This window comes from Candidatus Pelagibacter communis (assembly GCF_001180205.1).
Classification (GTDB): domain Bacteria; phylum Pseudomonadota; class Alphaproteobacteria; order Pelagibacterales; family Pelagibacteraceae; genus Pelagibacter; species Pelagibacter ubique_O.
This window is the reverse complement of the sequence record NZ_CVSU01000110.1, coordinates 1-57671: the sequence shown is the minus strand read 5'-3', so window position 1 is coordinate 57671 and position 57671 is coordinate 1. Positions and strand designations below refer to the sequence as shown.

Below are 57671 nucleotides of genomic sequence, written 5' to 3'. Positions count from 1 at the left end.
AAAGAATTGTTTTTTCAATTATTTTGGCTGGTTTAGTTAGCTCATTAGCTATTTATTTTATTATTTAGTTTAGGATTTGATTTAAAAAAAGTTTATTGAAACAATAAAGATATATATTATAAATCATTTATCAATTATGGCGGGGTAGCTCAGTTGGTTAGAGCGCGGGACTCATAAGCCCGAGGTCAGTGGTTCGATCCCACTTCCCGCTACCATTCTAGAAGCATTAGTCTGTTTTGTGTATCTGAGGCGTCAATGAAATTGGTTCAAAACTAGGATTAAATAAAAAAAATAGCTACTTAGCTTGAAGCTATTTTCTTTTTTGGATCGTAAAAAGGTTTTTCAACAACAATAGATTTAAAATTCTTATCTCCAATTTTTACATCCAATTCTGTACCAATTTCTGAATATTCTAAATTAATCATTGCTAATGCAATGTTCTTTTTTAATCTTGGTGAATAAACAGCCGAAGTAACTTTTCCAATCTGTTCATTATCCTTAAATATTTTCCAAAAAGTAGTATTAGGTCCTTGTAAAGGTTCACATTCAATTATGATCCCAACTTGTTTTCTTTTAATTCCTTCTTCCTTAATTTTTCTTAAGGCATCTTTACCAATATAATTTACGTCTGTATCAAAACTTACTAATCGATCTAAGCCTACTTCAAATGGATTGGTGTAAATATCTGCGTCAGCATGATATGAAAGCATAGCTGCTTCTATTCTTCTTATTGATGATGTGTGGCCTGGTTTTAAATTATAATTTTTTCCAGCTGCCATTATTTTTTCCCATAGAACATCACCTTTAGTTCCATCTCTCAAATAAATTTCATATCCAAGTTCACTTGACCAACCAGTTCTAGATACAATCAAAGGTATTCCATCTAAATTATATTCTCTTAACCAATAATATTTTAAATCATTAATACTATCACCAAATAACTTTTGCATTATTTTACCTGAGTTAGGTCCTTGAAGTTGCAGAGGTGAAACATCAGGTTCGGAAATTTTAACATCCAATCCTGAATTAATAGCAACTCCTTGTGCCCATAACAAAATATCGCTATCTCCTAAAGATAACCAAAAATGATTTTCTGCTAATCTTAAAAGCACAGGGTCGTTTAAAATTCCACCTTCATGATTAGTAATTAAAACATATTTACATTGTCCAACAGATAATTTTGCAAGATCTCTAGGTGTAAGTAACTGAATAAATTTATACGCATCTGGTCCTGTTATTTCTACTTGTCTTTCAACAGCCACATCACATAAAATTGCATCATTAATTAGGTTCCAAAAGTTTTCTTCAGGACTGCCAAAATCTCTTGGGATATACATGTGATTATATACGGAAAAATCTTTTGCTCCCCATCTAACAGTTGCATCAAAATATGGAGATTTTCTAATCTGAGTCCCAAAACCAAATTCTTTTTTTGTCATCATGGCTTTTACTATGATAAAAATTTAATTTAAAGAAAATTTTCCTGCTCCATATACGCGTCAATGAGATTGGTTCTTGACTAAGATTCTTTAATTTGATTCAATATCATTAGAAAGGAAAGAGAGCATTTACAGGGGTAATTGTTCTAGAGTAGGTGAACAGGGTTCATGGCGATAGACTCATAAGCCCGAGGTCAGTGGTTCGATCCCACTTCCCGCTACCAAAAATTATGAAAGATATTTATATAACTTGGGAAGATTATCATAAAAAGATAGAGCAATTAGCTAAAAAAATTCATGAGGATAATTTAAAATTTAATCAAATAATTTGTATTGCAAAAGGTGGATTAAGGGTTGGAGATATTTTTAGTAGACTTTTTAATGTTCCTTTAGCCATTTTATCTGTTGAGTCTTACCATGGTGATAGTGATGATATTAAAAATCAACAGGGACAGTTTACTTTTTCAAGAGATTTAGCAAAAACTACTCCAAACTTAGGTTCACATGTTTTGTTAGTTGATGATTTAGCTGATTCTGGAAAAACTTTAATAAAAAGTATTAAATGGTTAGAACATTTTTATGGATTTTATTTTGATAAAAAAATTAAAACTGCAGTTATATGGCACAAGTCAACTTCAAAATTTAAACCTGATTATTCTGTAGATTATTTAAAAGACTCTCCTTGGATACATATGCCTTTTGAGAAATATGAAACTACAAATATTAAAGATTTTAAGTTTGAAAAATAAATTATTTAATTAAACTATCATTAAATTGATTAGAAACTCTTACGAATGTAGTGCATTTGCTTAATTGTTTAAGTGAGGGCGCACCAACATAAGTACAACTACTTCTTACACCCCCAAGAATATTTAAAATAGTATCGTTTATTTTACCTCTGTATTTTACTCTTACTTTTCTTCCCTCACTACTTCGATAATCTGAAAGTCCACCATAGTGTTTTTTATTAGCAACTTCAGAGCTAGATCCATAAAACTCTATATATTTTTCTCCATTTAATTTAACAATTTTACCGTTTCCTTCATCATGTCCTGCAAGCATACCGCCGAGCATTACAAAATCAGCACCACCTCCAAAACCTTTAGCCACATCACCAGGACAAGTACATCCACCATCCGCAATTACATGTGCACCAAGTCCATGAGCAGCATCGGCACATTCGATTACCGCACTCAATTGTGGATAACCAACACCAGTTTGAATTCTTGTAGTACAAACGCTGCCTGGTCCTATTCCAACTTTAACAATATCCGCTCCACTAAGAACTAATTCTTGAGTCATATCAGCAGTTACTACATTACCTGCAATTATTGTTTTAGTTGGGTATTTATCTCTTACAGATTTAATGAAATTAGTGAAATGTTCTGTGTATCCATTCGCAACATCAATACAAATGAATTTAAAAAAACTAAATTCTTTTAATACTTTATCTAAATTTTGAAAATCTTCTTTTTTAATACCAACGCTAAGTGCGATATTAGGATAGATTTTTTTAATATTTTTATTTTGTTTGATTTTTTTAACATCATGTTGTTTTGTTAATGATGTAATCATTCCATATTCATTTAATTTTTCAGCAACACCTAATTCTCCAACACCATCCATGTTTGCTGCCATAATTGGAATACCTGACCATTCATTTTTGCTGTATTTAAATCTATATGTTCTAAGAAGATTTACGTCTTTACGACTTTTTAATGTACTTCTTTTAGGTCTAAATAGTACATCTGAATAATCTAACTTAAGCTCTTCTTCAATTCTCATCGTTGATTAAGTTATAATCATAAAATTTTATTTCAAACATTATATGGCCTGTGGATAAGTTTTTTGCTTTTTAATGCCCTGGAAATTCAATTAAATTCTCAACTTTATAATTATTTTTTACTAAATTATCTGATCCACCTAGATCAAATAGGTTAATTACAAATACAAATGCTGAAACTTTACCTTTCGAAATCTCAACTAATTTTGCAGCTGCTTCAGCTGTACCTCCAGTTGCAATTAAATCGTCTATAATTAGAACTTCATCTTTTTCATTTATAGAGTCTTTATGAACCTCAATCGTTGCCGTTCCATATTCAAGCTCAAAATCAACAGAATGAACATCTGCTGGTAACTTATTTTTTTTTCTTAACATTATAAAGGGTTTTTTAAGAATATAGGAGACAGCAGAAGCAAATACAAAACCTCTAGACTCAATGGCTGCTATTTTTGTAAAATTATATTTTTTTGATCTTTCAATAATTTGATTAATTGTTTCTGCAAATGCATTTTCGTCTTTAATTAAAGTTGTTATATCTCTAAATAGAATACCTTTTTTTGGATAATCAGGAATAGATCTAATATAATCTTTTAAATTCATAATAGTTAAATATAAAAGTATAAATAAATAATTTTTTAATTATGACAACAAATAAATTGGCAATAATTGGCGGCAGTGGCCTTTATGATGTTGAGGAATTCAAAGAAAGAGAGTTACTTGATTTACATACACCTTGGGGAAAACCTTCTGATCAGATTTTAAAAACTAAATATAATAGTAAGGAAATTTATTTTTTACCAAGACACGGCAGGGGGCATTTTGTTTCTCCTTCAAATATAAATTTTAGAGCAAATATAGATGCTCTGAAACAATTAGGTGTTACAGATATTGTTTCTGTATCAGCTGTTGGTTCTCTTAAAGAAAATTTACCTCCTGGAAAATTTGTAATTGTAGACCAATTTATTGATAGAACTTTTGCAAGAAATAAAACTTTTTTTGATGATGAGATTGTTGCCCATGTATCAATGGCTCACCCAACCTCTAACGGATTAATGAATGCTTGTGAAGATGCAATTAAAAAATCAAAAATAGATTATCAGAGAAACGGTACTTATGTTGTAATGGAAGGACCACAATTTTCAACACTGGCAGAGTCTAATTTGTACAGATCTTGGAAAGCAGATGTAATAGGTATGACTAACATGCCCGAAGCAAAACTTGCTAGAGAAGCTGAAATTAGGTATGCATCAGTATCAATGGTAACTGATTTTGATTGTTGGCATCCAGATCATGAGAATGTTGACGTACAACAAGTTATTAAAGTATTATTAGAAAACGCTGAAAAAGCCAAAGTAATGATAAAAAATTTAATTGATAATTTTGAAGATCATATTGATCCAAATGATCCAACTAATAATTGTTTAGATGTAGCAATAATAACAGCCCCAGAAAAAAGAACACAAAAAACAAAAGATAAACTTAAAACAGTAGCAGGAAGGGTACTTTTAAAAAAATGAGAAAAATATTATTAATTTTTACTTTTATATTATTTTCAACTCTAGCTTATGCAGGACCTTACGATAAGATTAATGAAAGCGGTTTCATTAATAAAGAGGTTAGATTGATTAAGAATTTTGAAATTAAGGATCCTAAAAATAAAATTATTTTAATTTATAATCACGGACAAGACGAAAATGATATCGCAATAAATTGTACATGGGTATCAATGTTAAGAAATCATGCATCTTTGATAGACCAAGAGGTTAATGGAAAAAAAATAATGGTTTATAATTTATGCTCAACTCATCTTAGAGGAGATATGTCTAAAAATATGTCTAAAAAAAAGGATTGGTGGTGGTTAAAGCCTGTACCAAAAATTTATGAAGGTAAGCATATATTGGATAAAAGAGTAGAATTAAATTTAGAATTAATTGAAAAATTTGTAGATGCGGGAGTACCAAGAAAACAAGTTTTTGTTACTGGACATTCTTGTGGCGGTTTAACCACGTTATTGTTTATGTCTAGGTACCCAGATAAGGCGGGTGGAGGCATATCTTATATGCAAGCATGTTTTGGAAAATTATCTTCTAAATATAAAGTAAAAAAAAATGGTGTAGAAAAAGCAATGGCTAAATTTAGAAAAAAATATCAAGGACCTCATGATTTGCGACAAAAGATGAATGACGAAATTAAAAATAATTTAAAAGTTCCTATATTAGCCTTCACACATCCAAAGGATAAATATGAAGGATTATTATCTGATTGGTTAGAACAAATTCCTGGGATGAAAAGAATAGTAATTTCAGAAAATTATAAAATTAATGGAAAGAGCTGTAAGAGAAAAGGAGATGACTGGGAGGAACCAGTAAAAAAAGGTCATAATATGGATGTTGGACTTTGTTTTCAATATTATAATCCAACAATATTAGATTATATTGCATCAAGATTGAAATGAAAATTGAAGGAAAGGAATATCGAACAATTTGGTTTGATGAGAAAAGCCAAACTGTTAAAATCATTGATCAAACAAAACTTCCACATCAATTTATAATTAAAGATCTCAAAACTGTAAAAGATGCAATCAATGCCATCAAAATTATGGAGGTAAGAGGAGCGCCATTAATTGGTGGAACCGCTGCTTACGGTATTGTTTTAGCTATTATGGAAAAAAATGATCCTAATTTTATTAAAAAAAGTTCAGAAGATTTAATCCAATCAAGACCTACAGCTATTAATTTAAAATGGGCAGTAGATCGAATGATGAAAAAATTATCAAGGTTAAATAATAACGAATTATTAAATGTAGCTTTAAATGAGGCAAAAGAAATATGTGATGAAGATGAAAAGTTTTGTAAAAATATAGGTATCAATGGATTAAAAATAATTGAGGAAATTTATAATAAAAAGAAAAATACTGTGAACATATTAACACATTGTAATGCTGGCTGGTTAGCAACTATTAATTGGGGAACAGCAACTTCGCCCATTTATCATGCTCATAAAAAAGGAATTCCAATTCATGTCTGGGTAGATGAGACAAGACCAAGAAACCAAGGTGCAAATTTAACCTCCTATGAATTAAATGAAGAAGAAATTCCTAATACTATTATTGCTGATAATACAGGGGGTATTTTAATGCAAAGGGGTGAAGTTGATATATGTATTGTAGGTACAGATAGGACATTATCCAATGGGGACGTTTGCAATAAAATTGGAACTTATCTTAAAGCATTAGCTGCTCATGATAATAACGTTCCTTTTTATGTAGCTCTTCCAAGCTCAACAATTGATTGGGATATTAAAGATGCAAAAGATATTCCTATTGAAGAAAGAAATTCAGATGAATTATCTCATGTCGAAGGTATTGATGAGAATAATCAAATTAAGAAAGTTTTGATATACCCAAGCAAAAGTAAAGCAATGAACTTAGCATTTGATGTTACGCCTGCAAAATATGTGACAGGATTAATTACTGAAAAAGGGATTTCGGATGCTTCTTCCGAAGGTCTAAAAAAATTATTTAAATAAGTTATCTAAGTGAAGCAGCTATATTTCCACCATCAACAGTTAGTACTGCACCAGTTGTTTTTTTTGATACGGCTAAATGAAAAAAGGCTTTTGCAACATCTTCAGCTTTTACTTCGTTTAAAAGTAAGTTTCCTTTCATATATTCATCCGTTGAAACTTCTCTGGCCTTAGCTCGAGATTTAATCATTACATCATTTAAAAGACCACTTCTAATTCTGTCAGCATTAACTCCATTTGATCTAATTCCTAACGCACCATAATCTAATGCATATTGTTTACATAAACTTAATAAAGCTGTTTTTGGAAGACCATAAGGACCAAAGTTTTTTCCAGGATTTACTGATTGTTTTGAAATATTAAACAATAAGCATCCCTGTATATTTTGTTTTTTCATTATTTTAATAGTTTCTGAAGCACAATTTTGATGAGAAAAAAAATTATCTTCGAAACTTTCTCTTAAAATTTTATCATCAACTTCAGCAATAGATCCACCAACCGCTGTTCCAGCATTTGATATTAAAATATCTATACCACCATATTGTTCACTTATTATTTTAAAAGCATTTTTTACGCTATTTTTATTTCTTACATCACAGTGCAAACATAGATCTTTAATTTTACTTTGCATTTCTTTTACTTTTTTAGAATCGTAATCAAGCAATACAATTTCTGCACCATAACTTTTAAATAGTTTATAAGTGGCTGAACCAATTGCACCAAATCCACCAGTTATTACAACAACATTTCCTTGAAGAATTTTTTTAGCTTTTTTAATTTTAGCTTGTTCTAGCGACCAATATTCAACATCAAATAAATCTTTTTCAGGTATAAACTTGTATTTTGTTGTTTCTTCAACTGATGAAATTACTCTGGCATTTGTTTCAGTTAGGTCTCCAGCTATTTTTGAAGCATTTAAACTATCACCCACACTAAATAAACCAACGTTTTGTACCAAGATTACCCTAGGAGATGTATCTAACATTGTTTTTTTACCTTTAACTTTTTTCTTATTCGTATTGAAATACTTCACATATTTTTTTCTATAATCTTTAAAACTTTTCTTTGCAATTTTTTTGAAATCTTCAATACTTGAATTTTGTTTTGGAGTGATTACTAATGGAAATGGTTTTACTCTTATTACATGATCTGGTGTAGCAGTTCCAATACCAGAATATCTTTTGACTTCTTTACCATTTATAAAATAATCTAAGGTTTTGTTTGACCTAAAATTAAGTATAAATTTCTGATCTTTTTTTTCAGTTAATAAACCTCTTAAAATTGGTGCAATTTCATGTGGCTTAAACTTTGTATTATAATTTTTGATTTGCTTTATTTTTTTTCGTTTTAATTTTCTAATTGTTTTCTCTGCAATAGAAACATATTTAATCATTAAGTCATATGATTTTTTAGCATCATTATCAAAAGTGAATATTCCATGGTTTAAAAGTATTAAACAGTTAATATTTGGATTTTTATTATAAACCTCATTAATTTTTTGAGCCAAACCAAATCCGGGCATTACGTAAGGTACAATACTAACCTTGGTTCCAAAAATTTTTTTACAAAGATCTTTACCATTTGGCCTATTTGTTACATCCATAATTGCATCAGAATGCGTGTGATCAACAAATTTAAAAGGTAGAAATGCATGCAAAAAAGTTTCTACAGATGGGTTAGGTGACTTAATATCTATTAAGTTTCTTTTTTGATAAGCAACCATATCTTCATCACTTAAATATTTTTTATTTTTAAGAGCTAAAAGTGGATTTAATTTCACTGCAGGTAAACCAGCTGGTTCTATTTCAGCCATGTCCCAACCACTTCCTTTAACACAGAGTACCTCGTAATTTTTACCATCAATATCTTTAATTGAGGTTTTTACAGATGTATTTCCACCTCCATGAAGAACAAGTTCACTATTTCTTCCCAATAGTCTTGTTGTATAAACTCTTAAAGCCATATCTTTTGAATGACCAAGTTTTGTATACTTTTTGATGTATTTTTTTGCTTCTAAATTTGACCAATTGTTTTTCACAGTTACAACCTCAGCGAAGTATTATAATAGTTTTTTGTTTGAAAGAAGCAAAAAATTTGATTAGTAAGGTTTCATCAAGGTTATTATGACAAAAGTTGGTGAACACATTACCCTAGATATTATTGGAACTACAAAAGAATATGATCCTGTTTTATTTGAAAAGGTAATTCATGATATTGCAAAAGCTGCTAAAGTTACAATTCTTAATATTTCAAAATATAAATTTGAACCACAAGGTTTTACAATTTTAGCTTTATTGGCTGAAAGTCACATTAGCTTTCATACTTTTCCAGAAAAGGGGATTATTAGTTTTGATTTTTTTACTTGTGGAAAGGTAAACCCTTCCGTTGCAATAGATATTATTAAAAAAGAATTCGAACATAAAAGAATAGTTAAAAAAGAGTTTAACAGAGATACAAAATCTCTTTATCATGACATTTATAGTTCGCCAGGTTTACAAAAGTCATATGTTGTAAACGATGTATTAGAGGACTTTAAATCTAAAGTAGGTCAACATATTGAAATACTAGATTTAGAGCAGTTCGGAAAATCATTATTTATAGATGGAGAAATTCAAGTTGCTTCAACAGATGAACATTTGTACAGCTCAACTTTTGTTGGTTCTGGTTTAGATTTAAATAAAGACAATGAAAGGGCTGCTATCATTGGAGGAGGTGACGGTGGTGTAGCAAGAGAATGTATTTCTAAAAAATTTAATTTTATAGATTGGTACGAACTAGATCCAGAAGTAGTTGATGTTTGTAATAAGCATCTTGGAGAAATTGGTAAGAAGGCAACAGAAAAAAATTCTGTTAAATGTGTCTGGGGCGATGCTTTTGAAAGTATTAAATCTGTAAATGATGATACTTACGATCATATATTTGTAGATCTTAATGATGATCAATTTTGCATAGATTTAGCTTCTAACAATATGGATTCCTTGGTAAGAATTTTAAAACCCAAAGGAGTTATTACTGCACAAGTTGGAAGTCAGGATAAAAAACCACAGCAGGTTGAAAATTGGTTAAATGTTTTTAATCAAAATTTTGGGAACGCAAAATTAACAAGAGTTTACATACCTAGTTTTGATTGCTCTTGGAATTTTTCTTCATCAATTAATCATTAATTTTTCTTTTTTCTTATTTAAAATTGTGAAATAATTCTACTTAATTAAAGGAGAAAATAATGAATATATTCAAAAAAACTATTTTAACAGTTCTTGCTTCTTTATTTATCATTGGAAATGTTTCTGCTGAAAAAATAAAAATAGGAACTGAAGGCGCTTACCCTCCATGGAATTCAAAAGATGCATCAGGTAATCTTATTGGTTTTGAGGTAGAGCTTGCTCAAGAACTTTGTGCAATTATGAAGTATGAGTGTACAATCGTTGAACAAGACTGGGACGGCATGATACCAGCTCTAGTAATGAGAAAGTTTGATGCAATAATGGCTGGAATGTCAATTACTGCTGAACGACAAAAGACAATTACTTTTTCACAAGGTTATGCTGACGAAGTAGCTTCTCTTGCAGTAATGAAAGGTTCAAGTTTAGAAGGAATGGATACACCAGAAGGTATTAATTTATCATTAGGTGGATCTGATGTTAAGAAAGCTCTTAAAACATTAACAGGAGCACTTGCTGGTAAAACTGTTTGTACTCAAACAGGTACAATTCACCAAAACTTTTTAGAGTCAGGTGATGTAGGAAGTGTAAATGTAAGAACTTATAAAACTCAAGATGAAGTTAATCTAGATTTAACATCTGGAAGATGCGATGTTGCTTTAGCAGCAGCAGTAGCATTTACTGATTATGCTGATAAATCTGGTAAACCAGTAGTATTAGTTGGACCAACTTTTTCAGGTGGTGCATTTGGTAATGGTGTAGGTGTTGGTATTCGACAAGCTAGCGATAGTGCTATTGGAAAAAGAGATGCCAAAATTTTAAAAGACTTCAATAAAGCAATTAACAAGGCTAGAAAACAAGGAATTATTAGCAAACTTGCTATTAAGCACTTCGGTTTCGACGCTTCTATGTAATTCGTTTCAGATCTGGCGACTATAATATATAGTCGCCAATCTATATGGAACTTCTCGCATTTGGTAAAACTGGTTGGGGTGATGAGTTATTTTATGCAACCTTAATGACAATTGCTGTATCGATTACAGCAATGTTTGTTGGTTTCTTTTTTGCATTAATTTTTACACCTTTAAAACTCTCCAAATATAAAACTTTAAATTTAGTTGGTAATTTTTATACAACAGTGATCCGTGGAGTACCTGAATTACTCGTCATATACCTGTTCTTTTTTGGTGGCAGTGGAGCAATCATGTATGTAGCTTCAATTTTTGGTTATTACGAATACATAGAGATTAACGCATTTATTACTGGCTCATTGGCTATTGGAATTATTTCTGGAGCTTATTCAACTGAAGTATTTCGAGGTGCAATTCAATCAATAGATAAAGGTCAATTTGAAGCTGCAAAGGTACTTGGAATAAATAAGTTTGGGCAATTTTATAAAATAATACTACCCCAGATGTTAAGATTAGCTATTCCAAATTTAAGTAATGTTTGGCAAATAACTTTAAAAGACACTTCTCTTATCTCAGTTACGGGTTTGGTTGAAATAATGAGACAGTCTTATATTTCGGCAGGATCTACTAGAGATCCATTATTCTTCTATTCATTTGCAGCAGTTTTATATCTGATGCTTACTTATGTGAGCATGAAATTAATCAATAAGTTAGAAGTTAGGTATAGCAGGGGGTTTTAATGGATTTTGATTTAATGATCACTAGTTTCCCTAAACTTTTAGGAGCAACAGTAGTTACTTTAAAATTATTATCTGCATCATTATTCTTTGGATTATTCCTAGGTCTTTTTTTTGCAATTTTAAGATTAAATAAAAATATTTTTATTAATAAATTTGCTTATGGCTATTCATATATATTTAGAGGAACACCATTACTGGTACAGATTTTTATAATATATTTTGGATTAGGACAAATCGAATATTTAAGAACAACATTTCTGTGGATTATTTTAAAAGAACCTTACTGGTGTGCAATAATTGCATTTACTTTAAATACTGGTGCTTATACCTCTGAAATTTTAAGATCTGCATTTCAAACGATAAAACCAGGCATTATTGAAGCTGGAAAAAGTTTAGGTATATCAAATAAGATAATCTTTTATAAAATTCAAATTCCAATTGCTATTCGACAATCACTCCCAGCATATGGAAATGAAATCATATTGATGATGAAAGGAACATCATTAGCAAGCACGGTAACCTTAATGGATTTAACTGGTGTTGCTAAATATATAATTTCAACAACTTTTAAACCAATCGAAGTATTTATTGTTGCTGGTGGAATTTATTTGTTCATGACTTTTATCATCCATAATGTAATTAAATATTTAGAGAAAAAGTATAGCTTTCAATAATAAAATGTTTTTATCTCATAAACAAATTAAAGAGTATCAAAATGATGGTGTAATAGTAGTTAAGGATGTATTCAAAGATTGGATTGAGCCACTTAGAAAAGGATTTCAAAAAGTTTTAGATAATCCAAGTAAGCATGGGCGTGAGAATGTAGCTAATGATAATGGAAGATTTTTTGAAGATTATTGTAACTGGGAAAGAATAGACGAATTTAAGGATTGTTTATTTAATTCACCTGGAGCTCAAATATTTGCAGAAGCAACTAACTCTAAATCTACTCAAATTTTTCATGAACACATTTTTATAAAGGACCCAGGCACTCACAAAGAAACACCATGGCATCAAGATATGCCATATTACTGTGTTGATGGTAACGATACAGGAAGTTTTTGGATTCCATTAGATGAAGTTGATCAAAAAAATAATCTTAAATTAATCTTAGGTTCTCACAAATGGTCTAAATTAATCAAACCTACAAAATGGTCTAATAACCAATCCTGGTATGATGATGATGGTTCTTTTATGGATTTACCTTCAGAAGAAGAATTTAAAAAAAATATTTTAATCCCAGAACTAAGTTTAGGTGATTCTGTTTTGTTTAATTTTAAAACTATACATGGATCAACAGGAAACAATACTTCTAAAGCTAGAAGGGCATTTTCTATGAGATTTATAGGGGACGATGTTAAATATATTGATAGAGGAGGACCTACTTCGCCACCATTTGATGGTATTAATTTAAAAACAGGAGATTCGATGAGAGAAGATTGGTTTCCTAAAATTTTATAGATTTACTAAATCTAATTTTTGTTTACCTAATCTTTCGTTACCATTCTCCGTTACTAGATATGTCTCACCTAAATTCATTGCTAACTTATTATCCGAGTCCATCAAGATCATATGCATGAAAAAGATATTACCTGTTTTTATGATATAAGGATTATCGGTATATAGCATAGGCCAGTCCATCCAATTTGGTGAAAATGTTGATCCTAGTGAATATCCACAAGCATTCATTCTTGATTTATTATATCCAAGATCGTCAAAAGTTTTTGCATGAATATCAAAAACTTCACCAACTTTACTTCCAGGTATTAATTTTTTTTCACAATTTTTTAATGCTTCTAAACATGCATCGTACATTTTAAAGTGTTTAGCATCAGGTTTTCCTACAGTAATAGTTCTAAACATTGCAGAGTGATAGTGTTTGTAAGTACCTGCCCATTCAATACTCAATTGGTCTGTATTTGATAAAACTCTTTTTTCTGATTGGTATCTACACAGCAAGGCATTATGGCCTGATCCAATAATATATTCATTAGCAGGATAATCTCCGCCACCCTCCAAGACAACTTTTTGCATCTCGCCTAAAATTTTAGCCTCACTTTCACCAGCTTTAGTATATTTCCAAGCTTGATCTAAAGCTAAGTCAGCTAGCTCTGCAGCTTTTTTTACATAAGTAATTTCTTCTGGAGATTTAATAACTCTAAGTTTTGTTATCAATTCTGATTGATCCTCTATATTGCAATAACCTTCTAACGATTTATTTAATCTTAAAGCATTACGCCCGGTTAAACCATAAGCTTCATACTCAATACCAATTTTTTTTCCTTTCAAAGACAATTCCTCTAAAATTTTCTTAAGGTCATAAACAGGGTTTGAGTTATCTTTATCAACCCAAATTCTAATATCTTCAATATTAGATGTATTTTGAGCTTGTCTTAAATCTGGAGCTCTAGTTAAAAGAATTACATTACCTTTGTTATCGAGAACTAATGTTTGAAAGAAAACATAACCAAAAGTATCATAACCAGTTAACCAATACATTGACTCTTGTCTGAACATTAATAAGGCATCAAGACTTTGTTCTTTCATTGACTGAAGTACTTTGGTTTTTCTTTGTAAAAATTCTTGCTTTGAAAAATGAAGCGCCATTAATTAATAACTAGTGTATTCTTTAATTTCTTTTATTTTTGATCCAGTATGCTCATTTATTTCTAATTTAATTTTAGCTCGATCATCATTCAGAAAATGGACATCTCTTGAAAGTTTTACAAATTTTTCAGTAAAATCTTTATCTTTTTCACAAAGTCTTTTAGCATCTTCAATAACCCAAAGTTTAGAGTTAATATCTTTTAGTGATTGAAATAAGTTATTAAGTTTATCATCTGATTTGACATTTTTGTTTAATTGCTCTTTTAAAACAGAGTGCTCATCTGAAATGAATTTTAACTTATCAGGATCTTTAATTTTATCTTTCTTAATTTCTAGTATAGAAATTTTGTCTAAAAGCTCACCTACCGATACTTCTACTATAATTTTATTCATTAAATCTTATACTATGTTAAATTGTTAAAAATATGTCTAATATTTTAATTATTAAACACGGATCATTGGGTGATATAGCTCAAGCTTGTGGTGCAATTCAAGATATATCAGAGAATCATAAAGAAGATGAAATTTATTTGCTCACAACTAAACCATACTTTGATTTATTTAAAAAAAATCCACATATTTCTGATGTTATTTTAGATAAAAGATTATCAAGACTTAACCTGATTTACTTATATTCATTAATGAAAAACATAAAAAAATATAATTTCTCTAAAGTTTATGATCTTCAAAACTCAAGCAGAACAGCTTTTTATAAAAAAATTTTATTTCCAAAAGCTACAAAAGATATTTGGTCTTCTACAGAAACCACTTTACCTGAAGGAACCACAAAAGAAGATTTTGATAAAGATTCTGTTCTATCTAGATTTGATTTTCAATTAAAAAGTTCAGGCATAAATACAAATCATACTTTGAAACCTGATTTTTCTTGGAGTGCTACAGACATATCTCAAATAAAAAAATACTATGAATTAGATAAATATATTCTTCTTTTTCCTTTCTGTTCGCCTCATTTAACTTCAAAGAAATGGCCTTATTATAATGAATTAATTTCTAAGATTAATAAAAAGTCAGGTAACAAATTTAAAGTAGTTATTGCACCTGGACCGAGTGAAATTAAGGAAGGATCAAATATAAATGCACTTTGTGTTTTAGATAATGGTAAAGCTTTAGATATTTCTCAGTTATCAACATTAATTAAAGATAGTTCATTTGTTATTGCAAATGATACTGGACCAGCACATATGACAGCACACTTAGGATCAAAAGGAATTGCTTTATTTGGATCTCACACAACTCCTTTTAAAGTAAGTATCGAAAGAGAAAATTTTAAAGCAATACAAGCTCCTGAATTATCTAAACTTTCAGCAGAAAAAGTTTTTGAAAGACTTTCTGAAATTATTTCTTAATTTTTTCTAATACTCTTATTTACAAAACCTTTAAAAGAAAAATTAAGATTTTATATCTATACGCTTTCTAATAATTTCTTTATCAAGTTTCATTTCACGATATGACATGATTAAAACACCTAAAAATATAACACTAGCACCAATCCAAGTGAAGAGATCAGGGGTTTCACTAAAAACATAATATCCAATTAAAGAAGCAAAAACTAAACTTAGAAACGAGTATGGTTGTGTCATACTAACATCTACTAATTTGTATGCGTGATTTATGCAAAGATGTAGCAACGTACCAAACAAACCTGCAAAAAATAAATAAATCAAAGTTTGAAAACTAGGTGTTTGCCAATAAAACAACGCAATAATCAAACTAAAAAGTGTCATATACGTGTATCCATAAGATAAAATCGTAATCGAACTATCATCTTTTGCGATAGTTTTTGTAATTATAATTACTATCGACCACAAAAAAGAAGATGCCAGTGCCATATAAACTCCAAGAGAGATTTCAATTATTCCTGGTCTTAAAATTATTAACATTCCAATAAATCCTAAAACTAGTGCAAAACTTCTATATATGTAAATTTTTTCTCCCAGAAACAAAACTGCCAATATTGTTACTATGAAAGGAACTACAAAAGATATAGCTGTAGCTTTTTCAATTGGCATCATTACTAAAGCTGAGAAATATAATAACATTGAGGGCAAGTTTAAAACTGCTCTAAGTAAATGTTTTTTATGATGATTTGTTTTAAAAACTGTAAATTTAGATTTTAGCATATATGGAAAAATAATTAGTAAACCAAATAAAAATCTAAAAAATCCAGCAACATAAACATTAACTTCTTCTTGTGCTAATTTTAAAAAGGTTAACATCAATGTTCCACAAAAAACTGAGATTATAATTAAAAAAATTGCTAATTTATTATTTGAAATCAATTAAGTATCTTTTTGTAATCTTCAATTATTTTTGACCATTGAAATTTATTAACAAATTCTTTTGCATTTTTCCCAAGGTTTAAATACTTTTTATTTTCTAACATTGAAGTAATCGAAGAATAAATATCATCAAGACTATTTCCATCACATATTAAACCAGTTTTTTCATGATCAATTGCATCTGCTGCACCACCATCTTTACCACCAATTGATGGAATACCGTATTGTGCAGCTTCAACGTAAGCTATACCAAAACCTTCAACTGATTTTTTATAGATTATGGATGGCATTACAAAGATATTTGATTTTGAAACTAAAGCATTTTTTAAATCATTACTAATATCTTTAAAAAACATAACTTGTGCTTCAAGATCTAGTTCTTTTACCAGTTTCTTAATATTTTCCTCTTCTTCTCCATATCCAACACAAATGTAAACAATATCTGGATAAATTTGTTTTAAATTCCTTAAAGCCATTACGATTTTTTCATGATTTTTACGTTTATCAAATCTTGAAACTGTAATTAATCTTGGATTTTTAACTTTAAGTATACTTTCAACTTTATCTAAAGTTTTTTTATTTAATTCTTCAGCAGGATCTACACCTGGATTTATAACAATTACTTTATTTTTATTAACACCAAGTTCTATTGCTAGATTTTTTGTAAACTGAGAATTTGCTATAACTTTTTCAACATTATTTAAAACACTAATCACTTTTTTATTTTGACTAGAACCTTTAGGATGGTTAATTTCTTTACTATGAATTAAACAGTATTTGTTCTTAGAAGTTTTAATAAATTCTAAACTTTTCCAATGATCAGCAATAACACCATCAATTTTATTTTCTTTGATATATTCATTAATTAATTGTGCTTTTCTATATTTTCTAAGCAATTTTATTCCTCCAACTCTTTCTATCGAAAAAGAGGCTTGTTCATCAAATTCTTTATGACCTTCTATATGATCTGCAAAAACTTTTATCATAAAGTTTTTAGATAGTTCTCTTGAAAGGCCCCACATTAGATTTTGCATACCACCAACTTCAGGTGGGAATGATCTAGTTACAATTAGATACATTAATCATACTTCCATTTAATACCACAGCCTGCGCTCGGTATTTGATCTTCAGGACCTTTTCCGGTTTTAGCTATTTCTTTCATAGCTGTTAGTAGATCACTTTCTCCGTCTTTAACTGGGATAAACTTTTTAAGTTCTCTTAATCTTCCTCTGTATTGAAGTTCTAAATTTTTATTATAGCCAAAGAAATCAGGAGTACATACAGCTTCATATGCTTTAGCAATTTCTTGGTTTTCATCATGTAAGTAAGGAAAATTGAAATAATTTTCATGTGAAAACTTGATCATGTTAACAAATGAGTCTTCTGGATAATTAACAAAGTCATTTGAGCAGATAGCAACTGAGTTGATACCAATTTTTTTTTAATTCACTACAATCTTCAACTAATTCTTTTGTAATAGCTTTTACATATGGACAATGATTACAAATGAACATTATCAAAGTTCCATTTTCACCCTTGATATCATTTAAAGACAGAATTTTATTATCAGTGGATTTTAATTCAAATGGAATAGCTTTTTGACCAAAATCACATATTGGAGTTTGTATAGGCATAATGTAAAATATATAGATTATGTTTTATGATTTAAAAGATAAAAAACCAAAAAACTCTGGCGAAAATTGGGTAGCTCCTAATGCAACGATAATAGGAGATGTTACCTTAGAAAAAAATACAAGTATTTGGTTTAATGCAGTGCTTAGAGGCGATATTGAAAATATTCATATTGGTGAAGGATCTAATGTACAAGATGGGAGCGTTTTACACACAGATCCTGGATGTCCTTTAAAAGTTGGAAAAAATGTTACCATTGGTCATTTAGTTATGCTCCACGGGTGTACTATAGGAGACAATAGTTTAATTGGAATTGGCGCTGTCATTCTTAATAAAGCTAATATTGGCAAGAATTGTATTATTGGTGCTAAAGCTTTGATAACAGAAAATAAAATCATACCAGATAACTCTTTGGTTGTTGGTTCACCAGGTAAAGTTATTAGAGAAGTTTCAGAAGAAGAAAAAAAAGCAGTATTTGAAAACACAAAACATTATCAAGATAATTGGAAAAAATATTCGAAATCAATTTTTTAAAGGAGTTAAATGTCGGCAGGATATGTAATAGCACAATTGAAAATAACTAATCCTGAAAATTATAAAGAGTATATTGAAAAAGTGAATCCAATTATAAAAAAATTTGGTGGAGAATATTTGGTTAGAGCTGGTGAATTTCAAATTTTTGATGGGGAAACAAAATTTCCAAGAATAATTATTCTTAAATTTCCGAGCTATGAAAGAGCTCTTGATTGGTATAATTCTGAAGAGTACAAACCAATAAAACAAATAAGATTAGATAATGCTGAGGGAACAAATATAATAATTAAAGGATTATGAAAAAAATATTTATAGTTTTTATCGCTTTAGTTTTTTATTCTACTTCAGTTGTCGCTGTTGAAAAATTTAAGTTCAAATATAACTTGCATGAAAATTTACCAAAGAAGTGGATTTCAGAATTCAATAATATAATGAATATTGTTCAAGAAGTTATGCCTATAAATGAGAACACTAACCATTGGGTTAAAAATAATATGACATTAATGAACATGAAACAGGGCTATGGAATGGACATTTATGCATGGAAAAGTACAAAAAATCCTTTTCCAGAAAAGCGTGCTAATATGAAGTACTCAGGTCTTGAAGGAATTAATTCACCCGCACCATGGGTGCAATTAGACATAAACCCAAATGATTTAAAAAGTTCAGCAAATAAAATTCGTACTTACTCTGTTATTGTTCATGAATATTTTCATGTTTATCAAAGAGCACTTTCTCATGACAAAATTTTAGATAGAAACTCTCCAAAATGGTTATTTGAGGGGGGTGCTAAGGTTTTAGAGGAGATTTATTTAAAGCAATATTATGAAAAATACCTTTTAAAGAATGATCTTAAGCAAAGTGATAATTGGAGTATTAAAAGGGTTTCCAAAGAACCTAAATTATATGAAAAATATAATACATCACCACAAAAAAAAGGATTTGATAACAATTACTCAGGCTCTGCATTCATAGTTCTGGCCCTAGTTAACGAGTTAAAAAAAAATAATATTTCTGAAGAAAAAGCATTTGAGTTGGTTTTTAGAGAATTCTGGATACAGAGAGGCAAGCAGCCTCAAGGCTGGAATTGGCAACCATCTTTTAAAAATACTTTTGGAATGAGTCATGATGAATTTTATGAAAGATTAAGTAAATACAAAAGAAAAGATCTTAAAAAAATACTCCCAAGGAAGACATTAAAGATACAGGATATTTTTAGTTAATGAAAAAACTTTTAGTAATTTTAACAATTTCTTTAATTTCTCAATTATCTCAAGCAAACGAAAGATTTATACCACTTGAACTATTTACAGGTGGAGAAATTCGTGATGATACAGAAATTAAATTTACAAAAGCCAATTTGGTCTTTGGAGAAAAGAAAAGAAAAAAAATAGTAGGACCTGAAGATTGGAAATATCCAAATACAGGTAAGATAATTAAAGTTTATAAAAGAACAAGAAAAGGTCAAAGTGGAGTAAAAACCCAATATTTTACTGTTACTAATGATGGACAATGTATTGGAAGAGTTTGGGATAGTAGGCGTGGAGGAAGAATAATTGTAAACGGATGTAAATTTCCCTTAGGATTTTGGAAAGAAGGTGAAAAAAGATCATTTAACGGATCTTCTGGAGGAAAGACAAGAAAAATTGAATTAACTATTTTAAAACTAGGAAAAAAACAAAAAGATAAAATAAAATTTAATTGGAAACTTTACGATGGAGCTGGAAAATTAATGGATGACAATGATTATACATTTTCTGCTGGTAGAGCAATGACAAAGCTTAATGATAAAAAAATATCAAAATGAAAAAAATAGTTAGTTATTTAATTAAATAAGAGATCGTTAATTGAATAAACTATCAACCCAATAATAATAATTAATAGAATTAAAAAAGAAATTGTTCCACTTAAATGAGCTTTTATTCTTGTTTTTCCTTCTTTAAATTTTTTAAAATGAATGCTGCCAAATCTCATTACAGCTAAACCTAAAATAATAAGAAATGCTGTAAATATATATCCAGTAACCATCTATGGAACTAACCAGGTGTCTTTATTGTTTTCCAGATTAAACTTTGCTCTTCGGTGGCCTTTAGCTGCTAAATAAAGCCATTCTATAGATTTGATCTTACACTGAATGACAGTAAAGTTTTTGTAACCTTCTTCACTTTGTTCTTTTGTATAATCAAAATTATCTAATTCTGGTTTTAAACCTGAAGTTGGAATATCAGACTCTGTTCCGGGCCCATTATCAACTAAATAACATTTTCTACTTATATGCTGTGTTTTAGACCAAGATTCTTTTGTTACATCATTATTGTGATTAATAATACATTCTACTTTTAATCTGACCTGTATCTTTTCATCTTTATCATAAAATAACATTGCAGCATTTTTATTTGCATTTAGTTTTTCTATTTTGTCTGATCGAATGTCACTATGATATTGTACTAAATTATTTAATTGGTCTGACTTTCTTAAAACTACAATTCTTCCATCTAGATCAGATTGATCGCCACAAATAAATACTGGTATTCTAAAAGGTGAACTTCTGTCTTTAACAGCATTGTCTAGCATTGACCAAATTTTCTTTTTGATCTCTGCAAAGTCCTCGTAATACGGAACTGTATCAGTCACGAAATTATTTTTTCTTTTTTAGTCTAGCAATTAAACCTGAACTATCCCAACGATTTCCACCCATTTGTTGAACTTCAGCATAATAACCATCAATAATTTCTGTTATAGGAACAGGTGAACCATTTTTCTTTGCTTCTTCAATTGCAATTTTTAAATCTTTTCTCATCCAATCAATAGCAAAACCATAATCAAACTTATCATCCGTCATAGTTCTGTATCTATTCTCCATCTGCCATGATTGAGCAGCACCCTTAGATATTGTTTCCATAACTTTATCCATATCTAAACCAGCGTTTATTCCAAAATTAATTGCCTCTGATAAACCTTGAACTGTTCCAGCAATACACATTTGGTTCATCATCTTTGTTAACTGCCCACTTCCACAAGGACCAATTAATTTTACTTTTTTACTGTAACAATTAATTACAGGTTCAGCCTTTTTAAACACTTCTTCATCACCGCCAACCATTACTGTTAGTATTCCGCCTTCAGCGCCAGCTTGTCCTCCCGAAATAGGAGCATCTAAAAAACTAAACCCTTTATCATTTGCTTTTTTATTTAATTCTCTTGATACTTCTGCAGATACAGTTGAGTTATCAATAAAAATAGACCCAGCTTTTGCTGTATTAAATAATCCATTTGCCCCAGTTGCTACTTCTCTTAAATCATCATCATTACCAACGCATGTAAAAATGAAATCAGCTCCATCTGCAGCCTCCGCAGGTGTATTGGCCATTTTACCTTTATATTCACCAATCCATTTTTCAGCTTTAGATTTAGTTCTATTAAAAACAGTTACATTGTGTCCGGCTTTTGATATATATCCAGCCATTGGGTAGCCCATAACCCCAAGACCTATGAAAGCAACATTACAAGTCATAATTTTTTTATATGTTTAAAAGTTTAAGTTTAAAAGTAATTGTATTTGGATTTATTTTTACATTTTTTTCAAGTTTTGGACAGAGTTTTTTTCTTGGCCTATTTAATTCTAGTATTAGAGACGCCTTATCAATTACACATGGACAATTTGGCTCAATTTATGCATCAGCCACTTTATTAAGTAGTATTATTTTAGTTTGGATTGGAAAAAAAATTGATGACGTAAACATATTAAAATTTGCATCTTATGTAATAATTTTTTTATCAGCTTCTTGTTTTATATTTTCAAAAATTTCATCAGTTATTTTTTTATTCGTAGGAATTTTTTTGATGCGATTAGCTGGACAAGGTTTATCAAGTCATACAGCAACAACAACCATATCTCGTTTTTTTGAAAAAAATAGAGGCAGAGCTTTAAGCACAGGATGGTTAGGATTGTCATTGGCTGAATTTATAATGCCAGTTTTAATTGTTTTTTTATTAACTTTTATAGAATGGAGAGATATTTGGGTCTCAATATCTATTTTAGTTATAATTGTTTTACCTGTTGCAGCTTTTCTTTTAGTTAAAGACGTTAAGCTTGATACTAGAGAAGAATCTAAAATTGAAGAGAATAATAAAGAAATTAAACAATGGAAAAGAATAGAAGTTTTAAAAGATTATAGATTTTATATCATTTGTATGACGATGTTAGCAATGCCATGGATTGCAACAGGATCTTTTGTTTATCAGTCATTTATATCCTCTTCTAAAGAGTGGGGACCTTATGTGATTGCACAATCATTTATGGCTTACTCTATTTTATCAGTAATTACTCTTTTTATATCTGGTTTTTTAATTGATAAATTTTCAAGTAGAAAATTATTAATCTATATGAATATCCCACTTCTTTTTGGTACTATAGTTCTTTACTATTTTAATGCACCGATTTCTTCTTTTGTATTTTTTGGTTTAGTTGGTGTCACCAATGGTTTGGCAAACGTACTTGGTTCTTCAACTTGGGCTGAGATTTATGGTGTTAAATATATCGGATCTATAAAAGCCTTAACAACTGCTCTAATGGTATTTTCAACAGCCTTTGGTACAGCTTTATTTGGTTTTTTGATTGATATTGGTTTTTCAATTGAGCAGATAGCCGTTGTTTCAGGAACTTATATCTTTGGCTCAATTACCCTTCTTTATTTGGTTAAAAATAAACTAAATCCAAATTATTTATAAAAAAGCCCTTGATTTTTAAAGACTCACTGTGTAGATACTCCGCATGGCTAGAGTTACCGTTGAAGATTGTATAGATAAAGTAGAGAGCCCATACGAATTAGTACTTGTTGCTAAAGAAAGAGCTACTCAACTTAATGCAGGAATAGAACCAACAATTGACAGAGATAACGATAAAAATACGGTTATTTCATTAAGAGAAATTGCTGAAGAAAAAATTAAAGTTTCAGATTTAACAGATAGCGCTGTTTACAAACTTAGAAAACATGTTGAACAAGTTGATGATAGTGTAGAGGATGATGAAGAAATAGGTGATGATTTTGAAAATCTATACAAAGGTGAAATTTCAAAAAGTGGTACGCCAATTTTACCATCTAAAAGAGCAAGAAAAACTCCAGAAAAAATTCAAGTAACAAAAGAGGATTTGGCTGAGCTATCTGAAACAGCTAAAGCAGAAGTTGATAATTCAGTAGGAGAAGAAACGATGAATGAGCAAGGAGAAGTCTCTTTAGATGAAGTATCAGAATCGGAAAACCAAGAAGCAGACGTATCTTCAGATGACGCTGAAGCTTCAAACTCATAAAAAAATAATATAAAGTTATACCATGAATAGGAAAGTATCAGTTGCTCCTATGATGGATTGCACAGATCGTCATGAACGATTTTTTCTAAGATTAATATCCAAAAACACTCTTCTTTACACTGAGATGGTAGTCGATGAAGCTATAAATAGAGGAGATAAAAAAAAGTTATTGGAGTTTAATATTAATGAGAAACCTGTAGCACTTCAATTAGGAGGCTCTTCTCCAAAACTTTTAGCTGAAGCCACTAAAGTAGGCGAAAATTTTGGTTATGATGAAATTAATCTAAACTTAGGTTGTCCTAGTAAAAAAGTTGAAAAAAATAGATTTGGTGCTTGTTTAATGAAAGAGCCAAATTTAGTGGCAGATTGTTTAAGTAAAATGCAATCAGTTACAAAACTACCAGTAACTATAAAAACAAGAATTGGTTACGATGATGTAGAAGATTATGAAAATTTACATAGTTTTATTTCTACCTTAAAAGCAACTGGAGTTAAAACTTTTATCATTCATGCAAGAAAAGCAATGTTAGGTAAATTTACACCTAAACAAAATTTAAATATTCCTCCTCTAAAATACGAATATGTTTATCAATTAAAAAAAGATTTTCCTAATGAAGAGATCATAATTAACGGAGGAATAATCACAGTGGATGAAATAAAACCTCATTTAGAAAAAACAGATGGTGTAATGATAGGAAGAGCTGCGTATCATACACCTTACTTATTAGCAGATATTGAAAGAGAAATATTTAATAATGACAATGTTCCAAGTAGACAAGATGTAATTGAACAACTCATTCCTTATGTTAAAGAAGAATTAAAAAAAGGAACAAGATTGAATCAAATTATGAGACATACTCTTGGTTTATTTCATGGTCAAACAGGTGCAAGTTATTGGAAAAGATATTTAAGTGAAAACATGTGTGTGAGAGATGCTGATGTGAAAAAAATTGATCACATCATGGATAAAATTAAATACAACAATGTAGATACTAGAGTAGGACAGTCTGCTTAATTCAATTCTAACAAACGAATACAGTTATATTATTTTATTAATGGCTTTAACAGCTATTCCAGTAGGTTTTGTGGCTGGATTATTTGGTATAGGTGGAGGGTTGATAACTGTTCCATTTTTGTATTTTATTTTTGGTTCATTAGAAATTGATCCTCAATATGTTATGCACCTTGCCGTCGGAACTTCCTTTGCAATTATAATACCAACCTCTACAGTCTCAGTTTTAACACATCATAAATTTAAAGCAGTTGATTTTGATATTGTTAGGAATTACGGTCTGTTTGTTGTACTAGGAGTTATTGTTGGTACTGTTTTTGCAGCCTCTTTAAAAACCAAATCTTTGGTTTTATTTTTTTCAATTATAATCTTATTTTTAGGTATTTACTTATTGTTAATAAAAGAAAAGGAACAAAACATAATTGTTAAAATGAAATTACATTTAAAAGTAATACTTGGTTTTCTTGTTGGGTTTATATCTGCCCCTATGGGTATTGGAGGAGCTGTAATGAATGTTCCTATTCTAAAATTCTTTGGTTATTCAATAAATAAAGCTATAGGAAGTGCAGCAGCCATAGGATTTTTAATTGCTCTATTTGGAGCAATAGGATTTCTTCTTTCAGGAAGTTTTTTAAATTCTAGTCTTCCACTAAGTGTTGGTTTTATAAACATACCAGCCTTTTTAATTTTTATACCAATCACAACTTTCATGGCTCGAATAGGAGCTAAAACAGTTCATAGTATTGATAAGAATAAAATTAGTAAGTTTTTTGGAATTTTTCTTTTAGTCGTTTCGATTAAATTTTTTTATGAATACTTGAAACTATAACAAGCAAAAAAAAGAGGTGACTTCAGTCTCCCTCCATCACCTCACAAATCCAAACTAAGTGATTCTTTAAATATTTAAGAACACTTAATAGTTGTAAATGCAATTTATTAACTAATTTAAAGCTAAACAATCTTAAGTTGTATTTAGTCTTAAAAAAAAACTCAATTTAGCCATACATAATACTTAGTGTTATTATTCTAATTGATACTTTTAAAAATGGTTTCAATAAAAGACATTAATAAAAATATTAAAAAATTATTTGATCCAATAGATAAAACTAAAAATAAGTTTTCCACAATTTTAAAAGATTTTAAAAAAAACAAAGTTAAAAAAGATTTAGCATTACAAAAACAATTAGAAAAAGAAAAGAAAAGAGAATTAATTTTAGAAAAAAAATTAGCGAAAAAAGCCAAACAAGATGAATTGAAAGAAGAAAGAAAGAAACTTCTTTTTCAAAAAAAATTAATCATTGAAAATGAAAAACAACAAAAAAAGAATGAAGAAAAAAGACAAAAGATAGAAGCTCAAAGAATTAAAATAGAACAGAAAAAAATTAAAGACGAAGAAACTAGAAAACTTAGAGAGGAAGCCAGAAAGCTTAAACAAGAAGATTTAAGGCTAAAAATGTTAGAGAGACAAAGAATTAGAGAAGAAAATATTAAAATTAAAGAGGAACAATTAAAAAATAAAGAAATTGAAGCTCAAAAGAGAAGAGATGAAAAAGAAAAAGAAAGACAAGAAAAAATAAGATTAAAAGAAATTGAAAGGAAAAATAGACTTGAGGAAGAACAAAGATTAAGAGAGGCAGCTAGGAAGCTGAAATATGAGCAAGAAAAACTTAAAGAAATGGAAGAAAGATTAAGAGATCTAGAAACTGAAAGACAGCAAGAAATACAAAGACAAATTTTAAAAGAAGAGGCTGAGCAAAGAGCGAAGGAAGAGGAATTAAGGAATAAAGAAAAAGAACTTAAAGACGCAGAACGTGAGAGAATAAATAAAGAAAATGAAAGACGTCAAAGAGAAAGAGAATTGAAAATAGAGGAGGAAAGACAAAAAAGAATTGAAGAAGAAAACGAGAGAATTCGATTAGCTGAAATTGCTCAAAAAGAAAGAATTGAAGAGGAAAATAGGCGAATGAAAGAATGGGAGAAAAAATTTGATGAAGAACAACGGCTAAAAGAGGAGGAATTGGTTAGAAAATTTTACAGCGATGAAACCCCCGAACAAGAAAACAATCAGGATGGTGATAATTTAGAAACTAAAGCTGATAACGATAATTTAGAAAATAAAACCGATCAAGATAATTTAAAAAATTAAATTTTCTGATCATATTCACCGACTTTACCTGTTTTTTGTAACAAATCGTCAATAAAATCAAAGATTTTTTTCTTTCTTTCATCTGATGTTGGGCTTTCAGTAACAATAACTAAAGATGGTTTGTTTGAAGAAGCTCTTATAAGCCCCCAAGAACCATCTTCGAATGAAAATCTAACTCCATTAACAGTTAAAATATCATTAATAACTTTACCATCAATTTCAGTTTTGTTTTCTTTTAAATTTTTAATTTGTTTAACTAGCTCTTCAACAACAATATATTTCTCTTCGTCTTTGCAAAAAGGTGCCATAGTTGGTGTTTGAAATGTGCTAGGTAATTCACTAATAATTTCACTTATTTTTTTATTTTGATTATCTAACAAGTGGCAAACTTGAATAGCTGAATTAATTCCATCATCATAACCATATCCTAAAGGTTGATTAAAAAAGAAATGACCACTTTTTTCAAATCCTGCTAGAGCTTTTTCGGTGTTAACTTTTCGTTTAATATGAGAGTGTCCTGTTTTCCAATAAATAGTTTCACAATTATTTTCTAATAAAATCTTATCTTTTGAATATAATCCTGTAGATTTTACATCTACTACAAATTTAGAATTTTTATGTTTATTTGATAAATTTCTAGCTATTAATAGACCTATTTTATCTGAAAAAATTTCATTTCCTTCGTTATCAATAACACCAACTCTATCTCCATCTCCATCAAAACCAAAACCTATATCAGCATTATTTTCTTTTACTACTTTTGCAATTTCATGAAGCATCTCTAAATCCTCTGGATTTGGATTATATTTTGGAAAATTCCAATCTAACTTGCAATCTAACTCAATTACTTCACAACCAATGCCTCTTAATATATCAGGAGCAAAAACTCCTGCAGTCCCATTTCCACAAGCAACTACAGCTTTAATTTTTTTCTTAATTTTGTTTTTACTAATTAAGTCATCCTTATAAATTTTATCAAAATCTTTTATTTGTTTTTCACTACCTTCGCCTTTTGTGAACTTTTCATTTAAGGTAATTTCTTTTAGTTCTTTCATTTCTTCAGGTGCATGAGTTAGTCCTTTTTTGATTCCCATTTTGACACCAGTCCACCCATTTTCATTATGACTTGCTGTAATCATTGCAACCGCATCTGCTTCTAAATTAAATTGTGCAAAATAAACCATTGGAGATAAGGATAGACCCACATCTTCAATATAACATCCGGTAGATATTAATCCTTTTTTAAGAGCAGCTTTTATTTCTTCGCTATAAGATCTGTAATCATGTCCAACTATGATTCTTGGATTTTCTTTTTTTGTATGAATTTTTACTTGTGTCCCAAGTCCTTTACCAAGATTCTCAATTCCAACTGAATTTATGTCTTTCTCATACAACCAACGAGCGTCATATTCTCTAAATCCATAAGGGTCTATTTTTATGTTTTGATTCATTAGATATTTACTTAACCTTTTTATGTTAATTTCTTGGAAAAAATTTAATTTTTTTATTGATTATCATATTGTCGCGTTCTATAAATGTTCTGTTGTGAAAATGTTTATATAGTATATTTACAGCAAACGCCTACAACATATAGTTGTTTTCGTACTAATAACAAAATATATTAAACTTTTATGAATAAGATTCTTTCTCAGGCCCTCAAAAAAGCTGTCTCTGAATATAGCCCTTCAGTTAAGGAGGTCTCTAAAGGTAATAGACCAGATCTTTTCTCTTTAAATAATGAGACAGAGTTATTTCAAAATGAAAAAGGTATCATAATTAAAATTGACCGTTCTAGAGATGCAAATCTAACTGACTTTGGGAAAGCAACTTTAAAAGATAGATACCTTGGTTTAAATGAATCTTATCAAGATTTATTTGCAAGAGTAGCTAGCACATATTCAGATGATAACTTGCATGCTCAAAGAATTTATAACTATATTAGTAAACTTTGGTTTATGCCTGCAACACCAGTTTTATCAAATGGTGGTACAAAAAGAGGATTACCAATTTCATGTTTTTTAAATGAAGCATCTGACAGCCTAGGAGGCATTCTTGATTTATGGAGTGAGAATGTTTGGTTAGCTGCAAAAGGTGGAGGTATTGGAAGTTACTGGGGTAACTTAAGATCTATAGGAGAAAAAATAGGTAGAGTTGGAAAAACTTCTGGAATAATTCCTTTCATAAAGGTGATGGACTCATTAACTATGGCAATCAGCCAAGGTTCATTAAGAAGAGGATCAGCTGCTTGTTACCTTCCAATTGATCATCCTGAGATAGAAGAATTTATAGAGATGAGAAGACCCACAGGTGGAGACCCAAATAGAAAAGCACTAAATCTACATCATGGCGTTTTAGTTTCAGACGCTTTTATGAGAGCAGTTGAAACTGATGAACAGTGGGCATTAAAAAGTCCTGCTGATGGAAGCATTCAGCAAACTATTTCTGCAAGAAATTTATGGATTAGATTATTAACTGCAAGAATAGAGACAGGAGAGCCATATATTATTTATATTGATACTGTTAACAGACAAATTCCTCAGCATCATAAATTAGCAAATCTTACAGTTAAAACTTCCAACTTATGTAGTGAGATAACTTTGCCTACAGGAATTGATAAAGATGGAAGAGATAGAACAGCAGTATGTTGTTTATCTTCTTTAAATTTAGAGAAGTATGATGAATGGAAAGATGATCCAGATATGATTAATGATGTGATGAGATTTTTAGACAATGTCTTATCAGATTTTATTAATAAAGCTCCTGATCAGTTTAAAGACGCGAAATATTCAGCAGAAAGAGAAAGAAGTGTTGGATTAGGTGTGATGGGCTTTCATTCATTTTTACAAAAAAATAGAATTCCACTTGAGTCTGTAATGGCAAAATCATGGAACAAAAAAATATTTAAAAATATTGATGAAAAAGTAAATCAAGCATCTAAAGATTTAGCTGAAGAGAGAGGTGCCTGTCCAGATGCAGCTGAGTATGGTTACAAAGAAAGATTTTCTAATAAGACAGCAATTGCTCCTACAGCATCAATTTCGATTATTTGTGGTGGAGCATCTCCAGGAGTAGAGCCTATTGCTGCAAACAGCTATACTCATAAAACTCTATCAGGTTCTTTTAATGTCAGAAATAGATATCTAGAAGAAATACTACAAAATTATGGTAAAAATGATGATGAAACTTGGTCAATGATTACTACCAATCAGGGGTCTGTTAGCCATCTAGATTTTTTAACTGATTTAGAAAAAGATGTATTTAAAACAGCATTTGAGCTTAATCAAAATTGGATAATTGAACTTAGTGGAGACAGAACTCCTTATATTTCACAAGCTCAATCAGTAAATTTATTTTTACCAGCAGATGTACATAAAAAAGAATTACATAAAATTCATTTTGATGCATGGAAGAAGGGCTTAAAAAGTCTTTATTACTGTAGATCAAAATCAATTCAGAGAGCTGAAAATATCAATGATGCTAAATCAACTGATATTACAGCAAATGTTTATAAATCTAAAAATCAACAATCTAACGAGCAACCAGAGTACGAGGAGTGTTTATCATGTCAGTAGCAGAAAAAATTAATAAAGAAATTATTCAACCAAAAAAGATGGGTTTACTAGTTGAAAACCCTGTGTACAAACCTTTTAGATATCCATGGTGTTATGATGCATGGTTAACTCAGCAAAGAATTCATTGGTTACCAGAAGAGGTACCTTTAGGAGATGATGTTAGAGATTGGCAAAAAAACTTGTCTCAACCAGAGAAAAATCTATTAACACAAATTTTTAGATTTTTTACTCAAGCGGATGTAGAAGTTAATAATTGTTATTTAAGACATTATACAACTGTATTTAAACCAACAGAAGTATTAATGATGATGACAGCATTTGCTGCAATGGAAACAGTTCATGTAGCAGCTTATTCTCATCTTTTAGATACTATCGGTATGCCTGAGTCAGAATACTCAGCTTTCATGAAATACAAAGAGATGAAAGATAAGTACGATTACATGCAGGGCTTCAATGTAAATTCTAAAGAGGATATTGCAAAAACAGTTGCAGTGTTTAGTGCATTTACAGAAGGATTACAGTTGTTTGCAAGTTTTGCAATTTTATTGAATTTTCCAAGACACAATAAAATGAAAGGAATGGGGCAGATAGTTACTTGGTCTGTAAGAGATGAAACACTTCATTGTAATTCTATGATCAGAATTTTTAAAGAGTTTATAAAAGAAAATCCTGAAATCTGGACACCTAAACTTAAAAAAGAACTTTATGAAGCGTGTAGAATAATTGTTGAGCACGAAGATGCTTTTATTGATTTAGCTTTTGAAATGGGTCCGATGGAAGGTTTAACTGCCCAAGAAGTTAAAGATTACATTAGGTTCATTGCGAATAGAAGACTTATTCAATTAGGATTAGAGCCAATTTATGATGTACAAAAAAATCCACTAACTTGGTTGGATACAATGCTAAATGCAGTCGAGCATATGAATTTCTTTGAAGGTAGAGCAACTGAATATTCTAAAGCATCAACTCAGGGTACTTGGGCAGAAGCTTTTAGTTAATTTTAAATTTATCTTTGATTTAACTGCATCACTTTTCGATGCTTGTTACCTTTGTAACTAGCTAAAGGTCTAATAAGTTTATTAGCAGCATGTTGCTCCATTATATGAGCAGACCAACCGGTAATTCTTGAAATTACAAATATTGGAGTAAAAAAATCAGTTTCAAATCCCATTAAATGATAAGTAGGTCCTGTTGGATAGTCTACATTAGGATATATGTTTTTTTCTTTTATCATTACCCTTTCAACAATATCGTAAATTTTCTCGAATTTTTTATCTTTCTTAATTTTTGCAACTTTTGCAAAATATTTCCTCATGGTTGGAACTCTTGAATCACCTGATTTATAAACCCTATGCCCAAATCCCATCACCACCTCTTTATTTTTCAAAGCGTTATTAATCCATTTTAAGGCATTTTCAGGCTTTTTAATTTTGTTCATCATATGCATAACTTCCTCATTAGCTCCACCGTGAAGAGGGCCTTTTAAACTGGCGATTGCACCTGTTATTGCTCCATGTATATCAGACAAACTGCTAGTGATTGTTCTTGCCGTAAATGTAGAAACATTAAAACTATGCTCTGCATAAAGAATTAGAGATACATCAAAAGCCTTAACAATTTCTTTTTGAGGTACTTTTCCAAAACACATATAGAAAAAGTTTTCAGCAAAAGTTAAAGTTTTTTTTGGTTTAATAATTTTTTTTCCTTTCCTTATTCGGTAAAAAGCGGCAAGTGCTGTAGGAGTTTTTGCAAAAATTCTTAGGGCTTTTCTCATATTTGCTTCAGGTGAAGAGTCGGTAGTCTCTTTATCTTCCAATCCCATTACACTTACAGCAGTCCTAGCTACATCCATCGGATGAGATTTTTTTGGCATATGCCTAATAATCTCATATAAATTTTTAGTTAACTCCCTATGATTTCTTTCTTCTTTCTCAAATTTTCTAAGTTCAAGAGTATTTGGTAAATCTTTGTTTAAAATTAAATATGCAACCTCCTCAAATCTACAATACTCACATAAATCTTGAGCAGCATACCCCCTATAAGTAAGCGAGTTAATCTCAGGCATTACTTTTGAAACCTCTGTTTCATCAACAACAATGCCTAGTAATCCCTTCTTGATATCATCACTCATTATTCATGTCCTTCCGTACTAAAATTATAAATTTTTTCATCTAATGAATTATATTTTTCATAATCAACTAATTCATAAAGTCTTTTTCTAGTTTGCATCTTATCAATTATATTATTTTGGTGTCCATTTGCATAAATGTCTCTTAATCCATCTTCAACATTTTTCATAGCCAATCTTTGTGTGGTAACTGGATAAATCACAATATTGTATCCAAAATTTTCTAATTCTTTGTAGTTAAACAATTTAGACTTACCAAACTCAGTCATATTAGCTAATAAATATCCAGTTAATTCTTTACGAACTTTTTCAAAATCTTTCTCATCTTGAAGAGCTTCAGGAAATATTATTTCAGCACCAGCATCAATATAGGCTTTGCATCTTTCAATCATTTTATCGATACCTTCAACACTCTTGGCATCTGAACGAGCTATAATTTTAAAATTTTGATCTTTTTTTGCTGCTACACATTCTTTAATTTTTTTAACCATAGCATCAGTTGAAATAAGTTCTTTATTATCAAGATGACCACATCTTTTTCTCTCAATTTGATCTTCTAAATGAACTCCTGTTATTCCAAATTCTTCAAATGTTTCTATTGTTTCTTTACATGATTTAAATCCTGTATCTATATCTACTATTGTTGGAAGATTAGTGACTCTAGAAATTAAATAAGATCTTGTACTAACATCTTGCAGTGTTGTTAAACCAATATCAGGAAAGCCAAGATCATTAGCCATTACTCCACCAGATACATAAACTGCATCATATCCAATTTCTTCAATTAATTTTGCTGTTAGTGGATTATATGCACCAGGAACTCGTAATATTTTATTTGATTTTAATTTCTGGTCAAAATCTAATCTCTTTTGACTTGGTTCTTTTTCAACAAAGTGCATCAAAAAATTCCTTTTTTATTATTTTGTTTTAATTTGTTCTTTCTAACTTCAATATTTAATTTATCAAGTTGACCAGGTTTTAAATTTTTTAAATTTTGTACTGTTTTTAAAAACCGATCACTTTCATTTCTATCTAAAATACCATCGGTTAAAGTTAAAAATTTATTTATATAATTTTCTCTCTTAAATGGTCTAGCACCATATGGATGCGCGTCTGCTCTATCTAGTTCCTCTGTTATTTTTTTTCCATTATTAAGGGTCACAACTACTTTTGCTCCAAATGCTTTGTTTTTTGGGTTTGGATTGTGATATTTCTTTGTCCATTTTTTATCTTCATATGTTTTAATTGATCTCCAAATTTTTATTGTACTTTTTCTATTAGCTCTGGCTTTTGTATAAGATTTGACATGATGCCAATCTCCATCTTCAAGTGCTACGGCAAAGATGTACATTATAGAATGATCTAATGTCTCTCTGCTGGCACTAGGATCCATTTTTTGAGGGTCATTAGCACCCGTACCAATTACATAATGAGTGTGATGACTGGTAAAAATATCAATTTTTTTAATAAGATTTAAATTAGGGATTTTTGATTTTATTTTTTTAGCTAGATCTATTAAAGCTTGTGATTGGTATTCAGCAGAATATTCTTTTGTGTACGACTCCAAAATAGCTTTTTTACTTTCACCTTTTTTTGGTAATGGGACTTTATATTTGGCTTTTTTACCATCTAATATTCTAGCTATTACACTATCCTCACCTTCGTATATTGGACTTGGAGCACCTTCGCCTCTCATAGCTCTATCTACAGCTTCGATAGCAAGTTTACTTGCATGTGCTGGAGCAAAAGCTTTCCAGCTTGAAATTTCTCCTTTTCTAGATTGTCTTGTAGAAATAGTTGTATGTACTGCTTGTTGAACAGCCTGATAAATAGTTTCAGTATTTAATTTTAACATTGTTCCTAATCCAGCAGCTACACTAGGTCCTAAATGTGCAATGTGATCAATTTTATGCTTATGTAAACAAATTCCTTTAACTAAATTAACTTGAACTTCGTATGCAGTAAGTATTCCTTTTAGTAAATCTAATCCACTTTTTTTATTTTGTTGTGCAACACTTATAAGTGGAGGTATGTTATCACCAGGATGACTATAGTCTGCAGCTAAAAAAGTATCATGAAAATCCAATTCTCTAACAGCAGTTCCGTTTGACCATGCAGCCCATTCACAATCAAATTTTAATTTTGAGTTTACACCAAATAGTGTAGCACCATTTTTTCTAGAATGCTTTAATGCCATCTCCCTAGATGATATTACTGGTTTCCTATTTAATGAAGCAATTGCAACAGACGCATTATCAATAATTCTATTGATAACCATTTCGATAGCATTTTTATTTAATTTTGCATTATCGCTTGCAATTTCAGCAATTTTCCACGCAAGTTGTTTCTTCTTTGGAAGATTAATTTTTGAAGGATATACTTTAACAGAATGTAATAACAAAATAACTCCTAAGTTGTGATTTTGTTTTAATAGTTAAAATAAATTTATCAATATTAAAGATATTGAGATACTATTTTCTCAATACCTATAAAGTCTTTTATTAAGTGATTGTGATAAATTTCGTCTTTATTTTTTTCAGTATATCCGTCCTCTAATAAAATAATTGGTATTTCAGCTGCCTTTGCAGCATTTGCGTCAGTTTCACTATCACCTATCATTATCGATTTTTTTATATCTCCATCTAGTATTTCAACCACAGAGGTAAGATGCCTTGGATCTGGTTTGCAATAATCAAAAGTATCTGAACCAGCAACATATTCAAAATAATCATAGATGCCAATTTTTTTTAAAAGATCATTTGATAAATGCTCTTGCTTGTTTGTACAAACAGCCATGGATATATTTTGACTTTTACACCAATTTAAAAATTCTTTTACACCATTAATAAGTGTACTTTCATTTATTATATTTTTTCCATAAAAATCGACAAACTCAATTACCATTTCTTCTTTTACTTTTTCATCATTTACTTTACCAAATTCTTTTTTTGCTTGGCCCCATATTGATCTTCCTATCATTGCGCCAGCACCTTTACCTACAAGATTTCTAATTTCTTCAGTTGATTTGGTTGGGTAACCATATTTTTGCATAACATGGTTGTGTGCTCTCATCAAATCTGGAGCTGTATCAACTAACGTACCATCTAAATCAAATAAAACTGTAAATTTTTGTTTCATTATAAAAGTATTTTAAAGAAATAAATTGTGAATTAATCAATATGTATACTTAATGTAAATCAATTCTAAATGGAAGTTATAAATCAAAAAAAACTTAGAGAAAAATTTATAAAGTTAGGAGTAAAAATGATAGGTCCTGAAACTATTTTTTTTTCAAAAGATACTAAGATTGGAAATAATGTGACTATAGAACCTTATGTTGTTATTGGCTCTAATGTAAAAATTGGGAATAATGTAATTATAAAATCTTTTTCACATTTAGAATCTTGTAAAATTGAAAATAAAGTTGAAATTGGTCCATATGCCAGAATAAGACCTAATACAATCTTAAAAGAAGGATCTAAAGTAGGTAATTTTGTAGAGATTAAAAAAAGTACTTTAGGAAATAAATCAAAAGTTAACCATTTATCTTATGTGGGAGACGCTCATATTGGAAAGTCAGTAAATATTGGAGCAGGCACAATTACTTGTAATTATGATGGAGTAAATAAAAATAAGACAAAAATTAAAGACAAAGTATTTATAGGCTCAAACTCTTCTTTAGTTGCTCCAATTACTATCAATAAAGATAGTATTGTTGGAGCTGGATCAGTAATTACAAAGAACGTTAAAAAAAAATCTTTAGCACTAACAAGATCGCCACAATTGGAAGTTAAGAATTACAAAAGAAAGAAAAAATAATTTATGTGTGGAATTATTGGAATATCAAGTAACAAACCTGTTTCTGCAAATATAATTAATTCATTAAAAAAATTAGAGTACAGAGGATATGACTCAGCAGGAATAGCCACACTTTCAGATGGTAAAATCAATGAAGTAAAATCAGAGGGAAGAGTTGATAACTTAGAAAATAATTTTGATTTAAAAAACTTAAGAGGAAATATTGGTATAGGTCATGTAAGGTGGGCAACTCATGGAATTCCAAACAGTTTAAATGCTCATCCTCATTCTTCTCATAACGTATCTGTAGTTCATAATGGAATTATTGAAAATTCTACAATATTAAAAAAACATTTAATTAACAAAGGTCATAACTTCAAATCACAGACAGATACAGAGGTAATTGTTCATTTAATAACAGAACATTTAAAGATTTCAGAATTAGAAGAAGCCATTACAAAAACTTTAAAACAACTTCATGGAAGTTTTGCTCTTGGAATTGTTTTTAAAGATATGCCAGACTTAATAGTTGGCGCTAGAAGAGGGTCACCCTTAGCTGTTGGTTATGGTCCAAATGAAAACTATCTAGGATCAGATTCTTATGCATTAAAATCTATGACAAATAAAATTACTTATCTTGATGATGGTGAATTTTGCATTGTCAAAAAAGATCAAGTTCTTTTTTTCAACGAGGAAGGGAAAAAAGTTAATAAAAAAATATTAGAACTATCATCAGATCAAGCAAATTACAACAAAGGTGAATTTAAACACTTCATGGCAAAAGAAATTGAAGAGCAACCACAAACAATCAAAACTGGAATTAAAGAATATGTTGATAATGTAAATAAAGACATAAATATTTTTAATTTTCCTTGGAAAATAGAGGAGATTAATTCAATCACTCTAATAGGATGTGGAACAGCGTACCACTCTTGCTTAATGGCAAAATATTGGTTTGAAGAACTTACAAATTTAGATGTTAACATAGATATAGCTTCAGAATTTAGATATAGAAAAAATAGATTTAAAAAAGATGTTTTATATGTCTTTGTTTCACAATCTGGGGAAACAGCAGATACTTATGCGGCTTTAGATATATGCAACAAAAATAGCATGAAAACATGTGCTGTTGTTAATGTAATCGAAAGCTCAATAGCAAGAGATTCTAATTTTGTTTTACCAATTCATTGTGGTCCTGAAATTGGAGTTGCATCAACAAAAGCATTTCTTGGTCAAATACTTGTTTTATATATTTTAGCTTTAAAAATTGGATCAATGAGAAATGAAATTGATAAAAAAGAATATCAAGAAAAGATTAAAGATTTAAAAGCTTTGCCTGGCCTAATAGAGAAAACATTACTTCATGATAATGATATCCAGGCAATATCCTCAACATTTAATGAAGCTAAAGGTTCAATGTTTTTAGGTAGGGGGTATTCATATCCAATAGCTTTAGAAGGTGCATTAAAACTCAAAGAACTTTCATATATTCATGCTGAGGGATATCCAGCTGGGGAAATGAAACATGGACCTTTGGCCTTAATAGAAGAGGGCATGCCTGTAGTTGTTTTGGCTCCGAGAGACAATTATTATAAAAAAACAATTTCTAATATGCAGGAAGTTATTGCTAGAGGAGCGAAGGTATTATTGATAACCAACAAAAGTAAAGACGAAGTTGTATCAGAAAATATTTGGGAAACTATTGAAGTTGAGAATACAAATGATGACTTACTTCCATTTCTTTTGACTATTCCGCTTCAAAAACTTGCGTACTACTCTGCTCTTAAAAAAGGTTACGACATTGATAAGCCTAGAAATTTGGCTAAATCTGTCACTGTTGAATAAACTTAAAACTCTGCTAAAACACCTTCAGGTTGAACATGAAAATTTGGAAAAAAAATAGTTGGAGAAAATATCCTGTTAAACACATACCAGATTATCCAGATAAAAAAGAACTGGATAAGGTTTTAGATAAGATAGGAACATTTCCTCCGTTAGTATTTGCTGGAGAGACAAGACATCTTAAAAGCCAATTAGCAGATGTTGTAGACGGAAAAGCATTTTTACTTCAGGGTGGAGATTGTGCTGAAAGTTTTGCAGAATTTAATCCAGATAATATTAGAGATACATTTAAACTAATGTTGCAAATGTCATTAGTTTTAACTTATTCAGCTTCATTACCAGTAGTAAAAGTTGGAAGAATAGCTGGTCAATTTTCAAAACCTAGAAGTGCACCTACAGAAATAAAAGATGAAGTAGAGCTTCCAAGTTATCTAGGTGACAATATTAATGGTATGGAATTTAATCAAAAAGCAAGAGTTCCAGATCCTAAAAGATTATTTAAAGCATATTCACAATCAGCTGCAACTCTTAATCTTATTAGAGCTTTCTCAAAAGGAGGTTTTGCAGATTTAAATAAAGTCCACTTATGGAATTTAGATTATATTAAAAAAAGCCCACAAGCTAAAAAATTCAAGGATCTTGAGGATAAGATTGCTGATGCTATTGCTTTTATGAGAGCATGTGGAATTACTTCAGATTTTAATAATAGATTGTACACTGTAAATTTTTGGACATCACATGAAGCTTTACTACTACCTTTCGAGGAGTCTATGACTAGAACAGACTCTACCACTGGTGAAAATCATGATACATCTGCTCATTTTGTTTGGATAGGAGATAGAACTAGACAATTAGACGGAGGACATGTCGAATTTTGTAGAGGTATAGAAAATCCAATTGGAATTAAATGTGGACCAACTTTGAAAGCTGATGATTTAATTAACCTTTGTAATAGAATTAATCCAAAAAATGAAAAAGGCAAAATTACTCTAATATCAAGATTTGGAGCTGACAATGTATCAAAATTTTTACCAAAATTAATTAGAGCAATTAAAAAAGAGGGATTAAATGTCATTTGGTCATGCGATCCTTGTCATGGTAATACAATCAAAGCAGCAACAGGGTTCAAAACAAGACCATTCAACAGTGTTTTAAAAGAAGTAAAAGAGGTTTTTGCATGCCATCAAAGTGAGGGAAGTTATGCAGGCGGTCTACATATCGAATTAACTGGTCAAGATGTAACTGAATGCATAGGAGGTGCTCAAAAAATATCTGAAAAAGATTTATCTTCTAGATACCATACTCACTGTGATCCAAGACTTAATGGAAATCAAGCTTTAGAATTAGCATTTTTAATATCAGATGAGATTAAAAAGAATAGCTCATATTCTAAAAATGCAAGAAGAGCGGCATCTTAGACATTGTAAAAAAAAAAATTATTTATATTAACAAACCATGAACTCTTCAGAAAAAGTAAAATTTATATCAAATTGGATAAAAGAATATGTGGATAAAATGCCCTCAAAAGCAGAGTCATTAGTTATAGGAATTTCTGGAGGTATAGACTCATCTGTATCAAGTACACTTAGTGCTATGACAGGTTTAAAAACTATTGTTTTATCTATGCCTATTAAACAAAAATCTCATCAACATGATTTAAGTCTAAAGCATCAGGAGTGGTTACTAAAAAATTTCAAAAATGTTGAAGCACATACAATTAATCTTGACGAGTTATTTTTAGCATTTAATGCAAGCTTATCAAAATTTGATAGTGAACATGGAATGGCTAATTCAAGAGCTAGATTAAGGATGACTACTCTTTATCAAGTAGCAGCAGCAAATAAAGGAATTGTTGTAGGAACTGGTAACAAAGTTGAGGATTTTGGTGTTGGATTTTATACGAAGTATGGAGATGGTGGAGTAGATATTTCACCTATAGCTGATTGTAACAAAACTCAGGTTTGGGAATTAGGAAAAGAGCTAGGAATTTTACAAGAGATTATCGATGCTCCTCCAACTGATGGTTTATGGGACGACGGTAGAACCGATGAAGGTCAACTTGGTTTAAAATATAATGAATTAGAAGAAGCTATGGAGAATCCAAATTCTCCGAATCGTGCAAAATACGAAATTATTAGAAAACAAAATATGCATAAAATGGAGCCAATTCCCGTATGCATAATTCCAAATTAATCAAATAGATTCACAAATCTATAATTTAAGTATATTCCTCAATTAATGAGTAAAGATATTTTTTTAACAAATAATTTAACAAATAAAAAAGAAAAATTTGTACCATTAAATGATCATGATATTAGAATGTATGTGTGTGGACCAACTGTATACGATGATCCACATATAGGAAACGCAAGACCAATAGTTATATTTGATATCCTTTATAAGATTTTTAAAAAAAATTATCAAAAAGTAACCTATGTAAGAAATATCACTGATGTCGATGATAAAATTATAAATTTTTCTAAAGAAAATAATATTTCTATTTCAGAATTAACCAAAAAAGTAACTAAAAGTTTTAGCGAAGATTGTAATTATCTAAATTGTGAATTACCAACACATGAACCCAAAGCTACTGAACATATCAACTTGATGATTCAGATGATTTCTGAATTAATAAAAAAAGGGTATGCATATGAAATTAATAATCATGTTTATTTTGAAGTTAAAAAATTTAAAGATTATGGAAAACTATCAAACAAAAAATTAGAAGAATTAATAGCTGGATCAAGAATTGAGGTTAGTGAGAATAAAAAAAATTCTGAAGATTTTGTTTTATGGAAACCATCCAAAAGTGATGAACCTTATTGGGAGTCTCCATGGGGAAAGGGTCGACCAGGTTGGCATTTAGAATGTTCAGCAATGTCAAAAAAATACTTGGGTAAAGAGTTTGATGTTCATGGGGGTGGTATTGACTTGTTATTCCCACATCATGAGAATGAAATAGCACAATCTAGATGTGCTAATGGTACTAAAGTTTTTGCTAATTATTGGTTGCATAATGCTTTTATTACTATGTCTAATGAAAAAATGGCAAAATCTCAGGGTAATATTTTAAAGATAAAAGATTTTAGAAGTAAAATTAGTGGACAAGTTTTAAGATTAGCTCTTATTAGTGCTCACTACAAACAACCATTAGACTGGAATGATAAATTATTGGAGGATTGTAAAAATACAATTGATAAATGGTACAATGTTTTTTTACCTTCAAATAAAGAATTAGATAATGAAATTATTAAACCCCTGTATGATGATATTAATACACCAGGTTATATTGCAAATTTGCACAAACTTTATGATAAAGCCAGTAAAGGAAGTGATGAAGATAAAAAAATATTCAATTCAGCTTGTAATTTTATAGGTCTGCTTCAAGAAACAAAAGAAGAGTGGTTAAAGTATAAAAAAGATAAAGCAGATATATCAGAGGCAGAAATTGAAAATAAGATAGAACTTAGAAATAAAGCTAGATCAAATAAAAAATATAAAGAAGCTGATGATATTCGAGATTATCTTTTAGACAAAGGTGTTTTAATAGAAGATAAAGATGGTAAAACGATTTGGAAATTCAAATGAATAAGGAAAAACTATATATTTTTGACACTACATTAAGAGATGGTGCTCAAACTCAGGGTGTTGATTTTTCAATTGATGATAAAGAAAAAATATCAAATTCATTAGAGACCCTAGGTGTAGATTATATTGAAGGTGGGTGGCCAGGAGCTAATCCAACCGATACTGAATTTTTCAATAAAGACCATGGTTTTAAAAATGCAAAACTTACAGCTTTTGGCATGACTAAAAAGTCAGAGCATAGTGCTGAAAATGATCCAATGTTAGCATCATTGATAAATTCAAAAAGTACATCGGTTTGTCTATTTGGAAAATCTTGGGATTTTCAAGTGAGCGTGGCACTTGGGATTACTAATGAGGAAAATTTAGAAAATATTCGTGAAAGCGCAAAACATATAGTTGAATCAGGTAAAGAATTTATGTTTGATGCGGAGCATTTTTTTGATGGATACAAATCTAATCCTGACTATGCATTAAAATGTTTAAAAGCTGCATATGACCAAGGGGCTAGGTGGATTATTTTATGTGACACTAATGGTGGTACCCTTCCTCATGAAGTTAGTGAAATTGTATCTGAAGTGATCAAGCATATACCAGGAGAAAATTTAGGTATTCACGCTCATAATGACACAGAAAATGCTGTAGCAAACAGTTTGGCAGCAGTTCAAGCAGGTGTTAGACAAATCCAAGGAACTATTAATGGACTAGGGGAGAGATGTGGTAATGCAAATTTGATGTCTTTAATTCCGTCATTATTTTTAAAAAAAAATTTTAGTGAGAAATTTGAATTAAATATTAAAAGAGAAAATCTAAAAAATTTAACCCAGTGTTCTAGATTATTGGATGAACTTTTAAACAGAAAACCTAATAAACATTTACCTTATGTTGGGGCTTCAGCGTTTTCACATAAAGGAGGCATGCATGTTTCTGCGGTTCAAAAGGATCCAAAAACTTATGAACATATTGATCCAGAAGAAGTGGGAAATTCAAGAAATATTGTGGTATCAGATCAAGCTGGACAATCAAATATAATGTCTAGATTAAAATCAATTGGTATTCAAATTGAAAAAAATGATCCAAAAATTAAAAAACTCTTAGCAGAAGTTAAGGATAGAGAATTTATTGGATATAGTTATGATGGTGCAGATGCTTCTTTTGAATTATTAGCCAGAAGATTAATGGGCGATATACCAAGGTATATTTCAATTAATGAATATGATGTTTCAGTTAAAAAAGACAGCACAGGCGAAATCGTTTCACACGCCAAAGCACACTTAGAAGTTGATGGTCAAAAAATATTATGCGAAGGAATGGGGAATGGACCTGTAAATGCACTCGATAATGCTATTAGAAAAAATGTAAATAAACTTGCAAAATATTCTGATTATTTAAAAGACTTAAGGTTAGTTGACTATAAAGTGAGAATCTTAAATACAGGCACAGAAGCGGTGACAAGAGTTTCAATTGAAAGTACAGACTCTAATGGTGTTAACTGGTTCACTATAGGTGTTTCTCCGAATATAATTGATGCATCATTTAAAGCATTAGTAGATAGCTTGGATTATAAATTGTTTAAAGATAAGGCCCCAGCTAGTCTATAATTTAAATTTATCATTAATAATGTTAACAAGTAATATTACCTTTATTCTACATAAGCCTCAACTTTCAGAAAATATTGGATCATGCGCTAGAGGTATGAAAAATTTTAATTTTAATAAACTTATTGTTGTTAATCCTAAACCAATATTTCCAAATGATAAAATCTTAGCAACCTCTGTAGGAGCAAAAAATGTAATAAATAACTCAAAGAATTATGAAAATATTGAAAAAGCTCTTAAGAATATTGACATTGTTATTGCTACATCTGCAAGATTTAGAAATAAAAATATTAAACATATCCAACTAGAGGATTTAAAAAAAATTAATTATAAAAAAAAAGTAGCTTTCTTATTTGGATCAGAGGCATCTGGTTTATCAAATAACGAAATAAGCTATGCAAATTACACACTTCAAATTCCAACAAATCCTGACTTTAAATCTTTAAATTTATCTCACAGCTTAATAATAGTTGCGCACTATGTATCAAATATAATTAATTCAAAAAAATTCCCTTTTAAGAAATCAGATAAAGTTAAATCAGCTTCTAAAAAAGAGATAGTTGCTATGGCAAACCTTTGTATCAAGAATCTTGATGATATTGATTTCTTTAAAACAAAAGAAAAGAAACCAATAATGCTAGAAAACTTAAGGAATATTTTTTACAGGATGGAATTATCAGCTAAAGAAACACGTATTTTATCTGGTGTATTTGCTAGTTTAGGTAAAAAACGTTGATTGACAAAATTAAGAGTAAGTTTATAAAGCCCACTATCAGATGACAAAAAGATTAAACTCTAAACATAAAGTAGATAGAAGATTAAAAGTAAACCTTTGGGGTAGACCTAAAAGTCCTTTTAATAAAAGAGCTTATGGGCCAGGTCAACATGGACAAACTAAAACATCAAAGCCCTCTGACTATGGTATTCAGCTTCAAGCAAAACAAAAGCTAAAAGCTTATTATGGAAATATTAACGAAAGACAATTTAGAAATATTTATAAAAAAGCTGTAATGCTTAAAGGTGATACAGGTGAAAACTTAATAGGACTATTAGAAAGAAGGTTGGATGCAGTTATTTATAGAGCTAAATTTGCTACTACAATTTTTTCAGCTAGACAATTAATTAACCATGGTCATGTGAGAGTAAATGGCAAAAAAGTAAATATTGGTAGTTATTTAATTAAAGAAGAAGATACTATTGAGATTAGAGATAAGTCAAAACAACTTGCAATAATAGATATTGCATTAGCAAACAAAGAAAGAGAAACACCTGAATATATTCAAATGGATGAAAAAAATAAAAAACTTAAATTTGTTAGGATTCCAAAATTTGAAGAAGTTCCTTATCCAATAGTTATGGAACCAAACCTAGTAATTGAATATTATTCAAGATAACCTCTTGATTAAAAGATCCTCAAAAAAATATATTAATAAACTCTTAGACGATAATCCAAACTGGAAAGTGTTAGATATTGGTTGTGGATATGGTGCACATAAAAAGGCTTCAGTTGTTTGTGATGTGCAAGATTTATCTAAATTTTATGAGGATAAAACATTTATTAAACTCGAAACTGAAATTTTACCGTTTAAAGATAAAGAGTTTGATTTTGTAATTGCTTCACATGTTCTCGAACATGTTAAAGATATAGATATATTTATAAAAGAATTGGAGAGAGTTTCTTCAAAAGGTTATATTGAAGTACCCACCAAACTTGAGGATAATTTAGTTTTTGAAAATAAAAAAGACCATATCTGGCATATGGAGTTTGATGATATAAATTATGAATTAATTATTTCAAAAAAGGTTCAATATTTTGAACCTATTTTAACAGTTTCTACTATAAAAAAATTGTCAGAAATTTTTAAACAAAGCTTGGTTTTAGAACTTTATTGGGAAAACCAGATAAAATATAAAAAAAATGTAGAAAGTAAAATAACTCAAAAATTTTCTAGACTTTATTTGTTAAGAAAATTTATCTCAAAAAACTTAAGGACTTTTTTTAGAAAAAATTAATAAGGAAAATTATTAAGATTTGTGTTTAATATTTTTTTCAACCAACAGTTTTTTTAATTCACCACTTTCATACATTTCTTTAACTATATCGCATCCACCTATAAACTCATTTTTAATATATAATTGTGGAATAGTTGGCCAATCACTAAAAACTTTTATACCTTCTCTTAAATTTTGATTTTCCAAAACATTTATACCTTTAAAATTTACTTCAAGGATTTTTAAAATATTGGATGTAGCCATTGAAAATCCACATTGTGGTGCATCTGGCGTTCCTTTCATAAATAAACAAACTTCGTTGTTTTCAATTTCATTTTTAATTAAATCATTTGTTTGTTGATCCATTTTAACTCTCCTTTGTTTTAATTGCTAAAGCATGTAATTCATTGCCCATTCTACCTTTTAATGAGTTGTAAACCATTTTATGTTGCTCAATTTTACTTTTTCCAGAAAATTCTGAAGAGGTAACTGTTGCTGAATAATGATTTCCGTCTCCTGCTAAATCTTGGATTTCAACAATTGCATCTGGCATTGCCTCTTTTATAAAGTTCTCAATTTCTTTTAAATCCATTGCCATTATTTACTCATATATTTCTTTAGCCAACTTTTATCCGTGGTTGATAATTCGTCAATTGTAACTTTTGTCTTATCGTTAATATATAGTTCATTTTCACTAATTGTACCAAGTTCATCAAAATGGACTGCATTTTTATTCAGTATATCAGCTACATTTTTAAAATCTTTTTTATTAATTTCTATAATATATCTACCTTGATCTTCAGCGAATAAGTATTCAATCTCATTTATTAGAAACTTAGGTTTTTTAATATTTATTCCTTTTTTTCCTTTAATACACATTTTTGCAACCGCAGTAATTATGCCACCTAAAGAAACATCGTGTGCGCTTTTTATTAAATTATTAGCAATCAATTTAAGCAATGTTTCTCCATTATTTTTTTCATTAAATAAATTTACTTCTGGTGGTGGTCCATTTTTTTCATCTAAAATAGTTCTTGCAAATAAACTTTGATCAATATGTCCCTCAGTTTTTCCAATGACCAAAACTAAATTATTAACTTCTTTGAATTCCATAGTAATCATATTCTTATAATCTTTAATTAATCCAACTCCACCAATTGAAGGTGTAGGTTTTATACCTTGGTCTTTTGTCTGATTATAGAAAGATACATTTCCAGAAACCACTGGGAATTTTAAATAATCGCTTGCTTCACCAATTCCTTGAACACATTCAACAAATTCACCCATATTTTCTTCATTTTCAGGACTACCAAAATTTAAACAATTAGTTATAGCAATTGGTTTTGCCCCTACCGATATAAGATTTCTAAAACTTTCACATACAACTTGTTTTCCACCAGTTAAAGGATGCGCCCAACAATAAACTGCAGAAGAATCTACAGAAGCAGCAACAGCTTTATCCGTTCCATGAACTCTTACTACACCTGCATCTCCACCAGGTTTTTGTATTGTATCACCCATTACAGTATGATCATATTGTTGCCAAATCCATTCTTTGCTGCATACATTTGGATTTGCTAAAATTTTCTTTAGAACATCAATAATTTTTAATTGTTTAATGTCTTCTTTTTTAATTTTATTCTTTTTTGGAAGTTTTGCCTTTTTCCATTTACGATCATACATTGGAGAGTTTTCAACTAAGATATTAACTGGAATGTCAGCAACTTTTTCTTTATCATAATAAAGTTCTATTTTTTTTGTCTTAGTGGTTTTTCCAATTATAGCAAAATCAAGATTCCATTTATCGAATATTTTTTTTGCTTGTTCTTCCTTACCGTTTTCTAAAACAATCAACATTCTTTCTTGGCTCTCAGAGAGCATTATTTCATAAGGTGTCATCTTGGCTTCTCTGCAAGGTACTTTGTTTAAATTAATTTCTATTCCAAGGTTTCCTTTTGATGCCATTTCAATACTTGAGGAAGTTAATCCGGCAGCACCCATGTCTTGAATGGCTATAATCGAGTTTCCTGTCATAAGCTCTAAGCAAGCTTCAAGCAAAAGTTTTTCAGTAAACGGATCTCCAACTTGAACTGTAGGTTTCTTTTCCTCAATTTTTTCATCAAAACTAGCTGAAGCCATGCTTGCACCATGTATTCCATCTCTTCCGGTTTTAGATCCAACATAAATAACTGGTTTATTTAAACCTGCGGCCCTAGAATAAAAAATCTTATCTTTTTTAACCAATCCTAATGTCATAGCGTTTACTAAAATATTTCCATTATAGGAGCTATCAAAACTTGTTTGGCCAGCGATCGTAGGAACACCCATACAATTACCATAACCACCTATGCCATGAACAACACCTCTTAATAAATTTTTAGTTTTTTTATGTTGTGGTGACCCAAAATGTATTGAATTCAAGTTAGCTATCGGCCTTGCACCCATTGTAAATACATCTCTCATTATTCCACCAACACCAGTTGCAGCTCCTTGATAAGGTTCAATAAATGAAGGGTGATTGTGACTTTCAATTTTAAAAACTATTGCATCATTATCTTCAATATCGATAACGCCAGCATTTTCACCTGGACCTTGAATAACTTTCTTTCCTTTAGTAGGTAGCTTTTTTAAATGTAATCTTGATGATTTATAAGAACAATGCTCATTCCACATTGCAGAAAAAATTCCTAGTTCTGTAATATTAGGAGTTCTTTTTAATTGCTCACAAATTTTAGCGTATTCATCTTTTTTTAAACCATGATCAATTGCTACTTGTTCGTTTACAATCATTTTAAGTTGTTTATTAAGTTTTTAAAAAATAATGATCCATCTTCACCAGATAAAGATGTATCAATCATTCTTTCAGGATGAGGCATCATTCCTAGAACATTTTTTTCTTTATTAAAGATACCAGCAATATTTTTTATGGATCCATTAGGATTAAATTGATCTTCTATTTTTCCATTTTCATCACAATAATTAATAGCTATTTGATTATTATCCTCAATTTGTTTTAATTGATCTTGAGTACAGAAATAATTTCCTTCATTATGTGCTATGTGTAATTCTAAAACCTCGTTATTAACATTTTTAAAATATTTGTTTTTTTTGTCGTTAATTTTTACAAAAACATTTTTACAAATAAATTCTAGATATTTGTTTCTAAGCAAAACACCTGGAACTAAACCAGTTTCTACCAGTATTTGAAATCCATTACAGATACCCATAACCATACCACCAGAATTCGCAAAATTAATTACAGACTGCATTATTTTCGATTTAGAGGCCATACTTCCACATCTTAGGTAATCACCATAAGAAAAACCACCAGGCAATACAACCAAATCACTTTTTGGCAATTCAGCATCAGCATGCCAAACCATTTTATTTTTAAATCCAAATTTTTTTAGAGCAACATCCATGTCTCTGTCGCAATTTGAACCTGGAAAAGTAATAACTGATGATTTCATTAATTACTTTGGATCAATAATTTTATAATTTTCAATTACAAGATTTGCCAAAAGTTTTTTGCACATTTCTTCAACTTTTGCTTTTGCTTTATCGTTATCGGTTTCTTTAGTGTCTATTTCAAAATATTTACCTTGTCTAACTTCATTAACATCATCAAAACCCATTCCATCAAGAGTTTGATGAATGACTTTTCCTTGTGGATCAAGCACATCTTTTTTTAGAGTGATGATTACAGAAATTTTCATTTTTTCTTTCTTTTAACTGAAGATAATTTAGTTACATTTACTGCTGAAACATTAGATTGTTCATGGAGTATACCCAATCTTTTAGCAACCTCAGTATAGGCCGGGATTAGATCACCTAGATCTTTTCTAAATCGATCTTTGTCTAATTTTTTTTCTGTAATACTGTCCCACAATCTGCATGTATCAGGACTTATTTCATCAGCTAAAATAATTTCATTTTTTCCATCAATTTTAATTCTTCCAAATTCTAATTTAAAATCGATAAGTTTAATTCCAACACCTCTAAACATCCCAATCATAAAATCATTAATTCTTAAAATAGTTTTTTTAACTTTATCTATTTCTGATTTTGACGCCCAATCAAATGCTAAAATATGTTCTTCAGATATCAAGGGATCACCAAGTTTGTCATCTTTTAAGCAATATTCAATTAAAGGTTCTTTCAAAACAGTACCATCCTCAATACCTAATCTTTTAGTTATCGAGCCTGTTGCAACATTTCTCACAATAAATTCTATCGGAATTATTTCTACAAGTTTTATAATTTGCTCACGCATATTTAATCTTTTAATTAAATGATTTTTAATTCCTATTTGAGAGAGGTTTGAGAGTATATGTTCTGATATTCTATTATTTAGAACACCTTTACCTTCAATGGTAGTTTTTTTTTGATTATTAAATGCTGTTGCATCATCTTTAAAATATTGAATAACTAAGTTTTTATCATTTGTTGCATAAATGATTTTAGCTTTTCCTTCGTATAATTTTTTACCTTTTTTCATTATTTAAAAACTCTTCTAAAGATTAAATTTACATTTTTAAAGTGTTTAGAATAATTAAATATAGACTTTAGTTTTTTTTGTGAAATTTTATTCATTATAAATTTATCAGATGAAATAACGTCAATTAAGTTTAAATTCTCTGCAAAACATTTTTTTGCATAATTTTGAACCATTTTGTACGATTTTTCTCTGCTCAATCCTGTTTTAGTTAATTCCAACATAACTTCTTGAGAAAAGATTAAACCTTTTGTTAAATTTAAATTTTCTAGCATTTTTTTTGGATAAATAATCATATTATCTAAAATATTTGTAAGTCTAACTAATGCAAAATCAGTTGTTATATTAGCATCTGGACCAATATTTCTTTCAACACTAGAATGAGAAATATCCCTCTCGTGCCAAAGAGCTATGTTTTCAAGTGCTGGCACAACTGAACTTCTAATCATTCTAGCTAAACCAGTAAGATTCTCACTTAATATGGGATTTTTTTTATGAGGCATTGCAGAGGATCCTTTTTGATTTTTAGAGAAATATTCTTGTATTTCATAAACCTCAGTTCTTTGTAAGTGTCTTATTTCAACTGCCACTCTCTCTATTGAACCTGCAATAATTCCTAAAACAGAAAAATAAAATGCATGTCTATCTCTTGGAATTACTTGCGTGGAAATTGGTTCAACTTTTAAACCTAATTTTTTTGCCACATGTTTTTCAACATTTGGGTTAATGTTAGCAAATGTTCCAACAGCACCAGATATTGCACAAGTTGATACTTCATCAATAGCATACTTAAGTCTTTTTCTGTTTCTTTTAAACTCCTCATAAAAGGAAGCCAATTTTAATCCAAAAGTAATTGGTTCTGCATGGATACCATGACTTCTTCCCATACAAGGAGTAAATTTATACTTTTTGGCCTGTTTTTTTAAAACTTTTAAAATTTGATCTATATCTTTTAAAATAATTTTACCTGATTGGACTAATTGAATATTAAAACTAGTATCTAAAATATCCGATGATGTCATTCCTTGATGTAGGTACCGTGCTTTAATTCCGGCTTTTTCAGTGACAGAAGTAAGAAATGCTATTACATCGTGTTTTACCTCAGATTCAATTTTGTGAATTCTGCCTACATTAATCCTTGTTTTTTTTCTCACAACAGAGGCAACTCCTTTTGGAATCTGACCAAGTTTTTCCATTGCCTCAGCAGCTGCAATCTCAACATCCAACCAGATTTTGTATTTATGTTCTTCCGACCAAATATCAGTTAATTCTTTTCGCGAGTATCTTTTAATCATTAATTATAAGTATGGAGGCTTTAAATAACCTTTAGCAGATTCTGTAAAGATTTCATAACCATTTTCAGTAATTCCTAGCGTGTGTTCAAATTGTGCAGATAAAGATTTGTCTTTTGTAACCGCTGTCCACCCATCATTCAACATTTTAACATCATAATTACCTGAATTAATCATTGGTTCTATAGTAAATGTCATTCCAGGTCTAAGTTCCATGCCAGTATTTTTATTTCCATAATGAAGAATATTTGGTGGTTCATGAAAAGTTGTACTAATTCCGTGACCACAAAAATCTCTTACGACTGAAAATCCTTTGTCTTCTACATAAGATTGAATTTCATAACCAATATCTCCTAATTTAATTCCAGGTTTTAAAATTTTAATTGCTCTCATCATAGATTCGTAAGTAGCTTCTATAAGATTGTTTAATTTTACTGGCGTTTTTCCAATACAAAACATCCTGCTTGTATCACCATAATGTTCATCAACAATTGCTGTTACATCTACATTTACAGCGTCACCTTCTTGTAAAATTCTATCAGAGGGTATTCCATGACACACAACATGATTTAAAGATGTGCATAACGATTTTGTAAAGCCTCTATAATATAGTGGCGCAGAGTAGCCTCCATTATCTCTTATAAATTCATAACCTAGTTTATCGATATGATCAGTGGATACACCTTCTTTGATATTCTCAGTTAACATGTCCAAAGTTCTTGCAGCTAAATTTCCTGCAATTCTCATTTTTTCAAACTTTTCTTTATAATCAATCATCTATAATTTTTAATTTTTTATCTATAAAAATTTTTTTAGAACTTATATCGCATCTATATGCTAAAAAATTAACACCAGCCTTTTTAGCTTTTAAATAGTTCTTATAATATTGTTCATCTATGTCTTTAGCTATTTTAAAATATTTCATATTTTGAATTTGAACTAAAAATATTAAGTATGTTTTATAACTTTTTTTTATGGCATCAATAAGGGTTAATAAATGCTTAATTCCTCTTGCTGTTGGTGCATCTGGAAATTCAGCAGTATCCTTATTTCTAAATAAAGTAACATTTTTAACCTCAACAAACATTTTTTGACCTTTTCTTTGTAACAAAAAATCAAATCTTGTTTCCTTATTAAAAAAAACCTCAGGTTTAATAATTTCATTATTCTTGAGTTCATTTACTAGATTGTTTTTGAGACCATGCTCAACTATTCTATTTGCCATATGAGTGTTCACTCCAACTAAATTTTTTCTAGATTTAATAATTTCCAATCCATATTTTAGTTTTCTTCTTGGATCGTTATTAGGAAGCAAATAAACTTCATTGCCTTCATCTAGTAAACCTTTCATTGATCCTGTGTTAGGACAGTGAGCTGTGACAATTTCTTTACCTAGCTGCACATCAGTAAAAAACCTTTTATAACGTTTGATTAATTTGCCTTTTATTAAAGACTTGGTAAATTCCATTATTAAATTATATATTTCATATGAATAAAAAAGTAAAAGTTAATGCTTCAATTTTAATAATAGGTAATGAAATTTTATCTGGAAGAACCCAAGATACGAATACATCTACTTTAGCTAACTGGCTAAATTCAATTGGTGTTAATGTTGGTGAAGTTAGAGTAATACCTGATGTTGAAGATATTATTGTTGATACTTTAAATTTACTTAGATCTAAATATGATTACGTATTTACAACCGGTGGTATTGGTCCAACACATGATGATATTACAGCTAAGTCAGTATCAAAGGCTTTTGGAATAAAATATGAAGTTCATAAAGAAGCTTTTAAAATTTTAGAAGCTTATTATCAACCAGGTGAATTTAATGATGGAAGACAAAAAATGGCCTGGATGCCAGAGAATGCAAATTTAATTATAAATCCAACGAGTGGCGCACCAGGTTTTAATGTTGAAAATGTTTTTTCATTGCCAGGAGTTCCATCCATTTTGAAATCAATGTTGGGTGGTTTGACTAACAGGATAGTAGGAGGGAAGCCAATCAAAAGTCTTACTATAAGCTTAAGAACTGTTGAAAGTGAAATAGCAAATTCATTAACAAAAGTTCAAAACAATAATATAGATGTAGAAATTGGAAGCTATCCTTTCTTCCATGCAGGTAAATTAGGTGTATCAATTGTGATTAGATCAGAAGATCAGAATAAAATAGATGATTGTAATTCTCAAATTTTAAAATTTGTTAATGAAAAAAAAATTGAGGTAGTAGATAGATAATGCTGTATTTTGCTTATGGAAGTAATCTTCATCATTTTCAAATGAAACGTAGATGCAAAGACAGTATTTTTTTAAAAAAAATAAATTTAAAAGATTTTAAATTAACCTTTAGAAGTAAATATAGAGCTGCAGATATAGAGACAAAAAAAAATTCAATTGTACCAGGTGCTTTATTTGAAATTTCTAAAAGTGATGAAAAAAAATTAGATGTGTATGAAGATTTTCCAATACTATATAAAAAACATTATTTTTATTATTATGGAAAGAAAGTGATGACTTATACAATGGTTAAAAAATCTCCATTCAAATTTCCAACTGAAAGATATTTAAATGTTGTAAAAAAAGGATATCGAGATTGTAAACTTGATAAAAGATTTTTACATAAAGCACTAAGAACATAAATAAAACTAAAGATAATATTTATTATCTTCATTAACAGCTTTTTCTAATCTTAATAAAAAATCTGGGATAGCGCTTTTAACTCTGCTCCATGTTGGTATAAATGGAGCATCCATGGGGTTTAAATAAAAGTCTTCGCCAGCTTTAATTATATTTTTTGAAAATAATTCAACTGCTTTTTCTTCAGAATGTGAATCAAATTTCAAACCATTCATTTCAGCATCACCTCGATAAGCGTCAATTAAATCAAGTGCTGACCTATAGTATGTTGCTTTAAGTGATCTTAATTCTTCTCTACTAAACGAGTGACCTTGAGTAGCAAGCTTTTTGATAAAGGTTTTAATTATATCAATTGACATTCTTGATAAACCTTTATTTTCATCATCAATAGATAAATCCTGATGTTTGTGATCATAAGTATCTGCTAAATCAACCTGACAGATATTTTGTGGAGAAAAGTTTCTTTGCATTTCTGACAATATTCCAATTTCTATTCCCCAGTCTGATGAAATTCTTAATTCTGGAAGAATATTTCTTCTAAAAGAAAATTCCCCAGCTAGTGGGTATTTAAATGATTTCATAAAATCCAAATATTCACTTTTGCCTATTGTTTTTTCTAAAGCATTTAACATCGGAAACACTAACAGTCTGGCTACTCTTCCATTCATTTTGTTATCTGCAACCCGGGGATAGTAACCTTTGCAAAATTCAAAATTAAATAAAGGATTAACCACTGGGTAAAATAACTTTGCTAGCATTCTTCGATCGTATGTTTTTATATCGCAATCATGTAAAGCAACTGATCTTGCACTATTTCTTGCTATTGACATCCCAATACAATACCAAACGTTTCTTCCTTTACCTTTTTCATTTGGTGCTAATGCTTTTTTTTTTAATTCTTTATCTAATTTTTTCAAATTTGGACCATCATTCCAAAGTATTGTGAAAGGGGTTTCTAATTTTTCAAAAAATGACCATGCTTTCCTAGCCTGTTTTTCATTAGCTTGATCTAATCCTATGATTATATGATGAAGATAGTTAGTTTGAGCAATTTCAGAAACAATTTTTGGTAATGCTTCTCCATTTAACTCGCTATAAAGACATGGCAAGATAAGTTCCATTTTCCTCTCTTTTGAAAAACTTAAAAGCTCTTTCTCTATTTGTCTTGTTGACTTTGTTCCAAAGTCATGAAGTGTAGATATAATTCCATTTTGTGTAAATTCGCTCATACAGTTTTTTATTAATTTTTATTTATTTTAACTAGAGCCATTTTAATCACATCTGCCCAGCCCTCAGGTGATGGCTTGTTAGTTGTAATTAAGTTATTTATAGGAATTTCATCTAAAATGAATTTATCATTAAATACTAAGCAAGGAAAATCACTTGTTTTCAACATATCTAAGTCATTGTGATTATCTCCTACTGCCACTGTTTTTACATTTTGATGATATCTTCTATAAAATCTTACAAATACTCGAAGAGCTTTGGCTTTATTTACTTTATCAGTTAAATTAATTACCCTGCCACCTTCTTGCAAAGATAGACCGTCTTTTTTTATTATTTTTGATAATTGATTTTTTTCATTTTTAGTTCCATTAAATATAAAAGGAATAGTATACTTACGATCTAAAGCCATTTTAAGTTTTTTATCACATAAACCAAAAATTAAACTTTGGTTTGTATTATTCATTTCAGACAACCATTTGCATTTGTTTTGCAGGTTTAATGGAACTATATTTTTAAAAATATTAAAAATATCATCTTTTTCTCTACTAAGAATTAATTCTTTAGGTAAATCTGGATTTAATAAGTCTAAGCCATTAATAGCTGCTCCATTTTCAGAAATAAAAGGTAAATTTGATCCTAACTCGTAATTAAATTGTAAAATTTCTTTCTCAGTTTTACTAGTATTAGGTATTATAAAAATACCTTTTGATATTAGTTGTTTCAAATAGTCTTTTATTTCATCAAATTTAAACGTATCTCTATGAAGCAGAGAACCGTCTAGGTCAGTAAATATCAAAATTTTGATTGCTTTTTCCATTAATTGATATTTATAAAATATTCTAATAAATAACAATTTTACTAATTAGACTTGTTCAATTATAAATATTAGCATAAACACTCATGAAAATAACTCATGCCCTCGTGGTGAAATTGGTAGACACAAAGGACTTAAAATCCTTGCCGCTTGCGGAGTGCCAGTTCGAGTCTGGCCGAGGGCACCACTAAATGAGTAAACCTCAAATCATCTCAGATAAAAATAAAAAATCATCAAGTATTAAAAATTTATTATTAAAAAAAATAAAATTAAATGATTTTAAAAAAGAAAATCTCATAATAGTTATTGGAGGCGATGGTTTTATGCTTCAAACATTAAAAAAAAATAAAAATTCTAACAAAAATTTTTATGGGATTAATTCTGGAAATTATGGTTTCCTAATGAATAAATTTTCCTCAAAAGATATTTTAAAAAACTTGTCAAAAGCAAATGTAGTTTCAATTTCTCCATTAGAAATGATTGTCAAAAATAAAAATAATCAAACTAAGAGATCTATAGCAATAAATGAGGTATCTGTATTAAGACAAAGTAGGCAAGCTGCTACAATATCTATTAAACAAGGTTCAAAACAAATAATCAAAAAATTAGTTTCTGACGGAGTATTAGTATCAACACCAGCAGGTAGTACGGCTTACAATCTTTCTGTTCATGGACCTATTTTGAGTCTTCACTCAAAAAAATTATCAATATCTCCTATAAGTGCTTTTAGACCACGACGATGGAAGGGTAAAATTGTTAATGATAAAACGAAAATTGTAATAAAAAATTTAAATCCATCAAAAAGACCCATAAGTGCAGTAGCAGATAATCTAGAAGTAAGAAATGCTAAATCAATTACAGTTAAAACTAATAATAAAATAAAGTTTAATCTTCTTTATGATAAAAACAGAGGTCTACAGAAAAAGATTAAAATTGAACAAATAAGAAGAGAAACTAGTTAGTATATGAAAAAAATTAATCCAGTTATATTAGTAGTAATTATATTAGTTGCAGGCTTTTGTGCATTTAAAATTATGTCATTTCTTGGTTGTTATGTTCGAATTGAAAATGTTGACGAGTGTTGGAAATTAACTGCATGGTAGATCAAATGAAAAAAATTTAAGGAATTGCTGATCAGAGTTTATGACACTTGAGATTATTATAATTTTATTAACTATCATCCTTACAGTTTATTTTTTATTTAGACCCACCTCTAAAAAAGAAAAAGAGCGGTTTGAAGATAAAGACAACTGGAGAGGCGGTTTTTAAAATGAAAAAACTTTAATCTGATGATAGTTTGATAATGCTTATTGTCATAAATTAATTTTTATAAAAATTATTTTGATAAATTGTTAAGTGAAGTGGTGCCCCCGCACGGATTCGAACCGCGGACCTATTGATTACAAATCAATTGCTCTACCAGCTGAGCTACAAGGGCATGCGCAATAATTATTAACTATTTGTTAAATAATCAACTCTTTTTTTTTATATAACTAAGGTGATGAAACACAATTGCTGCACTATTTGATATATTTAAATTTTTTATTACAATTTTCGTTTTATCATTAACAATTTTACCCTTCCATCGTC

At 29.6% G+C, this 57671-nt stretch carries 62 protein-coding genes, 3 tRNA genes and 1 pseudogene (1 of these 66 running past the window's edge); 37 read left to right on the top strand and 29 right to left on the bottom strand.

Annotated elements, in window-relative coordinates:
* Positions 1–68: the end of a hypothetical protein gene (locus AMO08_RS05190; protein ID WP_075485880.1), read on the top strand. 142 nt of this gene lie to the left of the window's left edge; 68 of the gene's 210 nt are visible here — the last part of the coding sequence; the start codon falls outside the window, past its left edge; it ends in the stop codon at positions 66–68.
* Between the two features lie 70 nt (positions 69–138).
* A tRNA-Met gene (locus tag AMO08_RS05185) sits at positions 139–215 on the top strand.
* Between the two features lie 84 nt (positions 216–299).
* Here the strand turns inward: AMO08_RS05185 and AMO08_RS05180 are convergent.
* Positions 300–1442 carry a glycine cleavage T C-terminal barrel domain-containing protein gene (locus AMO08_RS05180; protein ID WP_075485878.1) on the bottom strand — a complete coding sequence of 381 codons (1143 nt, stop codon included), beginning with the start codon at positions 1440–1442 and terminating at the stop codon, positions 300–302.
* 227 nt (positions 1443–1669) lie between these two features.
* Between AMO08_RS05180 and AMO08_RS05175 the strand changes: the two genes are divergently transcribed.
* On the top strand, positions 1670–2188 hold the full coding sequence (locus AMO08_RS05175; protein WP_075485876.1) for a phosphoribosyltransferase: 519 nt from the start codon (positions 1670–1672) through the stop codon (positions 2186–2188).
* 1 nt (position 2189) lies between these two features.
* Here the strand turns inward: AMO08_RS05175 and AMO08_RS05170 are convergent, their stop codons facing one another.
* Positions 2190–3224, bottom strand: a complete 1035-nt coding sequence (locus AMO08_RS05170) for a GMP reductase (RefSeq protein ID WP_075485874.1) — start codon at positions 3222–3224, stop codon at positions 2190–2192.
* 70 nt (positions 3225–3294) lie between these two features.
* On the bottom strand, positions 3295–3822 hold the full coding sequence (locus tag AMO08_RS05165) for an adenine phosphoribosyltransferase (RefSeq protein ID WP_075485872.1): 528 nt from the start codon (positions 3820–3822) through the stop codon (positions 3295–3297).
* A gap of 41 nt (positions 3823–3863) precedes the next feature.
* Between AMO08_RS05165 and AMO08_RS05160 the strand changes: the two genes are divergently transcribed.
* Genes AMO08_RS05160 through mtnA form a run of 3 tightly spaced genes read left to right on the top strand, consistent with a single transcriptional unit; the run spans position 3864 to position 6750 of the window.
* Positions 3864–4739, top strand: a complete 876-nt coding sequence (locus AMO08_RS05160; protein ID WP_075485870.1) for an S-methyl-5'-thioadenosine phosphorylase — start codon at positions 3864–3866, stop codon at positions 4737–4739.
* Positions 4736–5677, top strand: a complete 942-nt coding sequence (locus AMO08_RS05155) for an alpha/beta hydrolase (RefSeq protein WP_075485868.1) — start codon at positions 4736–4738, stop codon at positions 5675–5677. Before AMO08_RS05160 ends, AMO08_RS05155 begins: the two co-directional genes overlap by 4 nt.
* Positions 5674–6750: an S-methyl-5-thioribose-1-phosphate isomerase gene (gene mtnA, locus AMO08_RS05150; protein WP_075485866.1), complete on the top strand. Its 1077-nt coding sequence runs from the start codon at positions 5674–5676 to the stop codon at positions 6748–6750. Before AMO08_RS05155 ends, mtnA begins: the two co-directional genes overlap by 4 nt.
* A gap of 1 nt (position 6751) precedes the next feature.
* Here the strand turns inward: mtnA and AMO08_RS05145 are convergent, their stop codons facing one another.
* Positions 6752–8785, bottom strand: a complete 2034-nt coding sequence (locus AMO08_RS05145; protein WP_075485864.1) for a bifunctional aldolase/short-chain dehydrogenase — start codon at positions 8783–8785, stop codon at positions 6752–6754.
* Between the two features lie 85 nt (positions 8786–8870).
* Here AMO08_RS05145 and speD point away from each other — a divergent pair, with 85 nt between their 5' ends.
* The 5 genes from speD to AMO08_RS05120 are packed head-to-tail and all read left to right on the top strand — an operon-like array spanning position 8871 to position 13020.
* Positions 8871–9911, top strand: a complete 1041-nt coding sequence (gene speD, locus AMO08_RS05140) for an adenosylmethionine decarboxylase (protein ID WP_075485862.1) — start codon at positions 8871–8873, stop codon at positions 9909–9911.
* Between the two features lie 59 nt (positions 9912–9970).
* Positions 9971–10822 carry a transporter substrate-binding domain-containing protein gene (locus AMO08_RS05135; RefSeq protein WP_075485860.1) on the top strand — a complete coding sequence of 284 codons (852 nt, stop codon included), beginning with the start codon at positions 9971–9973 and terminating at the stop codon, positions 10820–10822.
* A 44-nt stretch (positions 10823–10866) separates the two neighbouring features.
* Positions 10867–11559 carry an ABC transporter permease gene (locus AMO08_RS05130; RefSeq protein ID WP_075485858.1) on the top strand — a complete coding sequence of 231 codons (693 nt, stop codon included), beginning with the start codon at positions 10867–10869 and terminating at the stop codon, positions 11557–11559.
* Complete coding sequence (locus tag AMO08_RS05125) at positions 11559–12233, top strand: ABC transporter permease (RefSeq protein ID WP_075485856.1); 675 nt, start codon at positions 11559–11561, stop codon at positions 12231–12233. The genes AMO08_RS05130 and AMO08_RS05125 overlap by 1 nt, the downstream gene beginning before the upstream one ends.
* Before the next feature lie 4 nt (positions 12234–12237).
* The gene (locus AMO08_RS05120; RefSeq protein ID WP_075485854.1) at positions 12238–13020 is read left to right on the top strand and encodes a phytanoyl-CoA dioxygenase family protein; all 783 of its coding nucleotides are present in this window, start codon (positions 12238–12240) and stop codon (positions 13018–13020) included.
* On the opposite strand, the gene AMO08_RS05115 is transcribed toward AMO08_RS05120, so the two are convergent.
* Complete coding sequence (locus AMO08_RS05115; protein ID WP_075485852.1) at positions 13015–14166, bottom strand: M24 family metallopeptidase; 1152 nt, start codon at positions 14164–14166, stop codon at positions 13015–13017. The two genes, AMO08_RS05120 and AMO08_RS05115, sit on opposite strands and share 6 nt — an antisense overlap.
* Positions 14167–14169: 3 nt before the next feature.
* Positions 14170–14559 (bottom strand): DUF6165 family protein, encoded by a 390-nt coding sequence (locus AMO08_RS05110; protein WP_075485850.1) that lies wholly within the window; start codon positions 14557–14559, stop codon positions 14170–14172.
* Between the two features lie 32 nt (positions 14560–14591).
* Between AMO08_RS05110 and AMO08_RS05105 the strand changes: the two genes are divergently transcribed.
* Positions 14592–15533 (top strand): glycosyltransferase family 9 protein, encoded by a 942-nt coding sequence (locus AMO08_RS05105; RefSeq protein ID WP_075485848.1) that lies wholly within the window; start codon positions 14592–14594, stop codon positions 15531–15533.
* Between the two features lie 42 nt (positions 15534–15575).
* Here AMO08_RS05105 and AMO08_RS05100 read toward each other — a convergent pair whose 3' ends face one another.
* The 3 genes and pseudogenes from AMO08_RS05100 to AMO08_RS06000 all read right to left on the bottom strand — a co-directional run bounded on the left by AMO08_RS05100 (position 15576) and on the right by AMO08_RS06000 (position 18100).
* Positions 15576–16466: a DMT family transporter gene (locus AMO08_RS05100; protein WP_075485846.1), complete on the bottom strand. Its 891-nt coding sequence runs from the start codon at positions 16464–16466 to the stop codon at positions 15576–15578.
* Complete coding sequence (locus AMO08_RS05095) at positions 16463–17545, bottom strand: glycosyltransferase family 4 protein (RefSeq protein WP_075485844.1); 1083 nt, start codon at positions 17543–17545, stop codon at positions 16463–16465. The genes AMO08_RS05100 and AMO08_RS05095 overlap by 4 nt, the downstream gene beginning before the upstream one ends.
* Positions 17545–18100: pseudogene (locus tag AMO08_RS06000) on the bottom strand (thioredoxin family protein). Before AMO08_RS06000 ends, AMO08_RS05095 begins: the two are co-directional and overlap by 1 nt.
* A 19-nt stretch (positions 18101–18119) precedes the next feature.
* On the opposite strand from AMO08_RS06000, the gene AMO08_RS05085 reads away from it, so the two are divergent.
* From AMO08_RS05085 to AMO08_RS05070, 4 genes are read left to right on the top strand one after another with little or no spacing between them, the layout of a single operon-like run.
* A complete protein-coding gene (locus tag AMO08_RS05085) occupies positions 18120–18632 on the top strand; it encodes a gamma carbonic anhydrase family protein (RefSeq protein WP_075485842.1) in 513 nt (170 codons plus the stop codon).
* Between the two features lie 9 nt (positions 18633–18641).
* On the top strand, positions 18642–18932 hold the full coding sequence (locus AMO08_RS05080; RefSeq protein WP_075485840.1) for a DUF1330 domain-containing protein: 291 nt from the start codon (positions 18642–18644) through the stop codon (positions 18930–18932).
* Positions 18929–19855 carry a hypothetical protein gene (locus AMO08_RS05075; protein ID WP_075485838.1) on the top strand — a complete coding sequence of 309 codons (927 nt, stop codon included), beginning with the start codon at positions 18929–18931 and terminating at the stop codon, positions 19853–19855. Before AMO08_RS05080 ends, AMO08_RS05075 begins: the two co-directional genes overlap by 4 nt.
* Positions 19855–20439 (top strand): hypothetical protein, encoded by a 585-nt coding sequence (locus AMO08_RS05070; RefSeq protein ID WP_075485836.1) that lies wholly within the window; start codon positions 19855–19857, stop codon positions 20437–20439. The genes AMO08_RS05075 and AMO08_RS05070 overlap by 1 nt, the downstream gene beginning before the upstream one ends.
* Before the next feature lie 17 nt (positions 20440–20456).
* Here AMO08_RS05070 and AMO08_RS05065 read toward each other — a convergent pair whose 3' ends face one another.
* From AMO08_RS05065 to AMO08_RS05055, 3 genes are read right to left on the bottom strand one after another with little or no spacing between them, the layout of a single operon-like run.
* Positions 20457–20660 carry a hypothetical protein gene (locus AMO08_RS05065; RefSeq protein WP_075485834.1) on the bottom strand — a complete coding sequence of 68 codons (204 nt, stop codon included), beginning with the start codon at positions 20658–20660 and terminating at the stop codon, positions 20457–20459.
* A complete protein-coding gene (locus AMO08_RS05060) occupies positions 20661–21266 on the bottom strand; it encodes a PNPOx family protein (RefSeq protein WP_075485832.1) in 606 nt (201 codons plus the stop codon).
* Positions 21267–21270: 4 nt separating this feature from the next.
* On the bottom strand, positions 21271–22146 hold the full coding sequence (locus tag AMO08_RS05055; protein WP_075485830.1) for an NAD(P)-dependent oxidoreductase: 876 nt from the start codon (positions 22144–22146) through the stop codon (positions 21271–21273).
* 11 nt (positions 22147–22157) lie between these two features.
* On the opposite strand from AMO08_RS05055, the gene AMO08_RS05050 reads away from it, so the two are divergent.
* The 5 genes from AMO08_RS05050 (at position 22158) to AMO08_RS05690 (ending at position 27101) form a co-directional block, all read left to right on the top strand.
* Entirely contained in the window at positions 22158–23363 is a 1206-nt protein-coding gene (locus tag AMO08_RS05050; RefSeq protein ID WP_075485828.1) for an MFS transporter, read from the top strand.
* A gap of 43 nt (positions 23364–23406) precedes the next feature.
* Positions 23407–23943, top strand: coding sequence for a DNA-directed RNA polymerase subunit omega (rpoZ, locus tag AMO08_RS05995; protein ID WP_075485826.1), 537 nt, complete (start codon positions 23407–23409; stop codon positions 23941–23943).
* 22 nt (positions 23944–23965) lie between these two features.
* On the top strand, positions 23966–24958 hold the full coding sequence (dusA, locus tag AMO08_RS05040; protein ID WP_075485824.1) for a tRNA dihydrouridine(20/20a) synthase DusA: 993 nt from the start codon (positions 23966–23968) through the stop codon (positions 24956–24958).
* Positions 24959–24998: 40 nt separating this feature from the next.
* Entirely contained in the window at positions 24999–25784 is a 786-nt protein-coding gene (locus AMO08_RS05035) for a sulfite exporter TauE/SafE family protein (protein WP_075485822.1), read from the top strand.
* A gap of 216 nt (positions 25785–26000) precedes the next feature.
* The gene (locus AMO08_RS05690) at positions 26001–27101 is read left to right on the top strand and encodes a coiled-coil domain-containing protein (RefSeq protein ID WP_075485820.1); all 1101 of its coding nucleotides are present in this window, start codon (positions 26001–26003) and stop codon (positions 27099–27101) included.
* Here AMO08_RS05690 and AMO08_RS05025 read toward each other — a convergent pair.
* Positions 27098–28552: a phosphomannomutase/phosphoglucomutase gene (locus AMO08_RS05025; protein ID WP_075485818.1), complete on the bottom strand. Its 1455-nt coding sequence runs from the start codon at positions 28550–28552 to the stop codon at positions 27098–27100. The genes AMO08_RS05690 and AMO08_RS05025 overlap by 4 nt on opposite strands.
* Positions 28553–28732: 180 nt before the next feature.
* Here AMO08_RS05025 and AMO08_RS05020 point away from each other — a divergent pair, with 180 nt between their 5' ends.
* Positions 28733–30673, top strand: a complete 1941-nt coding sequence (locus AMO08_RS05020; protein ID WP_075485816.1) for a ribonucleoside-diphosphate reductase subunit alpha — start codon at positions 28733–28735, stop codon at positions 30671–30673.
* A complete protein-coding gene (locus AMO08_RS05015; RefSeq protein WP_075485814.1) occupies positions 30664–31671 on the top strand; it encodes a ribonucleotide-diphosphate reductase subunit beta in 1008 nt (335 codons plus the stop codon). Before AMO08_RS05020 ends, AMO08_RS05015 begins: the two co-directional genes overlap by 10 nt.
* A gap of 8 nt (positions 31672–31679) precedes the next feature.
* On the opposite strand, the gene AMO08_RS05010 is transcribed toward AMO08_RS05015, so the two are convergent.
* The 4 genes from AMO08_RS05010 to AMO08_RS04995 are packed head-to-tail and all read right to left on the bottom strand — an operon-like array spanning position 31680 to position 35939.
* Positions 31680–32804, bottom strand: coding sequence for a bifunctional 2-methylcitrate synthase/citrate synthase (locus AMO08_RS05010; RefSeq protein ID WP_075485812.1), 1125 nt, complete (start codon positions 32802–32804; stop codon positions 31680–31682).
* The gene (gene prpB / locus AMO08_RS05005) at positions 32804–33700 is read right to left on the bottom strand and encodes a methylisocitrate lyase (RefSeq protein WP_075485810.1); all 897 of its coding nucleotides are present in this window, start codon (positions 33698–33700) and stop codon (positions 32804–32806) included. Before prpB ends, AMO08_RS05010 begins: the two co-directional genes overlap by 1 nt.
* Positions 33700–35202, bottom strand: coding sequence for an MmgE/PrpD family protein (locus AMO08_RS05000; protein ID WP_075485808.1), 1503 nt, complete (start codon positions 35200–35202; stop codon positions 33700–33702). The genes prpB and AMO08_RS05000 overlap by 1 nt, the downstream gene beginning before the upstream one ends.
* Before the next feature lie 53 nt (positions 35203–35255).
* Positions 35256–35939, bottom strand: coding sequence for an HAD-IA family hydrolase (locus tag AMO08_RS04995; protein ID WP_075485806.1), 684 nt, complete (start codon positions 35937–35939; stop codon positions 35256–35258).
* A gap of 69 nt (positions 35940–36008) precedes the next feature.
* Between AMO08_RS04995 and AMO08_RS04990 the strand changes: the two genes are divergently transcribed.
* From AMO08_RS04990 to AMO08_RS04950, 9 genes are read left to right on the top strand one after another with little or no spacing between them, the layout of a single operon-like run.
* Positions 36009–36620 carry a DapH/DapD/GlmU-related protein gene (locus AMO08_RS04990; RefSeq protein ID WP_075485804.1) on the top strand — a complete coding sequence of 204 codons (612 nt, stop codon included), beginning with the start codon at positions 36009–36011 and terminating at the stop codon, positions 36618–36620.
* Positions 36621–36623: 3 nt separating this feature from the next.
* The gene (gene glmS / locus AMO08_RS04985) at positions 36624–38444 is read left to right on the top strand and encodes a glutamine--fructose-6-phosphate transaminase (isomerizing) (protein WP_075485802.1); all 1821 of its coding nucleotides are present in this window, start codon (positions 36624–36626) and stop codon (positions 38442–38444) included.
* A 35-nt stretch (positions 38445–38479) separates the two neighbouring features.
* Positions 38480–39859, top strand: coding sequence for a class II 3-deoxy-7-phosphoheptulonate synthase (locus tag AMO08_RS04980; RefSeq protein ID WP_075485800.1), 1380 nt, complete (start codon positions 38480–38482; stop codon positions 39857–39859).
* Positions 39860–39896: 37 nt separating this feature from the next.
* A complete protein-coding gene (gene nadE / locus AMO08_RS04975) occupies positions 39897–40634 on the top strand; it encodes an NAD(+) synthase (protein ID WP_075485798.1) in 738 nt (245 codons plus the stop codon).
* Positions 40635–40679: 45 nt separating this feature from the next.
* On the top strand, positions 40680–42029 hold the full coding sequence (gene cysS / locus AMO08_RS04970) for a cysteine--tRNA ligase (protein WP_075485796.1): 1350 nt from the start codon (positions 40680–40682) through the stop codon (positions 42027–42029).
* The gene (gene cimA, locus AMO08_RS04965; protein WP_075485794.1) at positions 42026–43627 is read left to right on the top strand and encodes a citramalate synthase; all 1602 of its coding nucleotides are present in this window, start codon (positions 42026–42028) and stop codon (positions 43625–43627) included. Before cysS ends, cimA begins: the two co-directional genes overlap by 4 nt.
* Positions 43628–43646: 19 nt before the next feature.
* On the top strand, positions 43647–44360 hold the full coding sequence (locus AMO08_RS04960; protein ID WP_075485792.1) for an RNA methyltransferase: 714 nt from the start codon (positions 43647–43649) through the stop codon (positions 44358–44360).
* Positions 44361–44400: 40 nt separating this feature from the next.
* On the top strand, positions 44401–45018 hold the full coding sequence (gene rpsD / locus AMO08_RS04955) for a 30S ribosomal protein S4 (protein WP_075485790.1): 618 nt from the start codon (positions 44401–44403) through the stop codon (positions 45016–45018).
* 4 nt (positions 45019–45022) lie between these two features.
* On the top strand, positions 45023–45637 hold the full coding sequence (locus AMO08_RS04950; RefSeq protein WP_179850754.1) for a class I SAM-dependent methyltransferase: 615 nt from the start codon (positions 45023–45025) through the stop codon (positions 45635–45637).
* Between the two features lie 12 nt (positions 45638–45649).
* On the opposite strand, the gene grxD is transcribed toward AMO08_RS04950, so the two are convergent.
* From grxD to sfsA, 9 genes are read right to left on the bottom strand one after another with little or no spacing between them, the layout of a single operon-like run.
* Positions 45650–45982: a Grx4 family monothiol glutaredoxin gene (gene grxD / locus AMO08_RS04945; protein WP_075485786.1), complete on the bottom strand. Its 333-nt coding sequence runs from the start codon at positions 45980–45982 to the stop codon at positions 45650–45652.
* Position 45983: 1 nt separating this feature from the next.
* On the bottom strand, positions 45984–46214 hold the full coding sequence (locus AMO08_RS04940; protein WP_075485784.1) for a BolA/IbaG family iron-sulfur metabolism protein: 231 nt from the start codon (positions 46212–46214) through the stop codon (positions 45984–45986).
* Complete coding sequence (gene purL, locus AMO08_RS04935) at positions 46214–48406, bottom strand: phosphoribosylformylglycinamidine synthase subunit PurL (protein ID WP_075485782.1); 2193 nt, start codon at positions 48404–48406, stop codon at positions 46214–46216. The genes AMO08_RS04940 and purL overlap by 1 nt, the downstream gene beginning before the upstream one ends.
* Positions 48403–49086 (bottom strand): phosphoribosylformylglycinamidine synthase I, encoded by a 684-nt coding sequence (gene purQ / locus AMO08_RS04930; protein ID WP_075485780.1) that lies wholly within the window; start codon positions 49084–49086, stop codon positions 48403–48405. The genes purL and purQ overlap by 4 nt, the downstream gene beginning before the upstream one ends.
* Before the next feature lie 3 nt (positions 49087–49089).
* On the bottom strand, positions 49090–49332 hold the full coding sequence (purS, locus tag AMO08_RS04925; protein ID WP_023855120.1) for a phosphoribosylformylglycinamidine synthase subunit PurS: 243 nt from the start codon (positions 49330–49332) through the stop codon (positions 49090–49092).
* Positions 49329–50114 carry a phosphoribosylaminoimidazolesuccinocarboxamide synthase gene (gene purC, locus AMO08_RS04920; RefSeq protein ID WP_075485778.1) on the bottom strand — a complete coding sequence of 262 codons (786 nt, stop codon included), beginning with the start codon at positions 50112–50114 and terminating at the stop codon, positions 49329–49331. Before purC ends, purS begins: the two co-directional genes overlap by 4 nt.
* Complete coding sequence (purB, locus tag AMO08_RS04915; protein ID WP_075485776.1) at positions 50114–51406, bottom strand: adenylosuccinate lyase; 1293 nt, start codon at positions 51404–51406, stop codon at positions 50114–50116. The genes purC and purB overlap by 1 nt, the downstream gene beginning before the upstream one ends.
* A 3-nt stretch (positions 51407–51409) precedes the next feature.
* Entirely contained in the window at positions 51410–52180 is a 771-nt protein-coding gene (gene map / locus AMO08_RS04910) for a type I methionyl aminopeptidase (RefSeq protein WP_075485774.1), read from the bottom strand.
* Positions 52173–52871, bottom strand: a complete 699-nt coding sequence (gene sfsA / locus AMO08_RS04905; protein ID WP_075485772.1) for a DNA/RNA nuclease SfsA — start codon at positions 52869–52871, stop codon at positions 52173–52175. Before sfsA ends, map begins: the two co-directional genes overlap by 8 nt.
* A 20-nt stretch (positions 52872–52891) precedes the next feature.
* On the opposite strand from sfsA, the gene AMO08_RS04900 reads away from it, so the two are divergent.
* Positions 52892–53641, top strand: a complete 750-nt coding sequence (locus AMO08_RS04900) for a competence/damage-inducible protein A (protein ID WP_075485770.1) — start codon at positions 52892–52894, stop codon at positions 53639–53641.
* Positions 53641–54042: a gamma-glutamylcyclotransferase family protein gene (locus AMO08_RS04895; RefSeq protein WP_075485768.1), complete on the top strand. Its 402-nt coding sequence runs from the start codon at positions 53641–53643 to the stop codon at positions 54040–54042. The genes AMO08_RS04900 and AMO08_RS04895 overlap by 1 nt, the downstream gene beginning before the upstream one ends.
* 6 nt (positions 54043–54048) lie before the next feature.
* Here AMO08_RS04895 and AMO08_RS04890 read toward each other — a convergent pair whose 3' ends face one another.
* Entirely contained in the window at positions 54049–55269 is a 1221-nt protein-coding gene (locus AMO08_RS04890; RefSeq protein ID WP_075485766.1) for a glycosyltransferase family protein, read from the bottom strand.
* A gap of 11 nt (positions 55270–55280) precedes the next feature.
* Entirely contained in the window at positions 55281–56084 is an 804-nt protein-coding gene (locus tag AMO08_RS04885; RefSeq protein WP_075485765.1) for an HAD-IIB family hydrolase, read from the bottom strand.
* A 98-nt stretch (positions 56085–56182) separates the two neighbouring features.
* On the opposite strand from AMO08_RS04885, the gene AMO08_RS04880 reads away from it, so the two are divergent.
* The 3 genes from AMO08_RS04880 (at position 56183) to AMO08_RS05820 (ending at position 57184) form a co-directional block, all read left to right on the top strand.
* A tRNA-Leu gene (locus tag AMO08_RS04880) sits at positions 56183–56268 on the top strand.
* A 4-nt stretch (positions 56269–56272) separates the two neighbouring features.
* Positions 56273–57043, top strand: a complete 771-nt coding sequence (locus AMO08_RS04875) for an NAD kinase (RefSeq protein WP_075485763.1) — start codon at positions 56273–56275, stop codon at positions 57041–57043.
* 3 nt (positions 57044–57046) lie between these two features.
* Complete coding sequence (locus AMO08_RS05820) at positions 57047–57184, top strand: hypothetical protein (protein WP_179850753.1); 138 nt, start codon at positions 57047–57049, stop codon at positions 57182–57184.
* A gap of 259 nt (positions 57185–57443) precedes the next feature.
* Here the strand turns inward: AMO08_RS05820 and AMO08_RS04870 are convergent.
* Positions 57444–57519 (bottom strand) — tRNA-Thr (locus AMO08_RS04870).
* Between the last annotated feature and the right edge of the window lie 152 nt (positions 57520–57671).

Coding starts and splice junctions, on each gene's coding strand:
- purQ (WP_075485780.1), bottom strand. CDS start 49,086: ATGAAATCATCAGTTATTACTTTTCCAGGTTCAAATTGCGACAGAGAC.
- AMO08_RS05010 (WP_075485812.1), bottom strand. CDS start 32,804: ATGAGTGATGATATCAAGAAGGGATTACTAGGCATTGTTGTTGATGAA.
- AMO08_RS05155 (WP_075485868.1), top strand. CDS start 4,736: ATGAGAAAAATATTATTAATTTTTACTTTTATATTATTTTCAACTCTA.
- AMO08_RS05095 (WP_075485844.1), bottom strand. CDS start 17,545: ATGTATCTAATTGTAACTAGATCATTCCCACCTGAAGTTGGTGGTATG.
- AMO08_RS04875 (WP_075485763.1), top strand. CDS start 56,273: ATGAGTAAACCTCAAATCATCTCAGATAAAAATAAAAAATCATCAAGT.
- AMO08_RS05130 (WP_075485858.1), top strand. CDS start 10,867: ATGGAACTTCTCGCATTTGGTAAAACTGGTTGGGGTGATGAGTTATTT.
- AMO08_RS05015 (WP_075485814.1), top strand. CDS start 30,664: ATGTCAGTAGCAGAAAAAATTAATAAAGAAATTATTCAACCAAAAAAG.
- AMO08_RS05115 (WP_075485852.1), bottom strand. CDS start 14,166: ATGGCGCTTCATTTTTCAAAGCAAGAATTTTTACAAAGAAAAACCAAA.
- prpB (WP_075485810.1), bottom strand. CDS start 33,700: ATGCACTTTGTTGAAAAAGAACCAAGTCAAAAGAGATTAGATTTTGAC.
- purB (WP_075485776.1), bottom strand. CDS start 51,406: ATGATTAAAAGATACTCGCGAAAAGAATTAACTGATATTTGGTCGGAA.
- AMO08_RS05055 (WP_075485830.1), bottom strand. CDS start 22,146: ATGACTTGTAATGTTGCTTTCATAGGTCTTGGGGTTATGGGCTACCCA.
- AMO08_RS04980 (WP_075485800.1), top strand. CDS start 38,480: ATGAAAATTTGGAAAAAAAATAGTTGGAGAAAATATCCTGTTAAACAC.
- map (WP_075485774.1), bottom strand. CDS start 52,180: ATGATTGATTATAAAGAAAAGTTTGAAAAAATGAGAATTGCAGGAAAT.
- cimA (WP_075485794.1), top strand. CDS start 42,026: ATGAATAAGGAAAAACTATATATTTTTGACACTACATTAAGAGATGGT.
- AMO08_RS05125 (WP_075485856.1), top strand. CDS start 11,559: ATGGATTTTGATTTAATGATCACTAGTTTCCCTAAACTTTTAGGAGCA.
- mtnA (WP_075485866.1), top strand. CDS start 5,674: ATGAAAATTGAAGGAAAGGAATATCGAACAATTTGGTTTGATGAGAAA.
- sfsA (WP_075485772.1), bottom strand. CDS start 52,871: ATGGAATTTACCAAGTCTTTAATAAAAGGCAAATTAATCAAACGTTAT.
- AMO08_RS05820 (WP_179850753.1), top strand. CDS start 57,047: ATGAAAAAAATTAATCCAGTTATATTAGTAGTAATTATATTAGTTGCA.
- AMO08_RS05075 (WP_075485838.1), top strand. CDS start 18,929: ATGAAAAAAATATTTATAGTTTTTATCGCTTTAGTTTTTTATTCTACT.
- AMO08_RS05035 (WP_075485822.1), top strand. CDS start 24,999: ATGGCTTTAACAGCTATTCCAGTAGGTTTTGTGGCTGGATTATTTGGT.
- AMO08_RS05160 (WP_075485870.1), top strand. CDS start 3,864: ATGACAACAAATAAATTGGCAATAATTGGCGGCAGTGGCCTTTATGAT.
- grxD (WP_075485786.1), bottom strand. CDS start 45,982: ATGGATCAACAAACAAATGATTTAATTAAAAATGAAATTGAAAACAAC.
- AMO08_RS05135 (WP_075485860.1), top strand. CDS start 9,971: ATGAATATATTCAAAAAAACTATTTTAACAGTTCTTGCTTCTTTATTT.
- AMO08_RS05165 (WP_075485872.1), bottom strand. CDS start 3,822: ATGAATTTAAAAGATTATATTAGATCTATTCCTGATTATCCAAAAAAA.
- nadE (WP_075485798.1), top strand. CDS start 39,897: ATGAACTCTTCAGAAAAAGTAAAATTTATATCAAATTGGATAAAAGAA.
- AMO08_RS04885 (WP_075485765.1), bottom strand. CDS start 56,084: ATGGAAAAAGCAATCAAAATTTTGATATTTACTGACCTAGACGGTTCT.
- rpsD (WP_075485790.1), top strand. CDS start 44,401: ATGACAAAAAGATTAAACTCTAAACATAAAGTAGATAGAAGATTAAAA.
- AMO08_RS05050 (WP_075485828.1), top strand. CDS start 22,158: ATGTTTAAAAGTTTAAGTTTAAAAGTAATTGTATTTGGATTTATTTTT.
- AMO08_RS04990 (WP_075485804.1), top strand. CDS start 36,009: ATGGAAGTTATAAATCAAAAAAAACTTAGAGAAAAATTTATAAAGTTA.
- speD (WP_075485862.1), top strand. CDS start 8,871: ATGACAAAAGTTGGTGAACACATTACCCTAGATATTATTGGAACTACA.
- AMO08_RS04960 (WP_075485792.1), top strand. CDS start 43,647: ATGTTAACAAGTAATATTACCTTTATTCTACATAAGCCTCAACTTTCA.
- AMO08_RS05020 (WP_075485816.1), top strand. CDS start 28,733: ATGAATAAGATTCTTTCTCAGGCCCTCAAAAAAGCTGTCTCTGAATAT.
- AMO08_RS05110 (WP_075485850.1), bottom strand. CDS start 14,559: ATGAATAAAATTATAGTAGAAGTATCGGTAGGTGAGCTTTTAGACAAA.
- AMO08_RS04900 (WP_075485770.1), top strand. CDS start 52,892: ATGAATAAAAAAGTAAAAGTTAATGCTTCAATTTTAATAATAGGTAAT.
- AMO08_RS05175 (WP_075485876.1), top strand. CDS start 1,670: ATGAAAGATATTTATATAACTTGGGAAGATTATCATAAAAAGATAGAG.
- AMO08_RS05690 (WP_075485820.1), top strand. CDS start 26,001: ATGGTTTCAATAAAAGACATTAATAAAAATATTAAAAAATTATTTGAT.
- glmS (WP_075485802.1), top strand. CDS start 36,624: ATGTGTGGAATTATTGGAATATCAAGTAACAAACCTGTTTCTGCAAAT.
- purS (WP_023855120.1), bottom strand. CDS start 49,332: ATGAAAATTTCTGTAATCATCACTCTAAAAAAAGATGTGCTTGATCCA.
- AMO08_RS05025 (WP_075485818.1), bottom strand. CDS start 28,552: ATGAATCAAAACATAAAAATAGACCCTTATGGATTTAGAGAATATGAC.
- AMO08_RS05180 (WP_075485878.1), bottom strand. CDS start 1,442: ATGATGACAAAAAAAGAATTTGGTTTTGGGACTCAGATTAGAAAATCT.
- AMO08_RS05080 (WP_075485840.1), top strand. CDS start 18,642: ATGTCGGCAGGATATGTAATAGCACAATTGAAAATAACTAATCCTGAA.
- AMO08_RS05065 (WP_075485834.1), bottom strand. CDS start 20,660: ATGGTTACTGGATATATATTTACAGCATTTCTTATTATTTTAGGTTTA.
- rpoZ (WP_075485826.1), top strand. CDS start 23,407: ATGGCTAGAGTTACCGTTGAAGATTGTATAGATAAAGTAGAGAGCCCA.
- AMO08_RS05085 (WP_075485842.1), top strand. CDS start 18,120: ATGTTTTATGATTTAAAAGATAAAAAACCAAAAAACTCTGGCGAAAAT.
- purC (WP_075485778.1), bottom strand. CDS start 50,114: ATGAAAAAAGGTAAAAAATTATACGAAGGAAAAGCTAAAATCATTTAT.
- AMO08_RS05105 (WP_075485848.1), top strand. CDS start 14,592: ATGTCTAATATTTTAATTATTAAACACGGATCATTGGGTGATATAGCT.
- AMO08_RS05170 (WP_075485874.1), bottom strand. CDS start 3,224: ATGAGAATTGAAGAAGAGCTTAAGTTAGATTATTCAGATGTACTATTT.
- AMO08_RS05070 (WP_075485836.1), top strand. CDS start 19,855: ATGAAAAAACTTTTAGTAATTTTAACAATTTCTTTAATTTCTCAATTA.
- cysS (WP_075485796.1), top strand. CDS start 40,680: ATGAGTAAAGATATTTTTTTAACAAATAATTTAACAAATAAAAAAGAA.
- AMO08_RS04995 (WP_075485806.1), bottom strand. CDS start 35,939: ATGAAACAAAAATTTACAGTTTTATTTGATTTAGATGGTACGTTAGTT.
- purL (WP_075485782.1), bottom strand. CDS start 48,406: ATGATTGTAAACGAACAAGTAGCAATTGATCATGGTTTAAAAAAAGAT.
- AMO08_RS05120 (WP_075485854.1), top strand. CDS start 12,238: ATGTTTTTATCTCATAAACAAATTAAAGAGTATCAAAATGATGGTGTA.
- dusA (WP_075485824.1), top strand. CDS start 23,966: ATGAATAGGAAAGTATCAGTTGCTCCTATGATGGATTGCACAGATCGT.
- AMO08_RS04895 (WP_075485768.1), top strand. CDS start 53,641: ATGCTGTATTTTGCTTATGGAAGTAATCTTCATCATTTTCAAATGAAA.
- AMO08_RS04940 (WP_075485784.1), bottom strand. CDS start 46,214: ATGGCAATGGATTTAAAAGAAATTGAGAACTTTATAAAAGAGGCAATG.
- AMO08_RS04890 (WP_075485766.1), bottom strand. CDS start 55,269: ATGAGCGAATTTACACAAAATGGAATTATATCTACACTTCATGACTTT.